Source organism: Kitasatospora phosalacinea (genome assembly GCF_000716545.1).
GTDB classification, from domain to species: Bacteria; Actinomycetota; Actinomycetes; order Streptomycetales; family Streptomycetaceae; genus Kitasatospora; species Kitasatospora phosalacinea.
Map to the genome: position 1 here is coordinate 1 of NZ_JNWZ01000040.1, position 57,671 is coordinate 57,671.

The window sequence follows — 57,671 nt, forward strand, 5'->3', positions numbered from 1 at the left end:
ACGGCATCGGCCTTGAACTCGTCTGAGTAGTCCTTCATCGCCATCGGCGGTGTTCTCGCTTCCTCCGGATCAAGCAGATCCAGTATCAGCGTGTCCACCCTTCAGGGCGAAGGCCCCTGGTCAGATCATCTGACCAGGCCCTCGACAACTGAGCCGCCTATGGGATTCGAACCCATGACCTACGCATTACGAGCCCGAGAGTGATCATGCTGGCTGCTGTCGGCATCGATCACTTGGTGATGAACCCCCAGGTCAGAACGTTGCGCCGTGATCCACGATCCCGCCCGAACCGGCACGTGCTGCCCCGTCCGCTCACGCATCGCTCACGCATCGATGTTCGGCAAGCAGACGGCCTCGCCAAGACCTCACCACGGGGCACCCCCTCTCTCCTAGGCTAGGACGAACGGCGGGGCCCATGCCCCGCCCACAGCTGCACCCGCAAGGCGCGGAGTCGGCATCGTTCTTCGGTGGGGTGAGTCAGTGGCATACCCGGTCCAGGTGCGCAATCTCAGGCGACAACTCAGTGAGCGGTTTCGACCGTTGATCGACATGTCGGACTGGGGAGGTCGACCCGACGAGGAACAATCGTTCCTGAGCCGAGCGGTGGCCGCGCTAGCCGTAAAGCTAGAGACTTCATCATCGGATGAAGAAGCCGCTCGGTCCGTGATCGATTGCGAGACTGATCGCGGCATCGATGCGGTTGCCATTGAGCAACGGGGGGAGCGGCACCATGTGACCTTGGTACAAGCGAAATGGAGCGAAAAGGGAGAAGCCGGGTTCGGTGAAGCAGACGTTTCTGCCGTCATTCGAGGCCTCGACTATCTTCTAGAGCTAGAGTTTCATCGCTTCGGTAGCAAAATCGACCGACATGCAGCGGCTATCGAGTCCGCCTTGAATAGCCCCTCCCCAAAAGTAACGCTGGTGCTAGCCCTGGTTACTGGCACCGATCTTCACCCCAACACCCGAGCGCTTCTCGAAGAAGAAATCGGGAAGCACAACCTGGATGACGATCTCGTGGACTACAAGATCGTAAATCTCCGCGACCTGCATCGCGAGATCCTTGGCGAACATGCCGAGCGGAAGGTTGATCTCGATATCCAGGTCCACGGCGTGGGGCGGGTCACAGATCCATTTCTCGCTTACTACGGCACCGTCTCAACTGAGGAGGTTTCCTCGTGGTATGGCCAGCACGGACGCCACCTTACCGCCCGGAATATTCGCGATGCCCTCGATATTAGCGATGTCAATGACAAGATCCGGACCACCCTGATCAAAGAACCGGAACACTTTTGGTATCTGAGCAACGGAATCACCCTGATTTGCGACAAGATCCGCAAGCACGGAAAGGGCTCCCCAACGGTTGGCGGGAGCGCCGGATTCCGTCTGGAGGGCGCAAGCGTAATCAATGGCGCACAGACGGTAAGCGCTGTCTATCGAGCGGTACAGCAGAAGCCAGGCAAGGCGGCTAGTGGTCGTGTACTGGTGCGGATCATATCCCTGGAAGATTCCCCCGAGGGATTCGGCGACCGAATCACTGTGGCAGCGAATACGCAAAACCCAACCGAAGAGCGCGACTTCCGCTCCCGTATGCCTGATCAGTTCGACCTGCGACATGAATTCGCTCTGTCACTTGGGCTTAGCTATGTGATCAAGCGCGGAGAGCCCGAACCGCCACCCGCGGACGGTTGCACGATGACAGAGGCTGCCCTTGCTTTGGCAGCTACACACCCCTCCCCAGAATTCGCGGCAAGAGCCAAGCGCGACGCCTCTACGCTCTGGGAGAATCGCTTCTACCGACCACTCTTCGGCAGCAGGCCAACTGCACACCGTGTGTGGCGATGTGTCCAACTCCTCCGATCAGTTCGACAAGCTCTCGCCGAGGAGCAGGAGAATCTGATAGGCCGCCTTGCTGGCGCTGCCGCTCATGGCGACCTTCTGCTTACTCATGTGCTCTTCCAAACGATGGATACGCAGGACATCGACTCTGAGAGCGCCGAGGCAAGGGAGGCTTGGAATTCTCGTCTCGCCGAGGTCAAGGAGCGAGTTAGGAAGGCACTGCCCTGGATGGTAGTTGTCATCGACGGTGCTTACGGCCGCAACAGCCAGCTGAGCACAACTGTACGCACTGTTGAACGCGCCGAGCTGGTAGCCAGGGGGCTATACCAGCGAGTCCTCAGACAAGAAGAGCCACCGAGCGACTCTGAGTCGAGGGTTGATCAGGAGTCAGTCGGTGCGGCCGGCCAGCTGACCCGCGCAGTATGGGCGATTGTCGACGCTGGCGCAATTCAAGATGGAACCGTTCTAGAGTTCCGTCCGGTCACCGCCCCCGAGCGCAGGCAGATGCCTCAGTGGATCGAAGAGCAGCCGTTGCGGGCCAAGGCTGTTTGGCAGAACAACAAGAGCAGGCCCCTAATCTGGAGCGCTGATGGCATGGCGTACGCGCCGTCAACACTCGTACGCTCAATGCGAAGAGAAGCGATGGGAAACGACCAGCAAGTACAAGGTACTCGGTACTGGTACATCGCTGGCAAGGGATCGCTCGTCGATATTGCCCGGGAAGTTAGAGAGGACCTAGGGTCAATCTCGCAGGAAGGTTGATCCGCCTCAAAATTCGAACCATTCTGGCTGTCAGCATCGCAATTTCACCCTGAACAGCGATCCCAACGGCCGCCATTAATTTTCATTGCCCAGCTTTAAATGATTCACTCCATTCCGACCTGGAGGCCAGCTTTTCGACTGGCCTCCAAGTCGGATCTCAATCACAGATACTGCCTAGTAATTCAAGCACTCGAGATTCCCGCAAGTCTCTGCTGAATAATCAGATGGCTTGAGTCAAAGCGACTATCTCCGATTCAAGCAAATTAATTGCACGACTTTCCGCCTTGCTTGCCTCCGCAAAGTCTTCCCAGCATTCGCTAGCGGAGCCACCAAACAGGTCGTCTACCGGGGGGAGAATAACTTCTCCGAGATCTGATGGATTCACCGCATCCACGACGGAGCCAGCGGAGCATGCCTTTACTTGCATCTGAATCTGAGGAGCAGCGAATGCAAGGTAAAGCCAACCAGAATTAATTCCAGGATTCGGCTGGACTCGCATCACATGGTTGTTCGCAAGCCAGCCAGATCTGTCCGATGCAATGAGGGCCGGCTGGGCGATCCGTTCTTCAGCACGCCCCTCCGCGCCGAATGCAATCATCCCCTCCGCCAATTCATAGCCAGAGAACTCGAACGACCGGCCAGCGATGTACCTGAGGTTGACTGGCAGCGATTGGAGTAGCTGGCGACCGGAAACGATCGGTCGTCCATGCTCGGCCTCAACATAGTATCGCCGGTACCGACCTGGGATGAATGACTCTGCAACGTCCCTGACGCGAACCCCGCCGATCTCCTTGAGTGCGGCTCGGATTTCGGCTACAGCCGGATCATGAAATGCGGCGTCGAGGCGTCCGTTCAGCCCTCCGGCCTTGAGCGTCCACCCCTCGGAGCGCTGCTTTCCGATCGCTGGATCTGGCAGTTTTGCCGAAAAGTCTTGCATGAGCCGGTCGAGCCGGATCCGTGCGCGCTCGCGCAGCTCAGTCGCGTACCGCATGAGATCGGATACCTCACGCTGCACCGACCGTACGAATGGAATCGAGATCCCTGCTACTTGGTCCACGGTGATGTGGTCAATGACCGACCCGCTCAGGTCACCTCGGAGCAAGTGCTGGCCGGTAGGGGTCCGCAGGAAAGCGAGCGTGTAGAAGCGATCGATCTGGTCGTCGATCGACACGCGAATCATGTCATGGGAAAGGGCAAACTTGGCGAGGTGAGCATCGGCGATAGCCAGCGGGCCAAGGTTCCGCCCGGAGCAACTCTGTAGTAGATCTCCTGCTCTGATCAGATAATTATCGAGATTTTCCGTGCGGCCGCGCGATAGTCTGTCCGCCTCGAACGGGAGGTAATCAAACACATCGTAGGGGCGCAGGTAGGAGACAAATTCTTCGCCGTCCGCAGCATAGGTCCGCTTGAATCGCCCTGGTGCGCGAACGTTGGCGTAATCACCCAGCGTCTTCAGCTCGACATCGGCAAGACCCGCAAGAGCGCCTCGGATCATCACGGCCGGCGCCGTGTGGTACCTGGCATCCAGCCTGCTGCTGTTGAGCAGTTCTCCAGCTCTGGTCGAAGTGACGATCATCGCTGCTCACTCAGCCAACGGAGGTAGGCGGTAGCGACCTCGGGCAACTCGTCATCGACCTGGCGCTCAGTCACCTTGATGTCGCGCAGAATCTCCGCACCAGTCGCCTGGTCAATCTCGACCACCGTCTCGGTGCGGCTGACCAATGCGTCCTGCCCGTCAGCCGTGCGTCGGTAGATTACGTTGCCTCGCTTGTCATGACCGACCTTGTCTGCGACGGCCATGAACAGCGGGTAGTCGAGACCGGTCGCTTCTGCTTCAGCGACCTCGTCCGCGCTCAGCCTGCGCATAAGGACCATCGACGTCTGGGTGTCGTTCTTGGGCTGGAACAGATCTCGGTGCATGTCAATCACTGCGAGGATCTGTGCGTGCCGCAGAAGCCAGTGGCGGACGTACGTCAGGCCGGGGTTATTAAGGATGCCGTTGGGGATGACCATCGCCATTCGGCCAGTTCCCGGCTTGAGGAGCTGGAGGGCTCGCTCGATGAACAGGATCTCCGGCGGCTGCGACTTCTGGAGCACTGCATTCCCAGAGCGGTCCCGCCGGATCGCCCAGTTGCCATCCCCATCCTGGTCCCACACTGCGGCGAGATCGTACTGCGCCAGAGTGTCCGCATCATCAACAGGGAGCTTGGTCCCGAACGGCGGGTTGGAGACGATAACATCGATGGACCCGAGCGGAATAGCCTGGCGGAGTTCAGGTCGCCATTTGTGCGGATTCTCCAGTGTATTCGCCTGCCACAGTCCGCCAGAGCCGTCATTATTCATGACCATGTTCATCTTCGCAGCCCGCACGAGTGCCGGATTAAGATCGATCCCAAACAGGCACTGCGAGAGGTATTCCTGACGGCGGCGGAACAACTCTTCCCGTTCGACATCGGTTCCATTGGAAGGGTCGAACCATTCCGCACGTTCGGCGCGCTCAATGTGCTCGAGGGCGTGGTTCATCGCGGTGATAAGAAATCCGCCGGTCCCGCACGAAGGGTCGAGAACCCTGTCGCCAGGCTGCGGATTGATCATTGCTACAGCCATGCGACAGGCATTCCGAGGCGTGAAAAACTCGCCACGGTCTCCGCGAAGGTTTGAGCCTACGATCTCCTCGTATGCGACGCCCTTGACATCAACTGGCGAGGCGAGGAGCGAATAGCCCTGCAGCTCTGTTACGACGTACGCGACAACGGATGGGCTGAGGTCGATGTCAAGGTCTCTAGCTTCGAAGATCGTCGGATACTTCTTGACGACCTTCTGGGTGAAGAGGTTCTGAATTCTTTTCTTCGCCGCTGTTGCGACGGATGCATTCTCCCGCTCGCTTGGCGTCGCATAGAAGTTGAGAGCCTGGGACCGCTCATCCTCGATCTTTGTGAAGATTAGCTTGAGCAGCTCCCAGAAAGCGTCGGTCTTCTGCTTTCCCTCATGGGCCGCAATGTAGTTGTGGCATCGCCGAAAAGCGAACAAGAGGTTATCGGCAGTTGCAACCTTCAGGTTGCGCCGCTTGGGTCGCTGAGCGTCTTCCTCGGTTTGCCCAAAAGCAGGGATATCGATGATCTCATCGAAGGTCCAGCCACCCTTGCCGTTCGAACGCTTGGCGTAGCAAAATCGGTCGTCGCCGTTCGTCCACATCCCGTATTTTACATTGAGACAAGAGGCCATGTAAGACTGAAGCTGACCAATGCCTTCAGTCTTATGGGTGGGCTTGACGTCTGCCTTCTTGGTCTCAACTACCAGGAAGGCGTTGGCCTGAGTGTGCTCCGATCCAGGCTCGAAGACCACGATGTCCACGCGCTTCCGCGCAGAACCTACCTTTATGGCGAACTCGGGTTCGCAGTCCTTCGCCGGATACTTGTACTGCCTGACGAGAGCTTTCTCGATGTTCTGCCGGACATACTCCTCAGGTGTGTCCCCAACCAACTTTCCGGTGAGGAAGTCCGTCACCTTCCCCTCCGGGACCGACCCGATGGGGACGACCGTTGGGCTAGTTGGAAGGGCAGGCGCAGGCATGCAGTGTCCTTGAGGGGTGAGATGTCATCCGTCCGGGGCAGCCTATGCGATCCTGCGGCCGGAGGTGGTGATGCTCGGGTGTTACCCAGGCTGAGACGTATGTCAGCGCCTCCGCGTCGCCTCTAGCTGCAGCGCCATCCCTGCCCACGACACGGAGCAAGCATCGGTCGAGCGCACCAGGAAAACGTTCAGCCGCCACACCGGACGTGAGTAATCTCTCCATACAAGCGTTCAGTCAGGTGATCAGCGGAGAGGACCTGTCGGATCCAGACCCACCTGCGTGGCCAGGCTCCACAAGATCCGCTTTGGCCCCGGGCCTTCCGAACCTGCTCAGACCCACCGCTCTTGCAGTCCGATCAGTACCCGCCCGATCAGCAGCGGATCGGTAGCCGCAACGGGCAGCCATCACGTTGGCCAGCGTCTGCTTGTTCGTGATCCATTCCGTGTCGCCGGCGGAGACCGAACGCTGAACAGCTTCGAAGACGGCTTCGTCGGCCGCAACGGGCTTGGCCAGGTGTGCCCGCATGTATTGCTTGAAGAGCGCGGAGAGCTGATCCGGCCGGGTGCCGGACTTGGACCTCAGGGAGAAGATCGGGAGGTACCACCCTTCGAAGCCGTCCTTGATCTCTTGGGTGGCTCGGTACGCCTCGTGCAACGGCTGCAGGCTTGCCGTGTGGTCGTAGGGAAGGTGGCCGTGTAGGGCGTACTGAAGCCGGGTGCCGTCGTGTTGGCGGAAGTGCTGGCCATGGGCGGCGATGTGGTTGGCCGCGTTCTCGGTGATAGTCATGACGGCCGTGTCCGCTTCGCGCCGCCGGGCTGCGGCAAGGACGGTGGCGTGGATGCCGACGCGCGGGTCGAGGATAAGGCCGTTGAGGCCGAGAGGTGAGAGGTCGATGCCGTGGTCGCGGGTTCGGGAGAGGATCAGGCGCTGGGCGACGTTGCCGGCGGTGTGCTGGAGGTGCTTGGGTTGCTGGCGGTGGCTGGCGTGGATGTCTGAGCGGTCAAGGACGGGGCGGTCCTTCGCGAGTTCGGCGACGAGGTAGAGACCCGTGCGGTCCTCGATGTCGGTGCTGGCACAGGCGTTGCAGGGGTGGCCGCCGGTGCCGGTCATGTGACCGCAGGCCCCGCAGGTGGGGACTGTCTCGCGGCTGATGGTGAGGGTGCCGGCACGGAGGTTGTTCTCGATCATCTCCAGCGCGAGGTCGGCGACCTCGGTGTCGGTGTCGGTCATGATGCCTCCCGCTGGGGACTGTCCGGGCGGGTACTTACCGGCTATCAGATCGGCCTCGAAGCGCTGGCGGGGGATCTTCGGGCCGTCGGCCTCGCGGTGACGGAGATCTCCGGCGAGGGTGACGGTGTTCCACAGGTGCGGTGCGGGCGGTAAGCCGAGGATGGCATTGAGGGCGGCGGCAAGGCGGATGCCGACGGCCTTGCCTGGGCGGGTGGCGAAGGTGAAGGGTCCGTTCTGGACGGGCCCGTTGAGGAACAGGTGTCGCACGAGCTCTCCTAGATCGGCGGGGTGGTGGTTCCCGTCCGGGTAAACCGGCCGTCGTGCAGCTCGTAATGGAGGATCGCGGCGTTGGGCATCTTGCCCTTCTGCTCCTCGGCGAGGATCTCGGGCAGGGTGCGGATCTCGAGCAGGGATCGGAGCGCCACCGCGGCGGTCTGGTGGGTGAAGGCGACGACGGTGCGGGCTCCCTGGATCTCGGCCTGGACAAGGGCTGCGAACTCGGCGCCTCGGTTGAGCACACCCTCGGCGAGCGACTCGCCGCCGCCCGGTGCGGTCCAGATGTGCTTCCGCAGGCGGCGGTCCTCGGCGAGTGCGGGGTAGCTGTTGTACAGCTCGCGCTTGGTCATGTAGGTGGCGTCGCCGTAGTGCTGCTCGTCCAGGAGCGCGGTCTGCTGGGGCCAGCCGTCGGGGAGGGCGGGCAAGGCGATCGCCGCGGTGTCGATCGCCCTGCGGTAGGTCGAGGTGTAGACGCGCGGCTCGGGGCCCACGAGCTGTAGGAGGACCTCGGCGAGCCACTGGGCCTGCCGGAAGCCTCGCGGGGTCAGGCCGACGATGGTGCGGGAGATGGCGTGCGCGGCGGTTCCGCTGTAGGGGCGGGGGTCCTGGTAGAAGCCGTTGTACTTGTCGACGTTCTCGACGGACTCGGCGTGTCGGATGACGAGCAGGGGCAAGACGAGGCTCCTATCCGGCGAGGTTGGCGACGTAGGAACCGCTGACGGTCCAGGGGGTGAGTTCGATGCCGAAGCCGCTGTGTTCGCCGTCCTGGGTGTGGACGAGCTTGCCGGACAGGTGCACGGTGTCGCCGGACCTGAAGGCGCCGGTGTAAGCACCGAGATACGAGCGCATGTGGGTGATCCGGCGGGCGAAGGAGTCGGCCTCGTCGATGGTCGAGCTGAGGATGGTCTTGACCTTGATCCCGTAAACGGCCGGGGTGGTGAGACCCTCGGTGTGGTCGGTGATCTTGGCGAGGAGTGAGATCTCGCCGATCTCCTTGGAGGAGATCCGGGCAAAGGTCTTGTCGCGGTCGGAGCGGATGGGTTCGCAGTTGATGTGCGCGCCAGCGTTGGCGGTGAGCCCTTGGAGCTTGCGGCGTTCCTGCTTGATGAGGGCGTCGAAGGAGCTTCCCTCCATGTACTTGGCACGGCGGATGTACAGCCGGGTGAGGTCGTCCCCGTCGTACGGACGGATCAGGTCGGTCTGTTGGAAGAGCTCCTGGGCAGCCTGGTAGCCCTCGGGTCCGTAGCAGACGAGGTCGATGTCGGAGCGCTCGTTGAAGCAGCCGACGAGGAAGGAGCCGGTGACGCCGATCAGGCCCTGGGCGTCGTTAGCGGTGATCCACTCGGTGATCGCCAGAAGGTCCTTGCCGGCCGGGTTGTCGGCGACCGCGCCGGGGTCCTCGTGGATGGCGGCGAGGGCCTGGCGGCAGGAGTAGTGGACGGCCACGTCCTCGCGCGGGATGCCGGTGATGACGCAGCCGAGGGTGTCGGAGTAGACGTAGCACTCCGGCCTGCCGGCGAGGATGCCGAAGGACTTCGACACGACGCTGTTCTGCCGGTAGGTCCGGTCGAAGAGCCGCCGGTCGCCTTTCTCATCGGGGTGGTACTTGACGTAGCCGAGGTAGTGGCTGCCGGGGTGGCTGTCGCCGATGACCTTGAAGACGACGCCGTGGTGGTCCATCAGGTAGTCACGGTCGCGAACGGTGGGAACCGGCCTACCGGTGTTCAGCGGTGAACCGTTCCAGAGTGGGGAAGGTGCCGGTGTCGATCGTGTTGGACGACTCATACTGATCAAGTCCCATCGTGAAGAGGGTGCGGCGGTACTGCCACTTGATGTGCTTGTCGTGCCGTGTGGGGTCGGTGGGCCGCATGAGGGCGAGGAAGAAGAAGCACTTGACGAGCAGGAAGTCGCCCAGGTGCTCGCTCACCCGCTGCCCGATCAGGGATGCGGTGGTCTCGTCGAGTGCGCCGGTGTAGGCGGCGCGCTGTTCCGGGGTGATCGTGTAGCCCTTGCCGCCGCCCTTGAAGGCCACTATGTCGAGCGCGGGGTAGACGTCGTAGCCGAGCGGGACCGGTCCGTGGTGCTGCCAGTCGATGACCCCGGCCTGGAGGACGTTGGGCAGGCCGTAGTCCAAGTTCCCGTGCACCATCGGGAGCTGGGCCAGCCGGTCGAGGGCGTGCTTGACCACCTCTCGGACGCGCGGGATGTCGAAGTCAGGGTTCTCCTCGAAGACCTCGGCCGCGAAGGCCGCCTTCTCGAACCACGGCGTGGCGGGGAGGGGGTGCCTCGCCTGGGCCTGCAGGAGCTTGGATGCGACGGCCGCCGCCTTGGTGATCACCTGGTAGCTGACCTGACCGTTCTGCCTAGCGTCGGCCAGCGCCTCCTCGTGCAGTGAGCTGTCACCGATGGCGCGCTCGACGGCGAAGTAGCGCCCGTCCTCCGAGCCACTGTCAACGATCTCCGGCACCGGGTAACCAAGGCCGGCAACCAGTTGCTGGAACTCGCCCTCCGCCCGCAGATCCTCGCCACCGGTCCGCTTGTAGAGCAGGCCATCGGTCGACCTCCACACCGCGCCTTCGGTGGCGGTCCTGTCCTTCACGAACTCCCAGTCACTCATCCATCCATCCTTTCGCAGAGCCGAGTTGACCTGGGGCAAGCACGACTGTGGGCGGGTTGCGCGGCATCGGGCCAGCCGTTCCTGAGGGGGCCACCAGTGCTGTCGCGGCCCGGTCGGTGTACCTGCATCGGCACGACCAAAATCAGACGGACAATGCTGCGCTCGACCTCTTGTACGCCCAGCCGTGCCCGGTCGCAGTAGTCGGGTCTTCGAGCGGGTGGACCTACTAGGGAAGGAACGATCAACCGCCACGACGGTGGCGCCCCAGTCGCCCGCCCAGAGGCTTGAAGCTCCGATCAGATTCAGGAAGCGACGCAAGCTGAGACGGCTCGTCGCTGAGCAGGATCGAGCGCCAGACCCGCTCCTGAAGTTCCCGGATGCACGGGCCGCAGGCGTACATAGGTGCCTGGGCTCCCGCCACGCTCACGGGACCGATCCACAGCACTCGGGTCCACTGCTGACCGCAGTAGAGCCAGCAGAAGCCGTCCACCCACTGGTTTCCATCGTCGGTGGCCGCTGGGGCAGGCCGACCGCCCCGGGCGAAGTCGGTGATTCCTGGGATCACTCGGTGTGGCACGACCAGTTCCGTCAGCACAGCTCAGCTCTCGGCCGCCGTGGGCACCGATCCGGTCTTGTCCGTGTCGGCGAACAGAAGGGTGGGCTCGGCGAGGATGTTGCGGCCGGCCTCGCTCTTGTAGATCTCGTCCACGCTGCCGAACCGGGCCTTGGAGTAGTCGAGGTCGAGCAGGGCCGCGGCCTGGCGGACCGACGCCTCGTCGGGTCCCTCGATCTCGACGAAGGTCGGCAGGTCGGGCCAGGTGTCGAAGTCGAAGACGACCTCGCCCAGGCGCCACTCCTCGCGGTAGTTCTCCTGGTAGCGGACCTCACGCAGGCCGACGCGGCGGAGGATCTCGGCCGTGGCGTGGAGGTCGGCGACCTCGGTGTCGATCTCCGTGGTGCCGTCGATCGTGGTCGCGTCGGTGACCTGCTTGAGCGTGAGGGTCGAGCGGGTGCCCTCGTCGCGCAGCCGGACCCACTGGTTGCTGTCGAAGGCGTCGTTCTCGAAGATCTTGCGGGTGAGGAGGGTGCGTGGGAACACCCGAACGGCACCCAGGGCCGCCAGCAGGAGGCCCATGCGGTGGGTGTGGTCCTGAAGCCGGCCGACGTGGGCCCGCTCGGTGAACTCGCCGGTCCTCAGCGTCAGCAGGATGGTCCAGGCGCTGGTGAAGTGGCGGCTGAGCCTCTCCGGGGAGGTGTAGTGCTCGATGAGGTGGTGGCGCTGGTCGACGGGCATCATGAACTCCGCACCGAACAGGCCGTTGGGACGTACGAGGAGCTGCATGCGGGCGATGAACTCGGCGAGCGGGCGATGGTGGTTGGCGCTGTAGTGCCACGAACAGCTCGTCCAGACCGCGTCGCAGAGGGTGCCGAGGGGCTCAGCGTCGAGGAAGTCCTGGTCGACCACTCGCACCCGGTCGTAGAGCTCTTCGAGCTTGAGGCGGTCGATCAGCCCCATCGCGTGAGCGTCGACCTCACCTGGAAGTCGGACCTCGCCGCCGTGAAGGGCCTGCGGGTCGCGTTCGAAGGCGACGACCCGGTAGCCGGCGGCGGCCAGCGGCAGGACCAGTCTGCCGTCGGCGGCCCCGATGACCGCGACCGTGCCCTCAGGTGCGACCCGTTCCTTGAGCGCGGCGAGGAACTGGGGGAAGAACGTGAGCGTGTGCTCCCACAGGCTCTGTGTCTGCACGGTTCTGGGCTCCTTGAGGGGCGGTGGCGAGAATGGCTCGGACGACCTGCTTGGGTTCGAGCCCGGTGGTGTCGACCTGGTGCATCGGGAACCGGGCGTAGGCGGCGGTGATTCGTTCGGCGATGTCCTCGCCGAGCGTGTCCCAGGGAGACACGGGCTTCTGCCGGCCGGCCAGGCGGCGTTGACGTTCGTTCTCGGTGCAGACCAACTGGTAGGTGACCGGCTGAGGCAGGTCGGGCGGCAGGGCGATGCCCAGACGGGAGCCGAATGCCTGGTGATTGGCCAGGCATCGGGCGAAGTAGCTCTCCACCACGACGAGGATGCCCGCGTCCAGGCAGCTCTGGATCTCGTCGATGGCCGTGAACAGTGCGGAGAGGTAGAAGCACAGCCGGGCCTCGGTGTTCTCCCGGCGGTCGATCTCCGGTCGGAGCTGCTGGTAGAGGAGCGGGACGGTGGGGACCAGAACGGCACCCTGGGCTGCGGCGAGCAGTGGTGCGATGGTCGACTTGCCGGTGCCGCGCAGCCCTTCGAGGCATTCGAAGAGGGGACCGTCAGGCACGGCCGTACACCACGTCGGGTACGGCGAGCGTGAGTTCGTCCGTGGTGGACGGCCGATGGTGGATGCGGTCCGTGAGCTTGTCGTACGAGAAGGCGTGGAAGTCCTTGCCGACCGCCTTGCAGGACATGGTGAGTGCTCCGCGCGGGTCGACCTCGATCCGCTCGATCTCACGCAGGCCGGCGGCGGGAGCGCCGGTCTCCGGGGCACCGTCGACGGACAGGTCCTCGTCGACGACGATCTCGATGGCCAGGTCGGCGGCCTGGAGCTGTTCGCGCAGGCGGGCGTAGGCCGTGGGGTCGGTGACGAGGAGCTCGGGGTGGTCAGCGGCATTGCCGACCGACCGCAGGCAGTGCAGCTTCAACTGCCGTGCGCCGAAGTCCTGGAGGGTGCGGGCCAGCGGCAGCACCTCGTGGATGTTGCGGGAGGTGACCGTCAGGGTGGCTCCGGTATGGACCCCGAGTTCCCGCGCCCGGCTGAGCGCGCTGAGCGCGCCCTGGTAACTGCCGGCCTTGCGGATCTGGTCGTTGGTCGCGCCGATCCCCTCCAGCGAAACCCGCAGGAAGTCGAGGTACGGAGCGATCTCGGTGAGGCGGCGCTCGATGCGGTAGCCGTTGGTGCAGATCTCGACCTGCAGGCCCAGTTGCTGCTTGGCGTAGCGGACCACCTGCGGCAGGTCCTTGTGAAGGAACGGCTCCCCACCGAGCAGGGTGACCGCCTCGGTGCCGTAGCGGTGGTGCATGAGGGTGAGGAGGTTGATCGCCTCCTGGAGACTGAACGCATCGGCGCGTTGCAGCCGCTCACCGTGGAAGCAGTGCAGGCAGGTGAAGTTGCAGCGGTACAGCAGTTGTAGGTACAGCATCCGGATCCTGCGGACGCCGGTGACTTCCTCGATCACGTGGACCCCCTCGGCCGATTGGCTGCTGGAGACCCGATGGTTGCGCAGTGCGCGAGGACCGCGTCACCGCGTACTTGGACGATTCAGGGACGTCCTGGGACGTTTTCCAGTAGTTCGAGGAGACCGGCCGTGTCCGACAGGTTCGGCAGCACCACCGGAGCGCCTGCCGCCTCCAGCTCGGCCCGGCTGTGGATGCCGGAGGCGACCGCGATGATCCCGGAGCCTGTGGTGAGGGCTGCCTCGACGTCCCGCGGCGTGTCGCCCACCAGGACGACCGGAACGTCACCGGGTAGCCCGCGGTAGCGCTGGACGCGCTGGCGGGCGACGGCGACCAGGTCGGGACGCTGTTCTGCGTCAGCGCCGTAGGCCCCGACAGCGAGATCCAGCAGCGGATCGAGGCCGAAAGCCGACAGCTTCACGCGCGCGTTCGCCGCGATGTTGCCGGTCAGCACCGAGGAGACCCATTCGGCCCGGGACGAAACGGCTTCTAGGGCATCGAGCGCACCCGGGAGCGCTGTCCCGCGCCGGCGCAGTTGACCCAGACGTTCCTCGCCGGATCGGGTGAGGGCGGCCTCGACGATCGACCAATCAGGCTCCGGGAGACCGTGTCGATAGAACATGTCGCGCATGATCAGACGGTCGGTACGGCCCTCCGTCGATGCTCCCACGGTTGGTGGGATGCCGGACAGCATGGTGAACGCGGCGGCGTAGATCTCCTTGCTCACCCCGGCGTTCTCGATGAGCGTGTGGTCGATGTCCCACAGGACGATGAGCTGCATGTCGCCAGCGTAAGCATTTTGTTGGACCGTCAGCTCCGACAGAGCGCCTCCCACGTCCTTGCACGACCGCGCTCCACTCAGCTTGTATGGCCTCCGTGAACGAGCGACTTCACTCCGTACTCGCCCAGCGAGGTGTCACACCCGAGGCGGTCGCCGAAGCTTGCGAAGTAGACCCCAAGACCGTCGGTCGCTGGCTCGGCGGGCGCGTGCCCCACCCGAGGCACCGCTTCCGCGTCGCTCGGTTCCTGCGGGTGGAGGAGACCTTCCTCTGGCCGGACCCGCAGCCCCGTACAGGCAGGCGGCCGGGCGGATCAGGCACTGAACTCGTCGGCACCTACCAGAACCGGGCCAGTGTGCCCCGCGAGACCTGGCTGACCCTGTTGCAGGAGGCTCGGCAGCAGATCGACGTACTCGTCTTCTCCGGGACGTTCTTCGCGCAGTCCAACCCACACGTCGCCAAGATGCTCGCCGAGCGAGCTGCCGACGGCGTTCGGGTTCGGCTGTGCTTCGGCAACCCGAGCGGGCACACCGCCGCCGTCCGGGGCCGGGAGGAAGGCATCGGCGACACCCTCGCCGCCAAGATCCGCGCCTCCCTGACCTACTACCGCTCCCTGCTCACGGAGGATGGGTGCGAGGTGAGGCTCCACGACACCACGCTGTACAACTCCCTCTTCCGCTACGACGACAACCTGCTGGTCAACCCCCACATCTACGGCCAGCCGGCCAGCGCCAACCCCCTGCTCCACCTCAAGCGGGTGGACACCACCGGCTGGTTCGACAACTACGTTCAGAGCTTCGAAGCAGTCTGGGCTCGAGCGCGGCCCTGGACGCCCGACCAGGAGGGGATCGCCACACATGGGTAGGACTGAGTACTACAACGACCCGAACGCACCCAAGGCCAACACCCTCATCCCGGCCAGCAACCTGCTCGTCGTCGACGACTCCGGCGCCGTCCTGTTGCAGCGCCGCCGCGACACGGGCCAGTGGGCACTGCCCGGCGGAGCCCAGGACATCGGGGAGACCGCCGCCCAGTGCGCGGTCCGCGAGTGCCTCGAGGAGACCGGCATCGTCGCCGAGATCACCGGCTTCCTCGGCGTCTACACCAACCCCCACCACATCGTCGCCTACACCGACGGCGAGATCCGCCAGCAGTACGAGAACACCTACATCGGCCGCCCCGTCGGCGGCGAACCAACGATCAACGACGAGGCCGACGGCGTCCGCTTCGTCCGGCCCGCCGACCTCGACCAGTACGACATCCACCCCAGCATGCGCCAGCAGATCAGCGACTACCTAGCGGGCACCTACCCCTACCTGGGCTGAACCGCCAACGCCGCCTCCACCCGCGCCACGGCCGCGAAGATCTCCGGCGACGCCCGGCGGATGAACCGCCCCACCACGCTCTCCGCCCCGTAGCGGCCGAGGATCTCCGCCACGCGCGCCTCGGCCGCGGTCGGGAGGCCGTCGGGCGTCGTCGTCATGTCGCACCACACCAGGGCGCCGACCAGGCGCTGGTCCTCCACCAACGGGAACTCGGCCTCCAGCACTTCCCGAAGGCCGCGTTCCTCGGCTTCGAGCAGCGCGAACGAGTGGTTCGCCACCAGCCGCGTGAGCTGATCGTCCGCCCCATGGGCGTCACGCAGGAACCGTGCGCCGTCGAGCGGGTGGAACCCCGTGTCCGCCAGCCTCGGCGCGTAGCCGACATCGTGCAGCAGAGCCGCGCGGACGAGGAGCCCGGCTTGCTGGCCGAGAACCTCTTGGAGGCGGCCGGCTCGCTCTGCCACGCCTTGCGTGTGCGCCCAGCGGCGGGGCAGCGGCTCAGCGAGCTCACTCCTCGCCACCGTCCTGGCCCAAGAAGTCGGTTCTTCGCTCATGCCTCGATGGCTTCCCCTGCCGACCACCGCTACGCATGGGACCGGACGATCTACGGCCAACCTTGAGGAGGTGCGGTGCGAGCTCCGTACGGCAAGCCGGGCCAGTGACAACGTCGTTGAGCACTTACAGACGATGGGGATCCTCCGAAACTCGGCGAGCCGCTTCACCCACGCCGCTACGATCCTCCTCACCCATCTGGCCACCTGAAGGAGCAGACGTGGCACAGCAGACTACGGAAGAACGCCCCGGCATTGCCGCCGCGATCGTGGTCCACGAAGGCCGCGTTCTGATGGTGAGACGGCGAGTGAGCGAGGGCCAGCTCTCCTGGCAGTTCCCGGCCGGTGAGATCGAGGCTGGGGAGTCGCCCGAGGAGGCGGCCGTGCGCGAGACCGCGGAGGAGACCGGGCTCGATGTGAGGGCGATCAAGCTGCTGGGTGAGCGCATGCATCCGAAGACCGGCCGCCTGATGTCGTACACGGCCTGCGAGGTCGTCAGCGGCACCGCTGACGTCGTGGATACAGACGAGCTGGACGCCCTCGCCTGGGTGACCCGCGCCCAGATCCCCGAGTACGTGCCGTACCGACTCTTCGAACCGGTGCAGGCGTACCTGACATCTTCCTCGATACCCGACCAAGGCTCTAGGCACGGTGTCCGAGATGCTCGGCCACTCCTCCATCAAGATCACATCAGACACCTGCGCCACGTCCTGCCCGACATCGCCAAGGGGCCGGCCGAGACCGATGCGGGGCCCTCAGCGGAAGGCTGCGGAGAGGATCGCGACCAAGGATTGATCCAAGATCAACAGCCACACTCACGCATCGCTCACGCAGGCGATCCCGTAGCGCCACGCCGACGCCTGCCCGCACGCCGGGGAACAACAAAAGGCCCAGGTCAGCGGCTATCTGACCTGGGCCTCCACTGAGCCGCCTATGGGATTCGAACCCATGACCTACGCATTACGAGTGCGTTGCTCTGGCCAACTGAGCTAAGGCGGCACCGCTGCCGGTGACCCGGCCCGCGAGGGCAAGGGTCGCATCGGCAACGCGCGCCAGTCTACACAGTTTCCGGGGGTGATCCGCACGCGGCCGCGGGTGGGCGGGGGTCAGGCGGAGGAGACGGCGAGCTTGGCGGCGAAGCCGGCGAAGAGGACGGCCACGGAGGAGGTGAGGCCGGCGGAGAGGCGCTTGCGGCGGCGGAAGGCGTTGGCGAGGGTGGTGCCGGTGAAGATCAGCAGGGAGAGGTAGAGGAAGGAGAAGACCTGCAGGACGCCGCCGAGGAGGGCGAAGGAGAGGACGGGGGCGCCGTAGGAGGGGTCGACGAACTGGGTGAAGAAGGAGAGCAGGAAGAGGATCGCCTTGGGGTTGAACAGGCTGATCACCAGCGCGCGGCGGAAGGGCCGTTCGCCGTCGGCGGCGGGGCCGTCCTCGGCGGGGGCCGCGGCCAGGGCGCGTTCGCGCCACATCCGGTGGGCGGCCCGGAGCATGCCGTAGCCGATCCACAGCAGGTAGGCGGCGCCGCCGAACTTGACCACCGCGAAGACCGCGGGGTTGGCCCGGAGCAGGGAGGCCGCGCCGAGGGAGGTGAGGCTGATCAGGGTGAGGTCGCCGAGGAAGACCCCGCAGGCCGCGCGGTAGCCGGTGCGGACGCCCTTGCGGGCGGCGACGGAGAGCACGTAGAGGGAGTTGGGTCCGGGCAGCAGGACGATGACCAGTGCGCCGAGGACGTAGGTGGCCAGGTCGTGGACTCCGAGCACTGCGGTTCTCCAGGAAGCGGGCAGACAGGACGCCGAAGGGGCTGCGCCATGGTAGCCGCCAGCCCCTTCGTTCGAGAACGCTCCTGTCACACCCGCCCTCCCGGGAGGGGCGACCCGGTTCAGTCCTTGCAGGTCTTCCCGTTCGCGGGGGCCTCCCCGCCGAGCAGGTAGTCGTTGATCGCGTTGTCGACGCACGCGTTCTGCCGCTGGTACGCGGTGTGCCCGTCGCCCTCGTAGGTGAGCAGCCGCCCGCTCTCCAACTGCCCGGCCAGCGACTTCGCCCAGGCGTACGGGGTGGCCGGGTCCCGGGTGGTGCCGACGACCACGATCGGGTCGGCCCCGGCGGCCCGGACGGTGTGCGGGGCGCCGGTGGCCTTGTCCGGCCAGTACGCGCAGCCGAGCGCCATCCAGGCCATGTCGCGGCCGAAGTGCGGGGCCGCCTTCTCGAACGCGGGGACGGCGGCGGCGACGGCGGCCGGGTCGGTGAACGGGGCTGGCAGGTCGAGGCAGTTGACCGCCATGTTGGCGAACATCAGGTTGTCGTAACCGCCGTCGCTGCCGCGTCCGTAGTAGCTGTCGGCGAGCTTGAGCAGCCCGCTGCCGTCGCCCGCCCGGGCGGTGGTCAGCGCCTCGCGCAGGTAGGGCCACAGCGACTCGGCGTACATCGCCTCGGCGACGGCGGTGAGCGCCTGGGCCTCGGTCAGCGGGCGGTTCTGCTCGGTCGGCAGCGACTTCGCGTCGAGCCCCGCGAACAGCGCGGTGAGCTTCTCCCCGGCCTCCGTCGCGCTGTGCCCGACGGGGCAGTCGTCCCGCTTGGCGCAGTCCTCGGCGAACGCCGTCCAGGCCGTCTCGAAGCCGCCGGCCTGGGTGAGGTTCCCGGTGACGGCGTCCAGCGAGGGGTCCATCGCACCGTCCAGGACGACCTTGCCGACCTTGCTCGGGAACAGGCCCGCGTACGTCGCGCCGAGGAAGGTGCCGTACGACTTGCCGACGTAGTTGAGCTTCCGGTCGCCGACCAGCTCCCGCAGCACGTCCATGTCGCGGGCCGCCTCCACGGTGGAGACGTGGCCCAGCAGTTCGCCCGCCTCGGACCGGCAGCCGGCCGCGAACTCCTTGTCGGCGGCCACCACCGCGTCGATCTCGCCCCGGTCGTCGGGGGTGAGGTCGGTGCCGGTGTACGTGTCCATCCGCGGGCCGCTCAGGCAGGTGATCGGCGCCGAGCGCCCGACCCCGCGCGGGTCGAAGCCCACCAGGTCGTAGCCGGAGCGCACGCCCGCGTCGTAGCGCGCCGCGACCCGCTCCGCGTAGTCGATCGCCGAACCGCCCGGGCCGCCCGGGTTGAGCAGCAGCGAGCCGATCCGGCGCGAGGCGTCGCCGGCCGGCTTGCGGACCGCGGACAGCTCCACGTCGTGCCCGTCCCCGGGGTGCGCGTAGTCCAGCGGCACCTTGAAGGTCGTGCACTCGAACCCGGAGTCGCACGCCTTCCAGCTCAACTTCTGCGCGTAGTACGGGGCCAGGCCGGCCGGCAGCCCGACCGGCAGCGGCTCCAGCGGGGTCGCCCCGGACGGGGCGGGGGCGCCCGGCACGCTGTCCGTCGACCGGCCCGGGCTGCCGGACGGCGTGCCGGACGAGGTCGGGTGCCCGGAGGTGCAGCCCGCCAGCAGCAGCGAAACGGCGGCGGCCAGCACGACGGCGGGCGCCGCCCGACGGCTCCGGACGACTCTCATGAGGCGGGTCCTCTCCCCTGGGGAACGGCGCGGCGGCCGGGAGCCCGAGCCTAGCGGGCGCGGCCGACGCCCCCGGCAACCCGCCCGGCCACCACCCCGGCCGGCCGATCATCACACCGCCGATCGCACCACACCCCGGCACCGAACGGCCCGCGCACCACACGGCCGCGCCGAACGACCCGCCCCGCCCCGCCCCGGCCCACCCCGGCCGGGTCCGCCGCTACCCGGCCAGCTGCTCCGCCAGGTACTGCACCGCGACCCGCACCAGCCGCAGCCGCTCCCGCTCCGGCGTGTAGTCCTGCACCACCTCCGAAGTGCGCACCTGTGCAAGCGACTTGGCGTCCCGCAGGGCGGCCTGCACCGCCCGCCCGGACGCCAGCGCGGCCGCGTCCCGCTTCGCCGCGGCCAGCAGCAGCCGCGGCGCCACCGCCCCGGGAGCCTCCGCCGCCGCCCCGGCCAGCGCCTTGGCGTCGTACCGGCCGGAGACCGCCGCGGCCGCCCCGTACAGGTCGGGCCGGGCCAGCCCGGCCGCGGCCGCGCAGGGGGCGCCGGCGTCCACGCCGAGCACGCTCCAACCGCCGGGGCCGGCCGGCAGGGTGCGGAAGGCCGCGCCGATCGCCGAGCGCAGCGCCGCGTCGTCCGCGACCGCCTGCGGGGCGGCCGCCACCAGGTCGCAGGGGTGGCCGGTACCGCCGGGCGCCTCGGGGGCGACCACCACGAACGGGCGGGCCTTGCCCTGCTGCACCGCCGACGCCACCCCGTCGAACACGTCCGGCAGGTCGGCGTCGGCGGTGCGCCCGGGCGTCCCGGAGTGCAGCACGATCACCGGGAACCGGTCCGCCGCGTTCTTCCCGTACTCGGCCGGCAGCCACACCCGCACCGTCCGCACCCGCCCGTCCGGCCCCGGCACCGCGCCCTGCATCAGCTCGCCGCCCGCCGCCCGGCCCACGTCGGCGAACGCCACCGCCGGGGGCGCCGCGGACGCCGCAGAAGGCGAGGACGAGGGCGACGGTGAGGGCGAGGCCGGCGCGGCCCCCACCGCCCGGTCCGCGCTGCCCGCCTCCGCCGCGACCGTCCGCACCTCCCCGCGACCGCCCCGCTCCCCCAGCAGCACCGCCACCCCCAGCGCGCTCACGCACGTCAGGCACAGCGCCGCCGCCCCCGCCCGCACCAGCACCGGCCGCGCCTCCGCCGCCAGCTCGTACGTCTGCGCGGACCGCAGGTCCCGCCAGCGCACCATCGCCGAACGGGCCAGCCAACTGCCCGCTACCGCGGCCACCAGCAACGACAGGACGAGGAGCGAACGGGGCATGGGACGCACCACCTCGGGGAAGGACCGGCCGCCGGACGCGGGCGCGTGGTCAGTGCACAGGGTGCAAGACCAGGTGCCCACTCGCCCGGGGGCGGTACGGGCGTCTCCGCACGTTCACTCGAACGAGCGACGGCCGGACGGCCCCGGGGCGCGGGCCGGTCAGCCCGCCCGCAGCGCCACCGTCATCGCCTCCACCGCCAGCAGCGGGTCCACGTTCCGGTCCAGCGCCCGGCGACAGGCCAGCACCGCCTCGATCCGGCGCAGCGTGTTCTCCGCCGTGCCCTGGCCCGCGACCCGCTGCAGCGCCGGCCGCTGGTCGTCGTTGGCCAGCGCCCCGTCCGAGCCGAACTGCAGGGCCAGCACGTCCCGGTAGAAGCCCAGCAGGTCGCCCAGTGCCACGTTCAGCGTCTCGCGCCGGGTGCGGGTGGCCCGGCTCTTCTGCCGCTTCTCCAGGTCCTTCACCGCACCGGCCATGCCGCGCGGCGCCCGGCTGCCCTCCGCCGCGCCGTACGCGGCCCGCAGGTCCTCGGTCTCCCGGGCGTCCTGGGTCTCGGCCAGCGCCTCGGCGTCCGCCTTCGCGGTGTCCACCAGCCGCTGGGCGGCCGCCAGGCAGCCGCCCAGGTCGGCCACCTCCAGCGGGATCCGCAGCACCTCGGCCCGCCGCGACCGGGCCTGCTCGTCCACCGCGAGCCGCCGCGAGCGGTCGATGTCGCCCTGCCCGGCCAGCGCCGCCAGCCGGGCCGCCTCCGGCTCCACGCCGTCCCGCCGCACCAGCATGTCGGCGACCGCCTCCGCGGCGGGCGTGCGCAGCACCAGCAGCCGGCAGCGCGAGCGGATGGTCGGCAGCACGTCCTGCACGGACGGCGCGCACAGCAGCCACACCGTCCGCGGCGAGGGCTCCTCGACGCCCTTGAGCAGCGCGTTCGCCGCCGCCTCGGTCAGCCGGTGCGCGGCGTCCACCAGGATCACCGACCAGCGGCCGCCGGTCGGGTAGCTCGCCGCCCGCAGCACCAGGTCGCGCATGTCGCCGACGCCGATCGACAGGCCGTCCGTGCGCACCTGCTTCACGTCCGCGTGGCTACCGGCCAGCACGGTGTGGCACCCGTCGCAGAACCCGCAGCCCGGCACCCCGCCCAGCTCCAAGTCCGGGCTGGTGCACTGCAGCGACGCGGCGAACGCCCGCGCCGCCGTCACCTGCCCGGCGCCCGGCGGGCCGGTGAACAGCCAGGCGTGCGTCATCAGCGAGGCGTTCCCCGCCGGGGCCTCCCCGCGCCCCGCCAGCACGCTCGCCCGGGCCGCCCGGGCCGCCGCCTGCAACTGCTCGACCACCCGGTCCTGGCCGACCAGGTCGTCCCACACACTCACGCCGCGCTCCTCCTCGCCGATCCCGCCGCCCCGCCGAGCCTAACCCCGCCCGACGACAGCGCCCCGCGCCCCGGCGTGCGACCAGGGGCGGGGAACCACGCGGCGGGCCCCACACACCGGCGAGGTCGCGACGGGGACGGTGACCCACCCTCCCCGTCGCGACCTCGCGACAGCTGCTCCCCGCCCTCCCGGACGGACCCGCTCTAGTCCTTGCGGCGGCGCCAGCCACCCTTCTTCGGCTGCGCGTCCGGCCCGTCCTCGGGCTCGTCCGACTCCCAGCGGGCCCACTCCTCGCGGGTGCCGAGCAGGCTGTCCGTCAGGCTGGGCAGGTCGTCGAGCGGCGTCTCCTCCGCCCACTCCGGCCGGGGCCGCAGCTCGCGGGTCTGCGCGGAGTCGTTCTCGTCCCGGAACAGCCCCCCGGGCACCCGCGCGGCCGGGCCGTCCGCCTTGGGCAGCACCGCCGTCTCCGCGACGTCCTCGACCACCGGCAGCACCGCGGTCTCCTCGACCACCGGCAGCACCGCGGTCTCGTCGACCGCCGGCTTCCCCTGCCCGGGCCGGGGCAGCTCGCGGGTGGTCTCCGCCTCCGCCCCGTCCTCGACCTTCGGCAGCACCGCGGTCTCATCGGCCGGAGCCGGAGCCGAAACCGGAGTCGGAGCAGGAGCCGGGGCCTGCGCCGCAGCCGACGCGGCCGCCTCCGCCTCCGCGGCCCGCCGCGCGGCCTCCGCCCGCTGCAGCGCCTCCTCGGCGCGCCGCCGCTGCTCCTCCCGCTGCAGCTCGCGCTGCCGGGCGAACTCGGCCCGGGCGGCCTCCTCCGCGGCAGCCTTGCGCGCGGCCTCCGCCGCCGCCTCGGCCCGGGCGGCCTCCTCGGCCCGCCGCTCGGCGTCCTCCTCGGCGCGCCGGGCGGCCGCCGCCTCGGCGGCGAGCCGGGCCTCCTCCGCGGCCTTGCGGGCGGCCTCGGCCTCGGCGCGGGCGGCCTCCTCGGCGGCGAGCCGGTCCTTCTCGGCCTGTTCGGCGCGCAGCTGCTCCAGCAGTTCGAGGCGCTTGCGCTCGGCCTCCTCGGCGGCCTTGCGGGCGGCTTCGGCCTCGGCGGCGCGCCGGGCGGCCTCCTCGCGGGCCTTGCGCTCCTGCTCGGCCTTGGCGGCCCTCTCCTGGCCGGAGAGCGGCAGCTCGCGGTCGAGCCGGTGCCGGATCGCGGTGGTGACGACGGCGGGCGCCTGGGCGCCGTCGACGACCAGGTAGCGGGCCGGGTCGGCGGCGGCCAGCGCCAGGAACCCGGAGCGGACCCGCTGGTGGAACTCGGTGGGCTCGGACTCCAGCCGGTCGAGCGCCTCGGTGAAGCGGTCCCGGGCGGCGGTCGGGTCGACGTCCAGGACGACGGTCAGGTCGGGGACCAGCCCGCCGGTGGCCCAGCGTGAGATCCGGGCGACCTCGGTGGCGGCCAGGTCGCGGCCGGCGCCCTGGTAGGCGATGGAGGAGTCCATGTAGCGGTCGGTGATGACGACCGCGCCGCGCTCCAGCGCCGGGCGGATCACGTTCTCGACGTGCTCGGCCCGGTCGGCGGCGTAGATCAGCGCCTCGGCCCGGTGCGACAGGCCGGTGTTGCCGACGTCCAGGACGAGGGCGCGCAGCCGCTGCCCGATCGGGGAGCCGCCGGGCTCGCGGGTGAGGACGACCTCGTGGCCCTTGGCCCGGATCCACTCGGCCAGCGCCTGCGCCTGGGTGGACTTGCCGGCGCCGTCGCCGCCCTCCAGGGCGATGAAGTAGCCCTTGCCGGCGGCCCGGTGCGGGGCGACCTCGGCCTGGCCGCGGACGGCCCGGACCAGCTCGCGGCCGAACGGGACGGCGCCGCGCTGGTCGTCGGTCTTGAGCAGCACCACGGCGGCCAGCGCCAGGGTCAGCAGCCCGGCGGTGGAGACGGCGAGCGCGGCGCCGTCGTGGATGAAGGTGAAGTGGCCGCGGCCGACCTCGCCGAGGGTGACCTGCCCGTACGCGGCGGCCAGCAGCGGCATGCCGACCAGCGCGGCGCCGACCACGGTCCGCAACACGGCGTACAGGTGCTCGGTGACCTTGTCGAGCCGGACCTCCTCGATCTCCTGGGCGAGCAGGCCGCGCCCGGTGGCGATGACCACGCCCGCGGCCAGCCCGGCCAGCACGGTGAACAGCAGCACCAGCACGAAGTCGAGGACCAGCCCGGCCAGGATCAGCGCCACCCCGGAGGTGACCAGGCCGAGCGCGAGCAGCCGGCGGCGGGACAGGCCGGGCAGGGTGGCCCGGCTGAGCCGGACGCCGACCGCGGGGGCGCCCGCGGCGGCCAGCACCAGCAGGCCGTAGCCGATCGGCCCGGCCAGGTGCTCGCCCGCGGTGAGCAGGCCGAGCGCGGCGACGCCGGCCATCGAGGCGTACGCGGCGGCGATCGAGAAGGTGAAGTACGGGGCGGAGCCGGTGCGGCCCTTCTTCAGGGACGAGCCGGCAGAGGGGCGACGCGAAGCGTCTCCGGCGAGCGTGGTGGTGGGCGACGGGTGGGCGTCGGTCGGGGCCCGCAGGCCCTGCAGCGGGGAGCGCGGTTCGGCGGTGGCCCCGGCCGGCAGTTCCTGGAGGTACAGCAGCGCGGCGTTGGTGGCGAACAGCGCGGCGGCGCCGAGCGCGGCGACGGTGAGCTGGTGGGTGCGCAGCCACTCCAGGCCGAGCGCGGCGAGCACGTTGTTGACCAGGGTGAAGCCGATCAGCCCGGCGGCGGCCAGCGGCAGCGCGGCCCAGCCGGTGCGCCCGTCCAGGGTGCGGACGGCGTCCAGCGCGGCGGCGGGCGGCGGGCCGGCCTGTTCGGGGACGGCCAGCAGTCCGGGGACGGCGGCGGCCTTGCCGATGGTCCAGACCCGTTCGGCGGCGCCGGCCAGGAAGGCGGTGCCGAGCAGCGTCCAGGTCGCCGAGCCGGGCGTCCAGACCGCCCACCAGGGGGCGAGTCCGATCAGCAGGGCGCGGACCAGGTCGGCGCCGAGCAGGCTCCACCGCCGGTCGAGCTTGCCGCCGACCAGGGCGTGCACGGGGCCGAGCAGGGCCGCGCCGACCAGCCCGGTGGCGAGCAGCCGGGCCGCGAACACCGCGGCGACGGCCAGCGCCAGCGCCCGGTAGCCGTGCCCGAACTGGCCGCCGAGCACGGCGGCCACCACGGTGAGCGGCACCAGCACCAGGACGGCCAGCCGGTCGGCGGCACCGCCGAGCAGCTGGGTGGTCCACAGTTTCCGGTAGGGCCGCAGCCTCAGCAGCGCACGGGCCCGTTCGCCGGGCGACCCGGCGGGGGCGACCTCCGGGAGGCCTGGGGCGGCGGTGCGTGCGGTGGGGGGCAGCTCCTCGCTCGTCATACGGTCAGCGTAGCGAGTGCGGGCGCCCGTCCTTAACGGGCCCGCCCGAATTCGAACAGGCCCGTTACGGAGTGACCGTCAGCTCTCCTCGGAACCGCCGCCGGCGGAGCCGCCCTCCTGGGCCGCGGCGGCCTTGGCGGCGGTCTTCTTCGCCGCCGCCCCGGTCGCCGTCTTCTTCACCGCGGTGGTCTTCTTCGCAACGGTCTTCTTGGCCGTGGTGGTCTTCTTGGCCGCCGTCTTGGTGGCCGCGGCCTTCTTCGCCGGGGCCTTCTTGGCGGTCTTCTTCACCGGCCCGCGGGCCCGCTTCTCGGCGAGCAGCTCGTACGCCCGCTCGGGGGTGATGGTCTCGACCTCGTCGTCCTTGCGGAGCGTCGCGTTGGTCTCCCCGTCGGTCACGTACGGGCCGAACCGGCCGTCCTTGACCACCACCGGCTTCTCGCTGACCGGGTCGTTGCCGAGCTCCTTGAGCGGCGGCGCGGCGGCGGCCCGCCCGCGCGCCTTGGGCTGGGCGTAGATGGCCAGCGCCTCGTCCAGGGTGATGGACAGCAGCTGGTCCTCGCTGGTGAGCGAGCGCGAGTCGGTGCCGCGCTTGAGGTACGGGCCGTAGCGGCCGTTCTGCGCGGTGATCTCGTTGCCCTCGGCGTCGGTGCCGACGACCCGCGGCAGCGAGAGCAGCTTCAGCGCGTCCTCGAGCGTGACGGTGTCCAGGTCCATCGTCTTGAACAGCGAGGCGGTGCGCGGCTTGACGGCGTTCTTGCCGGTCTTCGGGGTGCCCTCGGGCAGCACCTCGGTGACGTACGGGCCGTACCGGCCGGCCTTGGCGACCAGCGGGTTGCCGCTGACCGGATCGGTGCCGAGCTCGCGCTCGCCGCTGGGCTTGGCGAACAGCTCCTCGGCCAGCTCGACGGTCAGCTCGTCCGGCGGCAGGTCCTCGGGGACGTCGGCGCGCTGGCCGGTCTCGCCCTCGACGGCGGCGGGGCGCTCCACGTACGGGCCGAACCGGCCGACCCGGAGCACGATGCCGTCGCCGATCGGGAAGGAGCTGATCTCCCGGGCGTCGATCGCGCCGAGGTCGGTGACGAGCTCCTTGAGGCCGCCGAGGTGGTCGCCGTCGCCGTTGCCCGCGTCGGCGGCGACGCCGACCGCCGCGTCCGCCCCGCCCGCGCCGAAGTAGAAGCGCTTGAGCCACGGCACGGACTCGGCCTGGCCGGCCGCGATCCGGTCGAGGTCGTCCTCCATCTTGGCGGTGAAGTCGTAGTCGACCAGCCGGCCGAAGTGCTTCTCCAGCAGGTTGACCACCGCGAAGGACAGGAAGGACGGCACCAGGGCCGTGCCCTTCTTGAACACGTACTTGCGGTTGATGATCGTGTCGATGATCGAGGCGTAGGTGGAGGGGCGGCCGATCTCCCGGTCCTCCAGCTCCTTGACCAGCGAGGCCTCGGTGTAGCGGGCCGGCGGCTTGGTGGCGTGGCCCTCGGGGGTGAGCTTGTCGGCGGCCAGCGGGTCGCCCTCGGCGACCTGCGGCAGGCGGCGCTCGCGGTCGTCCAGCTCGGCGTTCGGGTCGTCGGCGCCCTCGACGTAGGCCTTCAGGAAGCCGTGGAAGGTGATGATCTTGCCGGAGGCGGAGAACTCGGCGTCCCGCCCGTCGGCGGACCGGCCGCCGACCTTCACGGTCACCGACTGGCCGACCGCGTCCTTCATCTGGGAGGCGACGGTGCGCATCCAGATCAGCTCGTACAGCCGGAAGTCGTCGCCGCCCAGACCCGTCTCGGCGGGCGTGCGGAAGCGGTCCCCGGACGGGCGGATCGCCTCGTGCGCCTCCTGCGCGTTCTTCACCTTGGAGGCGTAGGTGCGCGGCGCGGACGGCAGGTAGTCGGCCCCGTACAGCTGGGTGACCTGGGTGCGGGCCGCGGTGATCGCGGTCTCCGACAGCGTGGTCGAGTCGGTGCGCATGTAGGTGATGAAGCCGTTCTCGTACAGCTTCTGCGCCACCTGCATGGTCCGCTTCGCGCCGAAGCCCAGCTTGCGGCTGGCCTCCTGCTGCAGCGTGGTGGTGCGGAACGGCGCGTACGGGGAGCGGCGGTACGGCTTCGACTCGACGCTGCGGACGCTGAACGCGGTCTGCTGCAGGGCGGCGGCCAGCGTGCGGGCGGCCTGCTCGTCGAGGTGCAGGGTGGTCGCGGCGCTCTTCAGCCGGCCGTCGGAGCCGAAGTCGCGGCCGGTGGCGACCCGCTTGCCGTCGACCGAGACCAGCCGGGCCCCGAAGGTCTCCGGGTTCGCGGCGTCGGCGGCGGTGCGCCCGGTGCCGAAGGTGCCGACCAGGTCCCAGTACGAGGCCGAGGTGAAGGCGATCCGCTCGCGCTCGCGCTCGACCACCAGGCGGGTGGCCACCGACTGGACGCGGCCCGCCGAGAGCTTCGGCATGACCTTCTTCCACAGCACGGGGGAGACCTCGTAGCCGTAGAGGCGGTCCAGGATGCGGCGGGTCTCCTGGGCGTCGACCAGGCGCTTGTTCAGGTGCCGCGGGTTGCGCACGGCCTCCTGGATGGCGTCCTTGGTGATCTCGTGGAAGACCATCCGGTGCACCGGCACCTTGGGCTTGAGCACTTCCTGCAGGTGCCACGCGATGGCCTCGCCCTCGCGGTCCTCATCGGTGGCGAGGAAGAGCTCGTCGGACTCCTTCAGCAGCGACTTCAACTTGCTGACCTGGGACTTCTTGTCCGGGTTCACCACGTAGATCGGGGCGAAGTCGTGGTCCACGTCGACGCCGAGGCGGCGCACCTCGCCGGTGTACTCGTCCGGGACCTCGGCGGCCGTGCCGGGCAGGTCGCGGATGTGACCGACACTGGCCTCGACGATGTAGCCGGGCCCGAGGTAGCCCTTGATCGTCTTGGCCTTGGCCGGCGACTCGACGATGACGAGTCGCTTGCCGTGCGCGGTCTCGCTGCTCGGGGACACCTTCGCTCTTCTCTCCCGGTCGTTCACCAAAGCTCCTGGGCTGCCGCAGCAGCTCCCGGGCTGCCGCAGCGCGACTGCCCCACCAGCGGAGTGTGACCGTACCCTGGCCACCCTTGTCAAACGGACGGATCCTGCTTTTTCACCGGCAAGGCCGACCGACGCCACTCGAACGGTAACCCGATGACCGGGCCCGGGGCATGTCTTTCCCCGGCAACCACGCCCGTCACCGGGTGTCGCGGGGCCGTTCGCCGAAAGGCCGGAACCCGCCGCCGCGGCCGATCGGCACCCTTTGCGCCGGGATCCGGAGGAACGCGTTCCGTGACCGGCGGCGCGTTCCGCCGCCCCGGCCGGGGTGCCTCAGCGCAGCGCCACGGCCAGCAGCGTCAGCCCGCCGGCCAGCGCGGACGTGGCGAGCACCACCCAGAACAGGTCGGTCGGCAGCGAGGGCAGGTCCTCGTGCGCGGCCAGCACCACCCGGTCCGGCCGGCGCGGGTCGTAGGCGACCTGGACGGTCGCGCCGGGGGCCAGCCGGACCGGTCGGCGCAGCGGCGTGCTGCCCCGCGGCCGGGCCAGCACCAGGTGGTACGGCTCGCCCGGGTCGGCGGCCGGGTGCAGTTCGTGGACGATCCCGGCGCCGGCGGTGGCGGCCGCCTGGGCCTCGGGCAGCTCCACCGGGTAGGACAGCAGCGGGCTGCCGTCCAGCGCGCCGGCCCGGTCCGGATCGGCCACCACCTGCGCGGTGGCGGGCACGCCGCGCCGCCGCAGGTGGTGGCGAAGGCGCAGTTCCACGGCGCACCACAGCAGCAGCGCGCTCCCGAAGACCGTCAGGACCGCCCCGCCCACCAGCGTCGTCGGCGCCTCCACCCCGGTCCTCCCCCGCGTTTCCACAGCCTGTGGACAGCACCATGGCACCCGGTGGACAACCGGCGGCGGACGCCTGGAGTACGCCCGGCCACGCACGGGGAACGGGCGGGTGAACGCGCCCCGCCCGGAGTCGGCGGCCCGACCCGGCCCCCGGGTCCAGCGGGCCCGGAGCGCCCGGGCCACCGCACCCGGTTGGTGACCAACGTCACCGCCGCGCCGGGCCCGATCGCGCGGGGGGGGGAGTCAGCGCACCGGCTCGACGAAGCCCTGCTCGGTGAGCAGTCGCAGCGACTCCGGCACCCGCTCGCGCAGCCGCTCCGCGTCCTCGCCGAGCAGTTGGGCGATCGCGTCGACGATCTCCCCGGCGGCGAGGGTCCCGTCGCAGACGCCGACGAAGCCCGCGCCGACCGTGTCGACCTTGGTCGCCCGGCGCATGCCCCGGTTGTGCCGGAGGACCACGTGCTCCGGGTCCTCCGAGCCGGGATCGCCGATCTGCTCCTGGACCACCTCGTCGGCCAGCAGGTAGCGGGCGGCCAGCAGCCCGGCGTCGTCGTGGGCGCGCAGGAAGTCCTGCCGGGCGAACCACTCCTCGATGTGCGGGCCGAGCGGCTGCTCGACGGGGTGCGGCCACTCCTCGATCCGCACCACGGGCTCGGCCGCGCCGGAGGCCCGCAGGGTGATCCAGCCGAAGCCGATGCCCTCGACGCGGGCCGCCTCGAAGCCGTCCAGCCACTCCTCGTACCGGGCGGCGTACTCCTCGCCGCGGTGGTCGCCGCCGTCGCGCAGCCACAGCTCGGCGTACTGGGCGACGTCCTGCACCTCGCGCTGCACCACCCAGGCGTCCAGGCCGGTGCCGGCCACCCAGCCGGTCAGCCGCTCGCGCCAGTCCTCGCCCCTGACGTGCTGCCAGTTCGCCAGCAACTGGCAGTAGCCGCCGGGCGCCAGGTGGGCGGCCGCGCCGCGGACCACGCTGCGGCACAGCTCGTCGCCGGCCATCCCGCCGTCCCGGTAGGTGAACCGGCCGGCCGGGGAGATCACGAACGGCGGGTTGGAGACGATCAGGTCGAAGCGCCGGTCGCCGACCGGCTCGTACAGGCTGCCCTCGGCGGTCTCCACCTGGTCGAACCCGGAGATCGCGGCGGTCAGCCGGGTGAAGTGCAGGGCGCGCGGGTTGAGGTCGGTGGCGGTGACCCGCTGGGCGTGCCGGGCCGCGTGCAGGGCCTGCACGCCGGAGCCCGAGCCCAGGTCCAGCACCTCGCGCACCGGCCGGCGCACCGTCAGGTTGGCCAGCGTGGTGGACGCCCCGCCGACCCCGAGCACCAGGTCGCGCCGCTCGACCCCGGCGGCCGTCCGGCCCGAGCCGATCCCGCCCGCGCCGCCGACGGCGCAGCCCAGGTCGGACACCACCCAGGCGTCGGCGCTGGGCAGCCCGGCCACCTCGTCGGCGTACGGCCGCACGTCCACGGTGGCGCGCAGCCCGTCGCCGTCGGCCGTCAGCCAGCCGTCGGCCAGCAGCCCGTCCAGCAGGCCGCCGGTCGGCAGTGCGGCGGCGGCCGCGGCCCGGGACACGGGGCGCTGCAGCAGGAACAGCCGCACCAGGGTCTCCAGCGGTGAGCCGCCGCGGGTCGCCCGCAGCGCCGGGACGGCCTCGCTGCGGGCCAGCGCCGCGTACGCGGTCGGGCCGAGCAGGTCCAGCAGTCCGTCGGCGGTGAAGGAGGCGCTCAGCAGCGCCTCGCGGAACTCCGCCATCCGGCCGGAATCAAGAACGGGGCTGTTCGTCACCCCGCCATTCTCCCCCGTCCGGCACCCCGGCCGCCCCGCCGCCCGGTCGGGTGGCGAGGCGGTCGGGTGGCGGCAGCCCGGTCGCGTGGCGAGGCGGTCGGGTGGCGGCAGCCCGGTCGGGTGGCGGCAGCCCGGTCGGGTGGCGGCAGCCCGGTCGGGTGGCGGCAGCCCAGTCGGGTGGCGGGACGGTCGGGTGGCGGCAGCCCGGAAACAGCCGGGGCGGCTCCGTCCCGACCGGCTCCGGCCCGGCCCTGCCCGGCCTGGCCCGACGTGGTGGGCGTCGGCCGCGACCCGGCTCGGTGGGCTCAGCCCGCGCTGGACGAACGCGAAGGCGAAGGTGAAGGCGAGCCGGAGTGCGCGGCCTCCCCGGAAGGGCTGCCGGAGGCCGTCGGGGAGGCGCCGTCGGAGGGTGCTCCGCTCCCGGTAGCGCCGGTCGCGCCGGACGACGGCGCGGCGGAGGCGGCCCCCGCACCAGCGCCCGCGCCGGTGCCGCCGGCCTTGCAGCCGGGCTGCTTCTTCATCGCGTCGCCCAGGTCACCGCTCTGCAGGGCGGCCAGCGCGGAGGTGGACACCTGGGAGAGCTGCTGCACCTGGTCGCCGACGCTGCGCAGGCCGTCCGCGAACTTGGCCTGGTCCGAGCCGGCCAACGCGTCGAGCTTCTTCTGCGCGTCCAGGTAGCCCTGCGCGACCTGCTTCAGCTCGTTGACGGCGTCCTGCTGGACCTTCGCCCCGTCGTCGATCTTCGGCGCGCCGGCCTTCTGCACCGCGTCGGCCAGTTGCTGGTTGGTGGTGGCGAGCGAGGCGAAGTCGGCGGAGAGCCGCTTCTGCAGGTCGGCGGGGGACTCGCCCTCCTTGACGTCCGCAGTGTCCGCGAGGGCGGTCCTGGACTGCGCGATCGGATCCTTCGCGGCGTCGCAGACGCTCTTCGCCCAACCGTCGAGTTTCTCCGCCGAATCGTCGGCGGAGCAGCCGACCGCGGCGAGCGCGAGCAGCGCGCCGAGCGCGGAGACGGTCACCAGTCGCTTCTTCACCGGGGCCCTTTCGGTCACTGACGCCCGGCTCCGGGCATCGCCAGCGAACCTACACGCCTGCCCGTCCCGTCCCGCCGAGAAGGCCGCGGTCTGCGGAATCCGCGCAGCTCAAAGGCAGGACGGACGACGGAGACGGTCCGCGGCAGGACGGCGGGACGGCAGGGCGGGCACGACGGAACCACGGGATAGCCAGGAACCCCGGCCGGGGAGGGCCGGGGGTCGAACGGCTCAGACCGTGATGGAGACGGGGGAGAGCGGCCAGCTCATCCGGATCACGCCGCCGTCGGAGCCGTTGCCGACCTCGACGTCCTCGACCAGGCCGGTGATCACCGCGAGGCCGAGCGCGTCCTCGTCCTCCGAGTCCCCGCCCGTCGCGTCGGCACCGGCGGCGTGCGTCGGCCCGGCCTCGTCGGCGACCTCGATGAGGAACCGCTTCTCCTGCTCGGTCAGCGCCACCCGGACCGCGCCGTCCACGCCGTTGCGCTGGTGCAGCGCGACCGCGCGGGAGCACGCCTCGCCGACGGCGAGGCGAAGTTCGTCGAGCACCGACTCGTCCACCCCGGCCCGTCTGGCCACCGCGGCGGCTACCAGCCGGGCGGTGCGCACGTGCTCGGGAAGCGCGCTGAATCGAAGTTCGACGGTTGCCATGTCTCCCCTCCGGGGTTGCTCCCCACCGCCGGGCACACCGGCCCGCACGGCGGGGGCGGGGACACCGACCACGCCGGCCGGGCAGGGCGGAAGGCCCGGCCGACCGGCGGCGGTCGATCGAAGTGATTCGGTTGGAACGGCTGATCGACGGGGGTCGTCAGTCGGTCGCGGCGACGGCCTCGTCCACCGAGTTGTGGATCGGGAACACCTTGGTCAGACCGGTGATCCGGAAGATCTTGAGGATGCGCTCCTGGTTGCACACCAGGCGCAGCGAGCCCTCGTGCGCACGCACTCGCTTCAGGCCACCGACCAGCACGCCGAGACCGGTGGAGTCGAGGAAGTCGACGCCCTCCATGTCCACGACCAAGTGGTAGTTGCCGTCGTTGACGAGCTCGACAAGCTGCTCGCGCAACTTGGGGGCGGTGTACACATCGATCTCGCCGCCAACCTCGACGACCGTACGATCGCCGACAGTACGGGTCGACAGGGACAGGTCCACGGAACCTCCAGCACCTTGCCTTGCTACGTCATTGCGATCTTCAACCCGGCGGCTGCCACCGCAGGGTCGCAGGGCCAGGGCGCGGCAAACCGGCAGGTCGGAGCCTCGGTGTTGCGGCCCTCGGCCATGCGGCCGTCACGGGCTTCATTCAACCACCTGCGGCCACGGGCGCACGATGGTTAACAGCGATTCTCCGTCACGCCGGTGACACACTGGGTCTTCATGCCGCCCCGTCACCACCAGCCCGAGGCCCTGCTCGCAAGCCTTTCCACCGAGCGCGGCAGGTCGGACCGCCTCACCCATACGGAGCACCTGCCCGCCCGTGCGGCCCGGTATGCACCCTGGCCGGAAGGAATCCGCCAGGAGGTGGTCGCCGCGGCCTCCGGGCTCGGCGTGGTGCTGCCGTGGGCCCACCAGGCGGAGGCGATGGACCTGGCCGCCGCCGGGCGGACCACGGTGATCGCCACCGGCACCGCCTCGGGCAAGTCGCTGGGCTACCTGGCCCCGTTGCTGAGCGAACTGCTGAGCGGCGCCGAGGCCCGCAACGGCCGCGGCGCGACCGCGCTCTACCTGGCCCCGACCAAGGCACTGGCCGCCGACCAGCGCCGGCGCGCCGCCGAACTCGTCCCCGACCGCGTCCGGGTCGCGCTGTACGACGGCGACACCCCGCCGCAGGAGCGCGAGTGGGTCCGCCAGTACGCGTCCTACGTGCTGACCAACCCGGACATGCTGCACCGCGGCATACTCCCGGCCCACCCGCGCTGGTCCTCCTTCCTGAAGGCGCTGCGGTACGTCGTGGTCGACGAGTGCCACACCTACCGCGGCGTGTTCGGCTCGCACGTCGCCCAGGTGCTGCGCCGGCTGCGGCGGCTGTGCGCCCGCTACGGCTCCGAGCCGACCTTCCTGCTGGCCTCCGCCACCACCGCCGAACCCGCCGTCACCGCCGAACGGCTCACCGGCCTGCCCGCCACCGCCGTGACCGAGGACTGCTCGCCGCGCGGCCCGCTGGTGTTCGCGCTCTGGGAGCCGCCGCTGACCGAGAACACCGGCGAGCACGGCGCGCCCGTACGTCGCAGCGCCACCGCCGAGGCCGGGTACCTGCTCACCGACCTGGTGCACGGCGGCACCCGGACGGTGGCCTTCGTCCGCTCCCGGCGGGCCGCCGAACTGGTCGCGCTGCAGGCCCAGGAGCAGCTCGGCCAACCGCTCGCCGCCCGGGTCGCCGCTTACCGCGGCGGCTACCTGGCCGAGGAACGCCGCGCCCTGGAGCGCGACCTGCACACCGGCCGACTGCTCGGCCTGGCCTCCACCTCCGCCCTCGAACTCGGCGTGGACGTCTCCGGCCTGGACGCCGTCCTGCTGGCCGGCTACCCCGGCACCCGGGCCTCGCTGTGGCAGCAGGCCGGGCGCGCCGGACGGGAGGGCCAGGGCGCGCTGGCGGTGCTGATCGCCCGGGACGACCCGCTGGACACCTACCTCGTCCACCACCCCGAGGCGCTGTTCGACACCCCGGTGGAGGCCACCGTCCTCGACCCGGACAACCCGCACGTGCTCGCCCCGCACCTGTGTGCCGCCGCGGCCGAACTCCCGCTCACCGACGCCGACCTGGAGCTGTTCGGCCCGTCCACCGCGCCGCTGCTGCCGGTGCTGGAACGGCGCGGCCTGCTGCGGCGGCGCTCGGACGGCTCCTGGTACTGGACCCGCCGCGAACGCGCCGCCGACGGCGTCGACCTGCGCGGCAGCGGCGGCAGCCCCGTGCAGATCGTCGAGGCCGACACCGGGCGGCTGCTCGGCACCGTGGACGCCGAGGCCGCGCACACCACCGTGCACACCGGCGCCGTCCACCTGCACCGGGGGCGCACCTACCTGGTCCGCGAGTTCGACCTGGAGTCCTCGGTCGCCCTGGTCTCCCCCGCGAACCCGCCGTACACCACCTCCGCCCGGGACGTCACCTCCATCGCGGTCCTGTCCACCGACACCACCGAGGAGTGGGGCGAGGCCCGGCTCAGCTTCGGCTCGGTGGAGGTCACCAACCAGGTCGTCGGGTACCTCCGCAAGCGGATCTCCACCGGCGAGATCCTCGGGGAGAGCAAGCTCGACCTCCCGCCGCGCACGCTGCGCACCCGGGCCGTCTGGTGGTCCGTCACCGAGGACCAACTCCTCGACGCGCTCGTCCCGTTCGACCAGCTCCCGGGTGCGGCCCACGCCGCCGAGCACGCCTCCATCGGCCTCCTCCCGCTGTTCGCCACCTGCGACCGCTGGGACATCGGCGGCGTCTCCGTCCCGCTGCACCCCGACACCGGGCTGCCCACCGTCTTCGTGTACGACGGCCACTCCGGCGGCGCGGGCTTCGCCGAACGCGGCTTCCGGCGCGCCGTCGAGTGGCTGACCGCCACCCGGGACGCCATCGCCGCCTGCGAGTGCGAACGCGGCTGCCCGTCCTGCGTCCAGTCCCCGAAGTGCGGCAACGGCAACGAACCGCTCGACAAGGCCGCCGCGATCCGCCTCCTCACCACCCTCCTCGCCGGAGCCCCCGCTCCTGCCCCCGCTCCCGCTCCCGACCCCGGGGAGGGCCCGAGCGGGACGGACTGAACCGGCGCCCTCCCCACTGCTCCCGCTCGTGGACACGGCCTCGTCGCCATCACCATCGCCATCACCACCGCCGTCGCCCCAGGCCCAGAGCGGGCCCGCGCGGGCCCGGGCCAGAGCCGGGGCCAGGGCCAGTGGGGCGCCCCGGATCGGGGCCCGGACCACCACCTCCACCGCGTCCTGCCCCGGCAGCACCTGGCAGGAGACCAGTTCGACCCCCGCCTGGGCCCGCGTCAGCTCCGCGGCCCGCCCGCAGCCGCCGTCCTCGTCGAGCAACAAGCGGCCGGCGGCGGCCAGGGCCGCGAGGTCGGCCGCCGACTCGGCGCGGTGGCGGGCGGCCACCGCCGAACCCAGCGTCAGGCAGGCCGAGAACACCACCACCCCGAGCGACCCCAGGGCCACCAGCCACACCGTCGCCGAACCGCGGTCGTCCACCGCACCGGGCGACACTCCAGCGCTCCGCGTCCTCTGCACCCACCGCATCCGCACGGCACCACCTCCGCTCCTCCCGCTGGTCCTCGTCCGTTTCATCCGTCGCCGGTCAACACGTCCTCCCGGGCGCCCACCGCCGTGGCCGTGAGCCGGACCGACAGCAGGGCGGCCAGGCGCCCCGGGCCGGGGCAGGGGGCCTCGACGGTGGCCCGGGCGGTGGTGGCGTCCAGGTCGATGGCGACCTTCGCGCCGCGCGGAGCCGCGTCGGTGGCCCGGGCCAGCGCGTCGGCATCGCCCCGGGCGGCGGCCCTGGCCCCGACCCGCGCCGCGTCCACACAGCGGATCTGGGCACCCGCCGCCACCACGCCCCAGGTCAGCATCGCCGCCAGCAGCACCAGGGCGGGCAGCCCGACCGCGGTCTCCGCCGTGACCATTCCGCTGTCCGCCGGTCTCCGGTCAGACCGCATGGAGGGCCCGTTCGAGGATCTCCGCCAACGCCCCCGAGACCGTGCTGCTGGTCACCACCTTGTAGAGCACGGCAGCGAAGGCGCAGGCGGCGACGGTACCGATCGCGTACTCGGCCGTGCTCATCCCGGCGTCCGGCGGACCGGCCGCCAGCGTCCGGCAGCGGTGCCGGAACCAGCCGCCGAGCCTGCGTCCGGCCCGCGGCACCGCGAACAACACCACGGGCAGCAACGCGACCAGCAGGGTGGTCAGTCGAGCGGCCCGTACGGACTTCGTCATGGTTGGGTCCCTTCGTCGAAGACGGAAACGAACTCGGAGGAATCGGGGAGAGCCGGAGGAAGTCGGCCACGCCCCGGGCGGGTGGCCGGCCGACACCGCCTCACACCCGCTGGGAGAAGGCGGTGGTCAGCCCCGTGACCACCGGCACCACTCCGATCAGCACGAACGCGGGCAGGAAGCAGAGCCCGAGCGGTGCGGTGGCCAGCACGCCCGCCCGCCGGACCCGCGCGTGCGCGGCCCTGGCGGCGGCGGCCCGTTGGGACTGGGCCAGTCCGGCCAGCGCGGCGGCCGGCGGGGCGCCGCTGAGACTGGTGCGGGCCAGGCAGCGGGCGAGCGGGGCCAACGGCCGGCATTCGTCCGCCAGTTGCCCCCAGCAGCGCTCCGGCCCCGCACCGAGGGCGAGCCGGGTGGCGACTTGGGAGAGGCGGTCCCGCATCGGCGACGGCACGCTGTCCGCGACGGCGGCCGCCGCCTCGGCCGGGGAGCCGTTCGACCCGAGGCAGGCCGCCAACAACTCGGCGGTCAGCGGGAGCTGGCGGACCAGCCACTCGTGCTCCGCCGCCCCTCGGCGCTCGTCCGGGGACCGCACCCGGGGCAGCAGCCGCCAGGCCGCCCCGCCGGCCAGCAGACCGGCCGCCGGCCCCGCCCAGCCACCGACCAGCGCCCAGGCCGCCAGCCCCAGCAGCACCGCCAGTGGCCGGTCCCCCGTCGACCGCCCGAGCCACCGCCGCACGGTCGCCGCCGGTCCACGACGTCCGTCCGGCCCATGACGCCCGCCTCGTGCCGTGCCAGCCGACAACCCGGGGACGCACCGTCCGGCCCGCTGACGCACCATCCGCCACCACGCCGCCGCCAACGCCTCCCCGGCCAGCCCGACAAGCGCCGCCGGCACCAGGACCAGCACCGCCTTCACCACGACCCACCTCCCTCGACCGTCGACACCGACCCACCCGAACCACGCCCCGCCCGAACCACGCCCCGCACGAACCACGCCCCACACGGGGCGGCCGCCCCACCGCCGACCACGGCGGGGCACCGACCGGGGACCCACCGCAGGACGGGCCGAACCCCTGGATCGCCGCGCACCCGCGGCAGTCCGCGCCGCCCGGCCCCGGCCTCCGAGCGCGCTCACCCCCACCGGCCCGCCCGGCCCTCCACCGGCTGCGGCAGGACGTCGGCCCGGAGCTCACCGCGTGTCCGGGAGATGCCGCAGCCGCCGGCAGCGGGCCGGGGTGGGGCGTCTTCGGCGGCTCGGACGATCCGGGCCGTCCAGACGATGCCGGCCGTCTCCAGCACCGCCCCGGCCAGTAGGCCGAGCAGGCCGACCGGTGTGTGGAGCAGGACGTGGACGGGGTGCGCCCCGAGTGCCGTGCCCAGGCCCAGGCCGACGGCGGGGAGGGCGGCGAGTACCGCCACGGTGGTGCGCGGGCCCGCGAGTTCGCCGGAGATCTCCTCGGTGAGCGCCCGCTCGGCCCGTAGCGCGTCCGCGACCTGTTCCAGTCCGGTCGCCAGGCCGGTGCCGCTCTCGGTGCTGACCCGCCAGCAGGCCGCCATGGCCGCCGCGCCCTCCCCGCCCGGCAGTTCGGCCACCAGGCGGAGCGCCGCCGGCAGGTCCGCCCCGTAGCGGCCCGCCGCCAGCCGGGCGGCGGGTTCGGCACCGAGGCGGCGGCTCCAGTCGGGGGCGGCACGGGTGAGGACGGCGTGCATGGCCTGCTCGGGGGTGGCACCGCTGCGCAGTTCGGTGACCAGGCCGGTGCACAGGTCGATCACCGCCGCGGCCCGCCGCCGTGCCGCCCGGGCCTCGCTCCGCCCCGCTCGCCAGCGCCGGAGCGGGACCACCCCGCAGGCCGCCCCGACCAGCGGAAGCATCGAGGAGGTGCCGTGCCCCGCCGCCGCACCGAGCGGGAGCAGGAGCAGTTCGGGCACCAGCCAGCGCGGCCGCCGGCACCGCCACAGCGCCCGCACCCGGCCGAACCGGCCGTCCGCCCCGCTCCGGCCCCACCGGCCGTGCAGCACCCGTCGCGCCCGGCCGCCGCCGCGCGCCCGGCGGCGCGCCTCCAGCAGCCAGGCCGTCCCGAACAGTCCGCCGCCCAGCCCGGCGGCCACCCCGAGCAAGGTCGCCGAGCAGGCCGCGCCGTACGACCGGACGACCGGGAACGACCCGACCGCCACCACCAGCACCGTCATCACAGCCTCCTGACCGCGGAGCGCAGCAGGTGCCACGCCACCGCCCCGACCACGCACAGTCCGAGCACCCAGGCCAGCTCCAGCCAGCTCACCGTCATGTCGCCTCCCCGGCGGTCCGCGCGGCGGTCGTCCCCTCGGCCGGCCCGGTCTCCTCGACCGCGCCCGTCTCGTCCACCCCTGCGGCGTCCGGTCGCCCGGTGTCCACCCCCGCGGCGTCCGGTCGCGGGGGCAGGTCGACGCCGCGTTCGGCGCACAGCTCCCGCAGCCTGGCCCAGCCGGGGCCGGGGCGGGCCCGGCCGTCGCGGTCGAAGTGGACGGCGGCGGTGGTCGCGGTCAGGCCGTCCGGTCCGCCGGTCAGCAGGTGGATGCCGGTGACCCGGCGGCGGCCGTCGGCGCGGTCGCGGCCGAGGTGGACGACCGCGTCGAGGCCGGCCCGGAGCTGGCTGTGCAGGGAGTGCCGGTCGAGGCCGGCGAGCGAGCCGAGGGCCTCCAGCCGGGCGGGCACGTCGGCCGCGGTATTGGCGTGGACAGTCCCGCAGCCGCCCTCGTGGCCGGTGTTCAGGGCCGACAGCAGGTCGACCACCTCGGCGCCGCGGACCTCTCCGACCACCAGCCGGTCGGGCCGCATCCGCAGCGCCTGCCGGACCAGGTCGCGCAGGGTCAGTTCGCCCAGCGACTCCTGGTTGGGCGGGCGGGACTGCAGTCGGACCACGTGCGGGTGGTCCGGGCGCAGTTCGGCGGAGTCCTCGGCGAGCACGATGCGTTCGTCGCCGGGGACGAGGCCGAGCAGGGCGGCCAGCAGGGTGGTCTTGCCGGTGCCGGTGCCGCCGGAGATCAGCAGCGAGAGCCTGGCCCGCAGGACGGCGGCGAGCAGGTCGGCCCCGGACGGGGGCAGCGCCCCGGCGGCGACCAGTTCGGGGAGGGTGAAGGGCCGGTTGCGGCTGGTGCGCAGCGAGATGTGGGTGCAGTCGGCGGCGATCGGTGGCAGGACGGCGTGCAGCCGGGTGCCGTCGGGCAGCCTGGCGTCCACCCAGGGGCGGGCGTCGTCGAGGCGGCGGCCGGCGGCGGTGGCCAGCCGGTGGGCGAGCCGGCGGACGGCGTCGGCGTTCGGGAAGCGCACCTGGGGGGCGCGTTCCAACCCGTGGCCGCGGTCGACCCAGACCCGGTCGGGTCCGTTGACCAGGACGTCGGTGACGCCGTCCTCGGCCAGCAGCGGGTCGAGCGGGCCGGCGCCGACGATCTCGGCGCGCAGGCTGCGCACGGCCGTCAGCACGTCGGCCCCGCCGAGCGGGGGCCCGGCGGCGCGCAGGGCGGCGGCGACCGACCCGGCGGTGGGCTGTGCACCGGCTTCGGCGAGCCTGATCCGGACGGCGTCCACCAGGTCGGCGGCGCCGTCCGGGACCGCCCCGGCGGGGCCGGGCGACGGCCGGTCGTCCGCCGGGGCGGAGGGGGGCTGCCGACGCACCAGGTAGCGCACCGGAGGGGCCTGCCGGCGGTCCGGAGCGGGCGGACCGTCCCCGACCGGAGCGGCGTCCTCCGCGGGCCCCGGAGGGGCGCTGGAGAGACTCCTGGAGCGCGGTACGGCGATCCGGCGGTGGGTGCGGACGATCGGCCGCCGGGCGGGCCGCGGGTCGCCTTGGCGACCGTCGGCGGCCTCGGCGGGGCAAGCATCGGCGGGGCGGGCCCCGGTGCGGGTGTCGACGGCGTGCAGGCGGTTGGTCATGGTCGCTCCTCAGGCCGCCACGACGGGCGGCATCGCTTCGGTCAGGAATCGCCCGCAGAACCGGGCGAGCGGCCCGTGCTCCCGCAGGCCGGGCGGAACGCCGCGTTCGGCGTCCAGGGCGAGGCCGGGCTCGGGGGCGAGTTCGCCGGCGAGCCGCAGGCGCAGGCCGCGGGCGACGTCGGCGGCGGTGAGCCCGGACGGGCCGGGGGTGCGGACGACGACCCGCAGGTCGGTGAGCCGCATCCGGACGGCGGCGGCGACCCGGTCGGCGGCCGCCAGGGCCCGTAGCTCGGCGGGCACGACGAGCAGCCCGGTGTCGGCCTGTTCGAGGGCCTGGGCGGCAGCCGCGTCGAGCTGTCTGGGCAGGTCGAGGACGACCAGTCCGCCGCGTCTGCGGGCGGCCGCCAGGACGCTGCGCATCGCCTCGGCGGGGACGGCCAGGGTGTCGGACCTGTCCCAGGACAGGGCACTGAGCCGGTGCGGCTCGGGCAGCGCCCGGGCCAGCTCGGCGCCGCTGATCCGGCCGCGGGAGGCCGCCAGGTCCGGCCAGCGGAGCCCGCCGTCCTGTTCGGCGCCGAGCAGGACGTCGAGCCCGCCGCCGAGCGGGTCCCCGTCGATCAGCATGGTGCGGTGCCCGGCCCGGGCGGCGCGGACCGCCAGGGCGCAGGCCAGCGTGGAGGCGCCGGCGCCGCCGCGCCCGCCGAGCACGGCGACGGTGAGCGCCGGTGGCCCGACGCCCTCGGTGGCGTCGGCGATCCGGTCGAGCAGCCAGGGCTGCGCGTCGGGCAGGAAGAGCACGTGCTCGGCACCGAGCCGGACGGCGCGGACCCAGATCTCGCCGTCGTCGAGGTCGAGGCCGAGCAGCAGGACTCCTGGTCGGCGGGCCAGGCCGGCGCACTGCTCGGCGAGGTCGTCGCCGACCAGCACCAGCGGGGCGGCCTCCCACAGCCGGGCGGGCGGCGGGGCTCCGCCGAGCAGGAGCGGTTCGGCCCCAGCGGCGGCGCACAGGCGGGTGAGCTGTTCGGCGAGCGCGTCGTCGGCGGTGAGGATCAGCGGCCCGGGCGGGGGCTCGGGGGCGGTGGCGTGCGGGTCGGTGACGGAGGCGGACAAGGCGGTCCTCCCGTGGCGCGGGGACGGTCTGACGGCGCGTCGGCCGCGGGGGCCCGGACGGGCTCCGCGGGGCGGCGCGAACACCACGGTGAAGGACGGCGCGGAATGCGTCAGCCGACTTCCGATTGCCTGTGGATAACCCGCCCCTGTGGATAACCGGGGTCACTCGGACGGGGGCTAAAGCGGCTCGGAATTGACGCATCGGGTATACCGATATGACACTCACACAACTACGGAGAGTGACAAAAACTTGGGACGCGAAGCACCCTTGACAACGGCCGTCGAACCGCTGGAGCACCCCCCGCAACCACCGGCACCACCACTCCCTGGAGGCTCAACTGCCAAGGGAAATGGGCCCGGACATGCGACGACCCCCGCCGGGGGGGAGAGCGGGGGTCGTCTATCCACGGCCCGGCTCGGGGGGGAGGAGCCGGACCGGGTTAGCACGGTCGCGCGAACGATCCGTGACTTCCATGGTGTACCCGACCGGCCAGAAACACAAACCCGCACGCCTGCGGGTCCACCGAATGGCCCTCCCTTTTGGTCGCCCCTCTATCCTCGGTTCCCGTGGACACCACCGAGAACGCCGACGAGAACGCCGACTTCGCCGACCGCGGTGCCGGCACCGGGCCCGACGCGGGCGCCGGAACCGACCGCCGCCCGGACCGCACCGGCTACGGCGTGCCCCGCACCGCCGCCTTCTTCGACCTCGACAAGACGATCATCGCCAAGTCCAGCGCGCTCGCGTTCAGCCGGCCGTTCTACCAGGGCGGCCTGATCAACCGCCGCTCGGTGGTGAAGAGTGCATACGCCCAGTTCGTCTTCCTGGTCGGCGGCGCGGACCACGACCAGATGGAGAAGATGCGGGCCTACCTGTCCGCACTGACCCGCGGCTGGAACGTCCAGCAGGTCCGGGAGATCGTCGCGGAGACCCTGCACGGCATGATCGACCCGATCATCTACGACGAGGCGGCCTCGCTGATCGAGCAGCACCACGCGGCCGGACGCGACGTGGTGATCGTCAGCAGCTCCGGCTCCGAAGTGGTCGAGCCGATCGGCCAACTGCTGGGCGCGGACCACGTGATCGCCACCCGGCTGCACGTCGAGGAGGGCCGCTACACCGGCGAGATCGAGTACTACGCGTACGCCGAGAACAAGGCCGCGGCGATCCGCGAGCTGGCCGAGCGGGAGGGCTACGACCTCGCCAACTGCTACGCGTACAGCGACTCGTCGACCGACCTGCCGATGTTGGAGGCGGTCGGCCATCCGGCCGCGGTCAACCCGGACCGGGCGCTGCGCAAGGAGGCGGCGGCCCGCGAGTGGCCGGTGCTGGTGTTCAGCCGGCCGGTCGAACTGACCCGCAGGCTGCCGGAGTTCCACGCTCCGAGCCGCTCGGTGGTGGCCGCGGTGGCGGTCGGCGCGGCGGTGCTGACGGCCGGCGTGCTCTGGTACGGCGCGCGGCGGCGGCGCCCGGCGGCGGTCTGAACGGCGGCGCCCCGCCTCCCGGCGGGTCCGCCACGGACCGCGGCGGGCCGGTCGGCCGGTTCGCCAAATCGGACAAACCTCCGCGCAAACCGCCAAAAGAGCCGTTTTCGGGTTCCTCTTTCGGGCGATCTGAGGTAGAAATGGGTTACGGCCCGCGAGACCCGGTAAGGACCCCAAGAGGTCGAACCGACAACGCAGTTAAGGCCCCACGGACCGATGTACGGACAATCGGGCACCCACATGCAGCCGACCCGCTGACGGGCCGCCGCACCAGGCGAACGGGCACAGGACCCCGCCTGATGGGCACTGAACGGTGCATGCTCTGGTAACCCGGTCTCCGTGCCAGCGGCGACGCCCGGAAGTCTCGGGCGTCGCCGCAACCGCGTTCCGGCGCCGTCCGGGCACCCGGCGGTCTCAGACCATGCCGCGCTGCATCGCCTCGCACACCGCGGTGCTCTCGCGCACGCCCAGCCCGAGGGCGGCGGCGCAGTGCACCAGCCAGCGGGAGACGCCCTCGGGGGTGCTCTCCAGGTAGCCGAGCAGGGCCCGGCGGTAGGCGGCGGTGCCGAGTTCGGCGAGGCCGACCTCGGCGGGGCAGATCGCCTTCGGGTCGAGGCCCTCGGCGGTCAGCACGATCCGCTGGGCGGCCCGGGCGACCAGGCCGTTGTGGGTGCCGAACGGGCGCAGCGCGAGCAGTTCGCCGTGCACCACGGCGGCCACCACCAGGGCGGGCGCGCCGCCGGTGGGGCGCTCGGCGCGGGCGGCGAGCAGCCCGGCGAGCTGGTCGAGGCGGGCGGCTGCCTCGGCGGGCGGGGGCGGCGGCGGGAGCTCGCCGACCGGGCCGTCCGGGGCCTTCCCCTCGGTGGCGGCGAGCTCCAGCGGGAACAGCGGTTCGGCCCGCTCCCCGTCCCGGCGCGGGCGGCCGGCCGCGGGGTCGCCGTCGCCGGCGGCGAGCAGGTGCAGCCGGGCCAGCACCTGGAGCGGGGAGGTGCGCCAGACGCCGAGCAGTTGGCCGGCCTCGGCCGAGAGGCGCAGCGCGGCACCGACCGTGCGGGCCTCGGGGTCGGCGCCGAAGTCGGTGCGGCGGCGGACCTCCTCCAGCGGCCAGTCGGCGCCGTCCAGGGCGGCGGAGGCGCGGGCGCCGCGCAGGGCGGATTCGGAGGTCACCTCACCCGCCCGGCGCCGCATCACGCGGTGCCCGTAGAGGCGGTCGACGTTCTTGCGCACCTCGGCGACGGCCTCGGGGACCCCGGCGAGCAGGGCCAGCGGGGCGAGCGGGTCAGTTCCTGTGGTCACCTACCCGAGGGTAATGAGTCGCCGGGGCGGCCGGGAGGCAACCCCCGGGTCACCCTTTCGTGGCAATCCGCTCTTCCCTCATGTGCGGCACCCCAAACCACCGCTAGCATGACCACTAATCGGTGACGATAACGGTTTCCAAGAAGCGTCCGGCCCGGCGGGGACCGGCGGACGTCACAGCCAGAGAGCCGGAGGCTCAGAGATGAAGATCGCCTTCGTCGGCAAGGGCGGCAGCGGCAAGACCACCCTGTCCGCCCTGTTCATCCGCCACCTGGCCGCCGCCGGCCGCCCGGTGCTCGCCGTCGACGCCGACATCAACCAACACCTCGGCCCGGCGCTCGGCCTGACGGACGCCCAGGCCGCCGCGCTCCCCTCGCTCGGCGCGCACCTGCCGGTGATCAAGGAGTACCTGCGCGGCGACAACCCGCTGATCCGCTCCGCCGAGGAGATGATCAAGACCACCCCGCCCGGCCCCGGCTCCCGGCTGCTGCGGATCGTCGAGGAGAACCCGGTGTACGCGGCCTGCGCCCGCCCGGTCGCCCTGGACGAGGGCTCGGTCCGGCTGATGGCGACCGGCGCGTTCACCGAGGAGGACCTCGGGGTGGCCTGCTACCACTCCAAGGTCGGCGCGGTGGAACTGCTGCTGAACCACCTGGTGGACGGCCCGGACGAGTACCTGGTCACCGACATGACGGCCGGCTCCGACTCCTTCGCCTCCGGCCTGTTCACCCGTTTCGACCTGACCCTCCTGGTCGCCGAGCCGACCCGCAAGGGCGTCTCGGTGTACCGCCAGTACAAGGAGTACGCCCAGGACTTCGACGTCCACCTGCGGGTGGTCGGCAACAAGGTGCAGGGGCCGGACGACCTGGACTTCCTGCGCCGCGAGGTCGGCGAGGACCTGTACGCCTGCTTCGGACAGTCCGGCTGGGTGCGCCGGCTGGAGCGCGGGGACGAGCCGCCGCTGCGCGAGCTGGAGCCCCCGAACCGGGAGGTGCTGGCCCGGCTGCAGACCGCCGCCGACACCGCCCACGGGCTGCGCGACCCGCACCGGTACAGCGCCCAGGCGGCCCGCTTCCACCTGCGCAACGCGGAGAGCTGGGGCAACGCCAAGGTCGGCACCGACCTGGCCGGCCAGGTCGACCCGGACTACGTGCTGGGCGCCGAGCGGGCCGGCACCGCCGGGGTCTGATCCGGCACCCGCCCAGCCGCCCCCGAGGGGCCGGCCCGCCCGTCGCGGCGGGCCGGCCCCTCAGGCGTTCCCACCAGGAAATTCCCGCCCGGCCGAGGTGCCACACGATGTGGTGAACGCCCCTATTTGCACTGGCACTCGAACCACACGCTATGCAAAGGTTCCATTACTCTCGGTTTACCAACTCTTGAACGACCGCACGGGCCCCGGTCGCCGCAGGCCCTCGCCGCCGCGCACCCACCCACCGCGGCCGCCCCGCCGAACGGCCCGCCGCCCGCCGCCCGCCGCACCCGATGTGACCCGCCGCACCCGCCACACCCGCTGTGACCCACGACAGCCGATCCGACCAGCCACACCCGCCGGACCTGACTGCGTTCGCTCCCCCGGAAGAAGACGGGAAGACCCATGACACTCGACGTCTCCAGCGCACCCATCGCCTCCGACACCACCGACCACGCCCCGCCGCAGGCCGGGCCGGCCCCCGGCCGGGTCCGCGCCCTGCTGGCGCACGACCTGCCCGCCTCCCTCGCGGTGTTCCTCATCGCGGTGCCGTTCTCGCTCGGCATCGCCCTCGCCACCGGCGCCCCGCTGACGGCCGGTCTGGTCGCCGCCGCCGTCGGCGGCCTGGTGGCCGGCCTGCTCGGCGGCACGCACCTGCAGGTCAGCGGCCCCTCCGCAGCGCTGACGGTGGTCACCGCCGGAGTGATCGCCCAGTACGGCTGGCAGATCGCCTGCCTGATCACCGTCTCCGCCGGCCTGCTGCAACTGCTGCTCGGCTCGCTGCGGGTGGCCCGCGCCGCGCTCGCCGTCTCGCCCGCCGTGGTGCACGGCATGCTGGCCGGCGTCGGCGTGACCATCGCCATCGCCCAACTGCACGTCATCCTCGGCGGTACGCCGCACAGTTCGGCCCTGGCCGACCTGGTCTCGCTGCCCGGCGAGCTGGCCGGCCCGCACCTGCCCGCGCTGGTGGTCGGCCTGCTGGCGCTGGCGGTGCTGTACGGCTGGCCCCGGCTGGGCCTGCTGCCCGGCCCGGCCGGCCGGATCGGCGCCCGGCTGGCCCGGCTGCCCGCCGCGCTGGTCGCGGTGGCCGCCGCCACCACCCTGTCGCTGATCGCCGGGCTGCGGCTGGCCCGGGTCGAGCTGCCGGTCTGGGAGCACCACCAGTTCTTCTCGCCACCACCGCTCGGCCCGCTGTCCGGCCACTGGGCGGCGCTGCTCGGTCTGGTGCTGACCGTCACCGCGGTGGCCGGCGTGGAGTCGCTGCTGTCCTCCGTCGCGATCGACCGGATGACCCATCGCAGCGGCGACCTGGACCGCGAGCTGCGTGCCCAGGGCGCCTCCAACCTGGTCTCGGGGCTGCTCGGCGGCCTCCCGGTGGCCGGCGGCGCCGTGCGCTCCACCGCGAACGTGCAGGCCGGCGCGGCCACCCGGGCGTCCGCGGTGCTGCACGGCTGCTGGGTGCTGGTCGCCGCGCTGGCACTGACGGCCGGGCTGCGGCGGATCCCGCTGGCCGCCCTGGCCGCGCTGGTGCTGGTGGTGGGCGTGCAGATGGTGAGCTTCGCGCACATCCGGCGGGTGCACCGGCACCGCGAGTTCCCGGTGTACCTGGCCACCGTGCTCGGGGTGGTGCTGCTCGGCGTCCCGCTCGGAGTGGTGCTCGGCGGCTCGGTCGCCATGCTGTTCGCGCTCTACCGGCTGACCCGTGCCCACGTCGACGTGTTGGCCGAGGACGACGGCTCGTACACCGTCCGCACCCACGGCCCGCTGACGTTCGCCGCCGTGCCCAAGCTGAGCCGGGCGCTGGGCCGGATCCCGGCCGGGGCGCGGGCGACGGTCCACCACGACGGCTCGTTCCTGGACCACGCCGCGTACGAGGCGCTGCACGCCTGGCGCACGGGGCACCAGGCGAGCGGCGCCCAGGTCACGATGCTGACCGAGCGCCGCCCGCAGGACGTGCTGGACCCGGACGGCACCGTCCGGGTGGGCAGCTCCCCCGGGCCGCACCGATGCCGCGCCTGGACGCCGTGGGTCGGCCACCACTGCATCGAGCAGCGCGAGGTCGACCCGCACGTGCGGCTGCTCGACGGCGTCCGCGGCTTCCAGCAGCACACCGCCCCGCTGGTCCGCCAGGAGCTCGCCCGCCTCGCCCGGGACGGCCAGACGCCCTCGCAGCTCTTCCTCACCTGCGCGGACTCCCGGATGGTCACCAGCATGATCACCAGCTCCGGCCCGGGTGACCTCTTCACCGTCCGCAACGTCGGCAACCTGGTGCCCGCGCCCTACGAGCCGGGTGCCGCGGACGACTCGGTGGCCGCTGCCGTCCAGTACGCGGTGGAGGTGCTGGAGGTCGCCTCGATCACGGTCTGCGGGCACTCCGGCTGCGGGGCGATGAAGGCCCTGCTGGACGGCGTCACCGAGGCGGCCGGCCCGCCCACCGCGCTGGCCCGCTGGCTGCGCAACGGGCGCAGTTCGCTGGACCGGCTGCGGCGCGCCCCGGCCGAGTTCGAGGGCCGCCCCGCGGCGGACGTGGTGGAGCAGCTGTGCATCACCAACGTGGTGCAGCAGCTCGACCAGCTGCTGGCCAATCCGGCGGTGGGGCAGCGGGTCGCTGAGGGCTCGCTGAGACTGGTCGGGATGTACTTCGACTTCGCGACCGCGCAGGCGTACGTGATGGACGAGCGGACCGGTCGCTTCGCCCCGGTGCACGCCCGCGTCGAGCCGGAGCAGGACCTCGCGGCCTAGCGCCGGGCCGGCGCCGCAGCGGCAGCCCGCCACGGCGGCGGCCCGAGCCCGAGGCCCGAGACGGGCCCGAGACCGGCGGCCCGGGCCCAAGACCCGGGCTCGGGCCGCCGGCGTCACAGCAGCAGCCGGGCCAGGTCGGCCGGGGTCACGTAGCCGGGCCAGCGGTGGTCGGTGAAGAGGTGGACCCCGGCGTCCTGGTAGCACTGGTCGACGAGCTGGGAGCAGATCATGTGCTTGGTGCTGGCGACGAAGCGTCGCAGTGGGGGGCCCACCGGCAGGTGCAGGCGGGCGGCGGCGAGGGCGAGGTAGTCGGCGAAGCTGTAGGGGGTGCCGATGTAGGAGCGGGCGGCCGCGGTGATCGCGGCGCGCTGTTCGCCGGTGAGCGGGATCCGGCCGGTGGACCACAGCGCGGGGCTGTCGTCGTAGACGGAGAGCGGGCGGAGTTCCGCGCCGCCGGGCTGGGCCTCGACGAGTTCGCCGCCGCCGAGGTAGACGAAGGCGTGTTCGTAGTCGGCGAACCCGTCGCCGTTGAGGAACTGGCCGATCCGGATCAGCCGGCCGGCGCGGCCGCCCATCCGGACGACCGCGAAGTCGCCGGGGAGGGGCTCGGGGAGGAGTTCGGGGCGGGAAGGAGTGGCAGTCATGGCGGTACCCCCGCTTCGATCACACAAGGTGACTGGACGTGCACTCTCAGTGGAGTACCGGCGGGCGGGGCCGTCAAGGTGTCGCGCGGGATTGATCGGCCCGGGGGGCGGGAAGAGGTCGGGGAGGCCGGCGGCCGAGCCGGGGCGGCGCCCACCTGGGCAGGAGCTCCGAACCGGTCAAAGGTCTACACCAATTTCCCGGCACCTCTTGTCAACGGAGCCGTTGGCCTGGTGAGCTGTGCGCTGGGACACACGGGACAATCCCTCCGCACGGGGTTCCCCGGCATTTGAGACTCGATGAGGAGTGCGCGTTGAGCAACGAGAGCCTGGCCAATCTGCTCAAGGAGGAGCGGCGTTTCGCCCCGCCCGCGGAGCTCGCCGCCTCCGCCAACGTCACCGCCGACGCCTACGCGCAGGCCTCCGAGGACCGGCTGGCCTTCTGGGCCGAGCAGGCCCGCCGGCTGAGCTGGGCGGTCGAGCCCACCGAGACCCTGGACTGGTCGAACCCGCCGTTCGCCAAGTGGTTCGCCGACGGCAAGCTGAACGTGGCGTACAACTGCGTGGACCGCCACGTCGAGGCCGGCAACGGCGACCGCGTCGCCATCCACTTCGAGGGCGAGCCCGGCGACAGCCGCGCCATCACCTACGCGCAGCTCAAGGACGAGGTCTCCAAGGCCGCCAACGCGCTGCAGCAGCTCGGCGTGGCCAAGGGCGACCGGGTCGCCGTCTACCTGCCGATGATCCCCGAGGCGGTCGTCGCGATGCTCGCCTGCGCCCGGATCGGCGCGGCGCACTCGGTGGTCTTCGGCGGCTTCTCGGCCGACGCGGTGGCCTCCCGGATCAAGGACGCCGACGCCAAGCTCGTCATCACCGCCGACGGCGGCTACCGCCGCGGCAAGCCGTCCGCGCTCAAGCCGGCCATCGACGAGGCGTTGACCAAGGTCGACGGCGTGGAGAACGTCCTGGTCGTGCGCCGCACCGGCGAGGAGGTGGCCTGGACCGAGGGCCGCGACGTCTGGTGGCACGAGCTGGTCGACGGCCAGTCCGCCGAGCACGCCCCCGAGGCGCACGACGCCGAGCAGCCGCTGTTCATCCTGTACACCTCGGGCACCACCGGGAAGCCCAAGGGCATCCTGCACACCTCGGGCGGCTACCTCACCCAGGCCAGCTTCACCCACAACGCGGTCTTCGACCTCAAGCCGGAGACCGACGTCTACTGGTGCACCGCCGACATCGGCTGGGTCACCGGCCACTCGTACATCGTCTACGGCCCGCTCTCCAACGGCGCCACCCAGGTGATCTACGAGGGCACCCCGGACACCCCGCACCAGGGCCGGATGTTCGAGATCGTGCAGAAGTACGGCGTGACCGTCCTCTACACCGCGCCCACCCTGATCCGCACCTGGATGAAGTGGGGCGACAACATCCCGGCCCAGTTCGACCTGTCGAGCCTGCGGGTGCTGGGCTCGGTCGGCGAGCCGATCAACCCCGAGGCGTGGGTCTGGTACCGGGAGCACATCGGCGCGGGCAAGACCCCGATCGTCGACACCTGGTGGCAGACCGAGACCGGCGCGATCATGATCAGCCCGCTGCCGGGCGTCACCGAGACCAAGCCGGGCTCCGCCCAGCGCGCCCTGCCCGGCATCGTCGCCACCGTGGTGGACGACGAGGCCCGCGAGGTGCCCAACGGCTCCGGCGGCTACCTGGTGCTGACCGAGCCGTGGCCGTCCATGCTGCGCACCATCTGGGGCGACGACCAGCGCTACGTCGACACCTACTGGTCGCGCTTCGAGGGTCGCTACTTCGCCGGTGACGGTGCCAAGAAGGACGAGGACGGCGACATCTGGCTGCTCGGCCGGGTGGACGACGTGATGCTGGTCTCCGGCCACAACATCTCCACCACCGAGGTCGAGTCGGCGCTGGTCGGCCACCCGGCGGTGGCCGAGTCCGCGGTGGTCGGCGCGACCGACGCGACCACCGGCCAGGCGATCGTGGCCTTCGTGATCCTGCGCGGCACCGCCTCGGACAGCGCGGAGCTGATCGCCGAGCTGCGCAACCACGTCGGCAAGACGCTCGGCCCGATCGCCAAGCCGAAGCAGATCAAGGTGGTCTCCGAGCTGCCGAAGACCCGCTCCGGCAAGATCATGCGCCGTCTGCTGCGCGACATCGCCGAGGGCCGCGAGGTGGGCGACACCACCACGCTGGCCGACTCCTCGGTGATGAACCTGATCCAGTCCCAGCTGCCGGCCGCCGGCTCCGAGGACTGATCCGCCGACAGGCACCGGGCCGGGCCCGTTCCGCACGCAGCGGAACGGGCCCGGCCCGTCCGTCCCCACCCGCCGGCCGTCCGGCCGGCCGGCCGATCGCTCAGTCGACCGATCCCTCAACCGGTCAGCCGGTCAGTCGGCCAATGGATCGGCCCACCGGTCAGCCGGCCAGCGCCCGCAGCGTGTCGTACGCGCTCTGGGTGAACCTGCGCCGCCCGGTGGCCAGCGGCCCGGCCAGCGCGACCAGGCCGGTCTGCGCGGCCCGGTCGAAGCCCACGAAGGCGGTGCAGCGGCCGGTGGAGCCGCTGTGGAAGACCACCTCGCGGTCCGCGACCCCGGCGGCCGGGCGGGGTGGTGCCAGCTCAGGCCGATGCGCTGCCCGGAGCCGCGCCGGGCGACCCGGGGCAGGCACACCTCGCGCAGCGCGGTCCGCAGGCTGGCCGCCGCGCCGGTCCGCTCCGGGATCGGCACCGCGTCCACCGCCAGGTGGGCCTGCAGGTAGCGCAGCATGTCGTCGGCGGTGGAGCGCAGGGCGGCCGCGCCGGGCAGCGCCGGGATCTTGAACGAGGGGATCCAGCGGCCGCGCCGGTAGCCGGTGGTTTCGTCCCGGCCGGTGGCGCAGGAGGTGTCGATCAGGCCGAGCGGTTCGCAGACCCGTCCGGTGAGCAGTTCCTGGTAGCGCTGTCCGGCGGCCCGTTCCAGCACCAGGCCGAGCAGTCCGGCGCCGAGGCTGGAGTACCGCACCCGGGTGCCGGGGGTGCCGCGCACGGGGGTGCGGGGCAGCGCGCGCAGCAGGTGCGCGGCGCTGAACGTGGCGGACGGGCTGGTGAACCAGCGGGGCACCGCGGCGGGGGTCAGATCGACCGGCAGCCGGGGCAGCCCGGAGGTGTGGGTGGCCAGGTGCAGCAGGGTGATCGGGCGCTCGTGCGGGTAGCCGGGCAGGACCTCGGCAGGCAGGTAGCGGTCGATCGGGTCGTCGTAGTCGACCTCGCCGCGGGCGACCATGTCGGCGAGCAGCAGCGCGGTGAAGGTCTTGGTGACCGAGCCCAGTTCGAACCGGGTGTCGGCCCGCACCGGGCGCTCCCCGGCCCGGTCGGCGTAGCCGCGGCAGGCGACGGTGCGCTCGGTGCCGCGGACCACCGCGACGGCGATGCCGCCCTCGGGCGCGGCGGCGGCGAACAGCGGGCGCAGCAGGCGGTCGAGGTCGGTGTCGGGAGCGGCATCGGCATCGGCATCGGTGTCCGGGTCGGCTAACGGGGGCTGGGCGGTGTCGGCGCCCTCGACTCCTCCCTGGTGGGGACCCGCGGCCTGGACCGGTATGGGTTCGGTTTCCTGACTGGGCATCGATTCCTCCATGACGGGGCGGGCGGCCGGGGCGGCGCCCCGCTTCTGCGGCCGGCCCTGGGAACGCGGTGGATCGTCCGCATCCCGCCGAACCCATCCGGGTCAGCGCGCCGGAGCCGGCCCGGCGAACCCCCATACAGTGGGACGGACCGATTGACCGCTTGTCACGCGCCGTAGGATGCCGGGGAACCACCGAGAACCTGAGGCGCGCCGGGAAGTCTGGTCGGCACCGCACCACCCGTGTGTCCGCATGCCGCCCGCCCCAGGAGGTCCCCGCCGTGGCCAGCCCGTCCAATGACCGCCGCCAGTTCCTCGGCCTGCTGTCGCTGCCCGAGCGCCGCTACCTCACCGACGCGCTGCGCACCGAGACGGTCGGCGGCGTACTGCTGCTGGTGGCCGCGGCGGTCGCGCTGTTCTGGGCGAACCTGTGGCCGCACGCGTACGAGACGGTGCTGGACTACACGGTCGGGCCGAGCGGGCCGCTGCACCTGGACCTCTCGCTGGAGGCCTGGGCGCAGGACGGGCTGCTGACAATCTTCTTCTTCGTGGCGGGCATCGAGCTGAAGCGCGAGTTCGTGGCAGGGGAGCTGCGCACGCCGAGCGCGGCGCTGCTGCCGGTGGTGGCGGCGCTGTGCGGGGTGCTGCTGCCGGCGGTGCTGTTCACGGCGGTCAACGTGGCCGCGTCGAACGGGCACCCGGCGGGCTGGGCGATCCCGACCGCGACCGACATCGCCTTCGCGCTGGGCGTGCTGGCGGTGGTGGGCAGCCACCTGCCGTCCGCGCTGCGGGCGTTCCTGCTGACCCTGGCGGTGGTGGACGACCTGATCGCGATCCTGATCATCGCGGTCTTCTACTCGTCCGGGATCAGGTTCTGGGCGCTGGGGGCGGCGCTGGCGGGGCTGGTGCTGTTCTGGTTCCTGCACCGGCGCGGGGTGCACGGCTGGTGGCTGTACGTGCCGCTGGCGTTGGTGATCTGGGCGCTGATGCACGAGAGCGGGGTGCACGCCACGGTGGCGGGCGTGGCGATGGGCCTGCTGCTGCGCTGCCACCGCGAGGAGGGCGAGGAGCAGTCGCCCGGCGAGCACATCGAGCACCTGGTGCGGCCGCTGTCGGCGGGGCTGGCGGTGCCGGTGTTCGCGCTGTTCGCGGCGGGCGTGCCGGTGTCGGCGGAGATCCTGGGCGAGGTGTTCACCCAGCCGGCGCCGCTGGGCATCGTGATCGGCCTGCTGGTCGGCAAGTCGATGGGCATCTTCGGCGGCACCTGGCTGGCGGCCCGCTACACCCGGGCCACCTTGAACCCGCAGCTGACCTGGTCCGACCTGGTGGCGCTGGCCACCGTCGCGGGCATCGGCTTCACGGTGTCGCTGCTGATCAGCGACCTGGCCTTCCCGGACGACCACCACTTGGCCCAACTGTGCAAGGAAGCCGTGCTGGTCGGATCGCTGGCCTGCGCGGTGGTCGGCTCGCTGCTGCTGAAGCGGCGCAACCGGCACTACCGGGAGCTCTACGACGAGGAGAACCGGGACGAGGACGGCGACGGCGTCCCCGATGTGTACCAGCGGCAGGGATGACACGCCCCCGGGCGGGTACCCGGAGTGGTGCCCGACTCGCCGGTAGGGGCATGATGCTGAGCTGACAGTCACTTGCGTGACGCGCACTCAGCACGCCCCACCAGCCCGTTGAACGGAGACCTCCCGATGGCCGCAGGAGCCGCACCCCCGAACGGCCGCACCCCGCACGAGGGCGAGCGGACCATCGGCGAGCTGTTCGCCGACGCCACCGCCGAGCTGTCCAGCCTGGTGCACGACGAGATCGCGCTGGCCAAGGCCGAGATCAAGGCGGACGTGGTGCGCGGCGGCATCGGCACCGCGGCCGGCGTGGTGGCCGGCGTGGTGGCGCTGGCCTCGATCCCGATGTTCTCCTTCGCCTTCGCCTGGGGGCTGCAGGCGCTGGGCATCACCACCGGCTGGTCGTTCGCCATCGTCGGCGGGGCGTACGTGCTGATCGCCGCGCTGCTGGCGTTCCTGATGATCCGGTACTTCAAGAAGATCCGGAAGCCGGAGCGGACCATCGCCGGCGCCCAGGCCACCGCCCAGGTGTTGAAGCACGCCAGGCCGCGGCCGGCCACCAAGGAGGAGATCGACCGGGGGCTCGGCCGGATCCAGTGAGCGGCGGCCGGTAACGGTTGCGCGCGTGCACGAGCGCCGGGCGGGTACGAGGGGGGCGGATATGACAGGCTGCGGGTATGTCGTTGGACCAGAAGCCCGTGGATGAGACCGCTCCCGTCCCCGCCCCGACCGCGCCCGCGGAGCCGTGGAGCGTCCGCTCGGCCGGGCCGTGGACGCACCGGGACCTGGCGGCGAACGGCGCGCGCTTCCACATCGCCGAGCTCGGCGAGGGCCCGCTGGTGCTGTTGGTGCACGGCTGGCCCGAGTACTGGTGGGCGTGGCGGCACCAGCTGACGGCGCTGGCCGGGGCGGGCTTCCGGGCGGTGGCGCTGGACCTGCGCGGCATGGGCGGTTCGGACCGCACCCCGCGCGGCTACGACCCGGGCAACCTGGCGCTGGACGTCACCGGCGTGATCCGCTCGCTCGGCGAGCGGCGGGCGCACCTGGTCGGGCACGCCACCGGCGGCACGCTGGCCTGGGTGGCGGCGGTGATGCGCCCGTCGGTGATCCGCAGCCTGACGGTGGTGTCGGCGGCGCACCCGCGGCACCTGCGCCGGGCGCTGCTGACCGACCGCAAGCAGATCGCCGCGTTCGAGCACGTGCTGGGCTTCCAGCGGCCGTGGATCCCGGAGCGCCGGCTGGTCGCGGACGACGGGGCGCTGGTGGGCGAGTACCTGCGGGCCTGGACGGGGCCGGACATGCTGCCCGTCGAGGCGGTGGCGGCGTACCGGAAGGCGATCCAGGTGCCGAGCACCGCGCACTGCTCGATCGAGCCGTACCGCTGGCTGATGCGGTCGATGGCGCGGCCGGACGGCATCCAGTTCGCGCGCCGGATGAAGCGGGAGATCACCGCGCCGGTGCTGCACGTGCAGGGGGCCGCCGACCCGGTGCTGCTGCCGCGGACGGCGCTGGGGGCGGGCGAGTTCGTGTCGGCGCCGTACCGGTGGCGGCTGATGCCGGAGGTCGGGCACTTCCCGCACGAGGAGGCTCCGGAGGAGTTCAGCGCGGAGCTGATCGAGTGGGTCCGGCAGCACGGGGAGGACTGAGCGGGGCCGGGCGGGCGGCGGCCCAACGGCCCTCCGCTCCCCCACAGTTGGCGCCGTTCATATGACAAGCGCATAGGCCGGTAGGAGGGCCCGGCGGCGGTTACTCCGGGCGGGCCCGGGGAATCCCTCCGGTATGACCTGGATGCCCGAACGAGAAGCCCAGCCGCGCCGGAGCCGCCGTGGCAACAGCAGCTCGCAGCCGCACGTCCCGCAGCCGGAGTGGCCCTACGAGCCGACCGGGCGGACACCACGCGGCGCGGGGTACCGGCTCGGCATTCCGAAGATCATCGGACGGCGCGCCCGCTGGGTCGGCGCCCGGCTCCGCCGGGAGGGGTGAAGCCCGCCGACGGCACGCGCAACGGCCGGGGCCGGTACGGAGGAGTCCTCCGTACCGGCCCCGGCCCCGTCGGCGGGCGTTCAGCTCAGGACGGTCGGCGAGATCGCGGTGGACCACAGCAGCAGCGCGAACGTCGCCAGCGTCATGACCGGGACCAGGATCTTGGTCTCCACCTTGTTGCCGGTGCGCTTGATCAGCACGACCTCGTAGCGCTCCTTGTGCGGCCACAGCAGCGGCGAGCCCTGCTTGGTCAGGCAGTCACCGAGCAGGTGCGCCAGGGTGCCCAGGGCCACCGCGTACGGCAGCCAGCCCGGAGCGCTCGGCAGCCAGTGGAGCAGGCCGAAGGTGCCGAGCGCGGCCAGGCCCATCACGGTGATCCAGCCCTGCGGGCCGTCCCCCGGCGGGTGCAGGTGAAGCGCCTTGATCGCCATCGCGAGCAGGAAGAACGTCAGGCCGATGGTGAAGTTCCGGCCCAGGTAGGTGATCCCGGCCCAGCTGCCGCCGCCCATCAGGGCCACGAACAGCAGCGAGTGGGTGGCGTGCCGGTGGCCGCCGGAGACCCAGGCCACGAACTGGCACAGCACCTTGGAGATGGGACCGAGGAAGTTGGCGATGGTGCCGTCGTGGTGGTCCAGGTCCGGTAGGAGGGCCGCGCCCGCGCACAGCACGGTGCCCATCAGCACGTCGGCCGGCTGCAGGTGCATGCCCATCAGCGGCGGGACGAACGGCGCGGTGGCCGCGAACAGCAGAGCGCCGCTGACCGCGTGCGAGTGACCCATCATGACGTGTGTCCGACCTCCCGTGGGGCTCCTGGCCATGGCGGCCCGGTTGGGCCGTTCGGGTGAGCTCGGCCGACGCTACCAGGAGCGGTGGACGGTCCGTCAGGGCCTGCTCGGCGGGCGGACGGTCACAGCGCG

The 57,671-nt window shown here is 71.8% G+C and carries 44 protein-coding genes, 1 tRNA gene and 2 pseudogenes (1 of these 47 running past the window's edge); 12 read left to right on the forward strand and 35 right to left on the reverse strand.

Annotated elements, in window-relative coordinates; all coding sequences use genetic code 11:
• The first annotated feature begins 498 nt into the window (after positions 1–498).
• Entirely contained in the window at positions 499–2,598 is a 2,100-nt protein-coding gene (locus OO48_RS36445) for an AIPR family protein (RefSeq protein ID WP_157845497.1), read from the forward strand.
• 220 nt (positions 2,599–2,818) lie between these two features.
• Here OO48_RS36445 and OO48_RS38425 read toward each other — a convergent pair whose 3' ends face one another.
• From OO48_RS38425 to OO48_RS20690, 10 genes are all read right to left on the reverse strand, one after another.
• Positions 2,819–4,174, reverse strand: coding sequence for a restriction endonuclease subunit S domain-containing protein (locus OO48_RS38425; protein WP_157845498.1), 1,356 nt, complete (start codon positions 4,172–4,174; stop codon positions 2,819–2,821).
• Entirely contained in the window at positions 4,171–6,105 is a 1,935-nt protein-coding gene (locus tag OO48_RS20645; protein WP_209439520.1) for a type I restriction-modification system subunit M, read from the reverse strand. The genes OO48_RS38425 and OO48_RS20645 overlap by 4 nt, the downstream gene beginning before the upstream one ends.
• Positions 6,106–6,406: 301 nt before the next feature.
• Positions 6,407–7,669, reverse strand: a complete 1,263-nt coding sequence (locus tag OO48_RS20650; RefSeq protein ID WP_051732371.1) for a hypothetical protein — start codon at positions 7,667–7,669, stop codon at positions 6,407–6,409.
• 8 nt (positions 7,670–7,677) lie between these two features.
• Complete coding sequence (locus OO48_RS38430; RefSeq protein ID WP_033218447.1) at positions 7,678–8,352, reverse strand: histidine phosphatase family protein; 675 nt, start codon at positions 8,350–8,352, stop codon at positions 7,678–7,680.
• A 10-nt stretch (positions 8,353–8,362) separates the two neighbouring features.
• Complete coding sequence (locus OO48_RS38435) at positions 8,363–9,358, reverse strand: nucleotidyltransferase domain-containing protein (RefSeq protein ID WP_033218448.1); 996 nt, start codon at positions 9,356–9,358, stop codon at positions 8,363–8,365.
• A gap of 34 nt (positions 9,359–9,392) precedes the next feature.
• Entirely contained in the window at positions 9,393–10,295 is a 903-nt protein-coding gene (locus OO48_RS20665; protein WP_033218450.1) for a phosphotransferase, read from the reverse strand.
• A 598-nt stretch (positions 10,296–10,893) separates the two neighbouring features.
• Positions 10,894–11,430, reverse strand: a complete 537-nt coding sequence (locus OO48_RS39295) for a class IV adenylate cyclase (protein ID WP_051732378.1) — start codon at positions 11,428–11,430, stop codon at positions 10,894–10,896.
• A 529-nt stretch (positions 11,431–11,959) separates the two neighbouring features.
• Positions 11,960–12,601: a P-loop nucleotide/nucleoside kinase family protein gene (locus tag OO48_RS20680; protein WP_245194729.1), complete on the reverse strand. Its 642-nt coding sequence runs from the start codon at positions 12,599–12,601 to the stop codon at positions 11,960–11,962.
• The gene (locus OO48_RS20685) at positions 12,594–13,496 is read right to left on the reverse strand and encodes a radical SAM protein (RefSeq protein ID WP_033218452.1); all 903 of its coding nucleotides are present in this window, start codon (positions 13,494–13,496) and stop codon (positions 12,594–12,596) included. Before OO48_RS20685 ends, OO48_RS20680 begins: the two co-directional genes overlap by 8 nt.
• A gap of 83 nt (positions 13,497–13,579) precedes the next feature.
• Complete coding sequence (locus tag OO48_RS20690) at positions 13,580–14,275, reverse strand: HAD family hydrolase (RefSeq protein WP_033218454.1); 696 nt, start codon at positions 14,273–14,275, stop codon at positions 13,580–13,582.
• A gap of 95 nt (positions 14,276–14,370) precedes the next feature.
• Between OO48_RS20690 and OO48_RS20695 the strand changes: the two genes are divergently transcribed.
• Positions 14,371–15,138: an XRE family transcriptional regulator gene (locus OO48_RS20695; RefSeq protein WP_209439521.1), complete on the forward strand. Its 768-nt coding sequence runs from the start codon at positions 14,371–14,373 to the stop codon at positions 15,136–15,138.
• Positions 15,131–15,598, forward strand: a complete 468-nt coding sequence (locus tag OO48_RS20700; RefSeq protein WP_033218457.1) for an NUDIX hydrolase — start codon at positions 15,131–15,133, stop codon at positions 15,596–15,598. The genes OO48_RS20695 and OO48_RS20700 overlap by 8 nt, the downstream gene beginning before the upstream one ends.
• On the opposite strand, the gene OO48_RS20705 is transcribed toward OO48_RS20700, so the two are convergent.
• Positions 15,586–16,149 (reverse strand): HD domain-containing protein, encoded by a 564-nt coding sequence (locus tag OO48_RS20705; RefSeq protein ID WP_033218458.1) that lies wholly within the window; start codon positions 16,147–16,149, stop codon positions 15,586–15,588. The genes OO48_RS20700 and OO48_RS20705 overlap by 13 nt on opposite strands.
• 218 nt (positions 16,150–16,367) lie before the next feature.
• Here OO48_RS20705 and OO48_RS39975 point away from each other — a divergent pair.
• Positions 16,368–16,760 (forward strand): annotated as a pseudogene (locus OO48_RS39975) (NUDIX hydrolase); the annotation flags it as partial.
• Between the two features lie 311 nt (positions 16,761–17,071).
• Here the strand turns inward: OO48_RS39975 and OO48_RS20715 are convergent.
• From OO48_RS20715 to bldG, 12 genes are all read right to left on the reverse strand, one after another.
• Positions 17,072–17,145, reverse strand: a tRNA-Thr gene (locus OO48_RS20715).
• Positions 17,146–17,252: 107 nt separating this feature from the next.
• A complete protein-coding gene (gene leuE, locus OO48_RS20720) occupies positions 17,253–17,903 on the reverse strand; it encodes a leucine efflux protein LeuE (protein ID WP_033218460.1) in 651 nt (216 codons plus the stop codon).
• 119 nt (positions 17,904–18,022) lie between these two features.
• Positions 18,023–19,630 carry an alpha/beta hydrolase gene (locus OO48_RS20725; RefSeq protein WP_033218462.1) on the reverse strand — a complete coding sequence of 536 codons (1,608 nt, stop codon included), beginning with the start codon at positions 19,628–19,630 and terminating at the stop codon, positions 18,023–18,025.
• Positions 19,631–19,850: 220 nt separating this feature from the next.
• Entirely contained in the window at positions 19,851–20,942 is a 1,092-nt protein-coding gene (locus tag OO48_RS20730; RefSeq protein WP_033218464.1) for an alpha/beta hydrolase, read from the reverse strand.
• Between the two features lie 159 nt (positions 20,943–21,101).
• On the reverse strand, positions 21,102–22,307 hold the full coding sequence (locus OO48_RS20735) for a DNA polymerase III subunit delta' (RefSeq protein WP_033218466.1): 1,206 nt from the start codon (positions 22,305–22,307) through the stop codon (positions 21,102–21,104).
• A 203-nt stretch (positions 22,308–22,510) separates the two neighbouring features.
• The gene (tmk, locus tag OO48_RS20740) at positions 22,511–25,669 is read right to left on the reverse strand and encodes a dTMP kinase (protein ID WP_033218468.1); all 3,159 of its coding nucleotides are present in this window, start codon (positions 25,667–25,669) and stop codon (positions 22,511–22,513) included.
• Positions 25,670–25,747: 78 nt separating this feature from the next.
• Complete coding sequence (gene topA, locus OO48_RS20745) at positions 25,748–28,627, reverse strand: type I DNA topoisomerase (protein WP_033218470.1); 2,880 nt, start codon at positions 28,625–28,627, stop codon at positions 25,748–25,750.
• Positions 28,628–28,984: 357 nt separating this feature from the next.
• Complete coding sequence (locus OO48_RS20750) at positions 28,985–29,491, reverse strand: DUF3592 domain-containing protein (protein ID WP_033218472.1); 507 nt, start codon at positions 29,489–29,491, stop codon at positions 28,985–28,987.
• Between the two features lie 243 nt (positions 29,492–29,734).
• Positions 29,735–31,240 carry a DUF7059 domain-containing protein gene (locus tag OO48_RS20755; protein WP_051732372.1) on the reverse strand — a complete coding sequence of 502 codons (1,506 nt, stop codon included), beginning with the start codon at positions 31,238–31,240 and terminating at the stop codon, positions 29,735–29,737.
• 338 nt (positions 31,241–31,578) lie between these two features.
• A complete protein-coding gene (locus OO48_RS20760; RefSeq protein WP_051732373.1) occupies positions 31,579–32,304 on the reverse strand; it encodes a hypothetical protein in 726 nt (241 codons plus the stop codon).
• Positions 32,305–32,532: 228 nt separating this feature from the next.
• A complete protein-coding gene (locus OO48_RS20765; RefSeq protein ID WP_033218476.1) occupies positions 32,533–32,952 on the reverse strand; it encodes an ATP-binding protein in 420 nt (139 codons plus the stop codon).
• 157 nt (positions 32,953–33,109) lie between these two features.
• Complete coding sequence (bldG, locus tag OO48_RS20770) at positions 33,110–33,451, reverse strand: anti-sigma factor antagonist BldG (RefSeq protein ID WP_014136695.1); 342 nt, start codon at positions 33,449–33,451, stop codon at positions 33,110–33,112.
• Between the two features lie 222 nt (positions 33,452–33,673).
• On the opposite strand from bldG, the gene OO48_RS20775 reads away from it, so the two are divergent.
• On the forward strand, positions 33,674–36,043 hold the full coding sequence (locus OO48_RS20775; RefSeq protein ID WP_081952260.1) for a DEAD/DEAH box helicase: 2,370 nt from the start codon (positions 33,674–33,676) through the stop codon (positions 36,041–36,043).
• Between the two features lie 150 nt (positions 36,044–36,193).
• Here the strand turns inward: OO48_RS20775 and OO48_RS41210 are convergent.
• The 7 genes and pseudogenes from OO48_RS41210 to ssd form a co-directional block, all read right to left on the reverse strand.
• Positions 36,194–36,571 (reverse strand): annotated as a pseudogene (locus OO48_RS41210) (Rv3654c family TadE-like protein); the annotation flags it as partial.
• A complete protein-coding gene (locus tag OO48_RS20780) occupies positions 36,568–36,906 on the reverse strand; it encodes a TadE family type IV pilus minor pilin (protein WP_245194730.1) in 339 nt (112 codons plus the stop codon). The gene OO48_RS20780 and the pseudogene OO48_RS41210, both read right to left, overlap by 4 nt.
• 22 nt (positions 36,907–36,928) lie before the next feature.
• Positions 36,929–37,216, reverse strand: a complete 288-nt coding sequence (locus OO48_RS41055; protein ID WP_081952261.1) for a DUF4244 domain-containing protein — start codon at positions 37,214–37,216, stop codon at positions 36,929–36,931.
• 100 nt (positions 37,217–37,316) lie between these two features.
• Positions 37,317–37,949 (reverse strand): type II secretion system F family protein, encoded by a 633-nt coding sequence (locus OO48_RS20790; RefSeq protein ID WP_245194731.1) that lies wholly within the window; start codon positions 37,947–37,949, stop codon positions 37,317–37,319.
• Positions 37,950–38,344: 395 nt separating this feature from the next.
• On the reverse strand, positions 38,345–39,403 hold the full coding sequence (locus tag OO48_RS35755; RefSeq protein ID WP_063830712.1) for a type II secretion system F family protein: 1,059 nt from the start codon (positions 39,401–39,403) through the stop codon (positions 38,345–38,347).
• 94 nt (positions 39,404–39,497) lie between these two features.
• Entirely contained in the window at positions 39,498–40,784 is a 1,287-nt protein-coding gene (locus OO48_RS20800; protein WP_051732379.1) for a TadA family conjugal transfer-associated ATPase, read from the reverse strand.
• 351 nt (positions 40,785–41,135) lie between these two features.
• Positions 41,136–42,236: a septum site-determining protein Ssd gene (ssd, locus tag OO48_RS20805; protein ID WP_033218481.1), complete on the reverse strand. Its 1,101-nt coding sequence runs from the start codon at positions 42,234–42,236 to the stop codon at positions 41,136–41,138.
• A 681-nt stretch (positions 42,237–42,917) separates the two neighbouring features.
• Between ssd and OO48_RS20810 the strand changes: the two genes are divergently transcribed.
• Positions 42,918–43,721: an HAD family hydrolase gene (locus OO48_RS20810; protein ID WP_033218537.1), complete on the forward strand. Its 804-nt coding sequence runs from the start codon at positions 42,918–42,920 to the stop codon at positions 43,719–43,721.
• A gap of 414 nt (positions 43,722–44,135) precedes the next feature.
• On the opposite strand, the gene OO48_RS20815 is transcribed toward OO48_RS20810, so the two are convergent.
• On the reverse strand, positions 44,136–45,017 hold the full coding sequence (locus OO48_RS20815; protein ID WP_033218482.1) for a Fic family protein: 882 nt from the start codon (positions 45,015–45,017) through the stop codon (positions 44,136–44,138).
• A 202-nt stretch (positions 45,018–45,219) separates the two neighbouring features.
• On the opposite strand from OO48_RS20815, the gene OO48_RS20820 reads away from it, so the two are divergent.
• Together OO48_RS20820 and OO48_RS20825 are read left to right on the forward strand one after the other, a co-directional pair.
• Positions 45,220–46,206, forward strand: coding sequence for an ATP-binding protein (locus tag OO48_RS20820; RefSeq protein ID WP_033218484.1), 987 nt, complete (start codon positions 45,220–45,222; stop codon positions 46,204–46,206).
• A gap of 405 nt (positions 46,207–46,611) precedes the next feature.
• Positions 46,612–48,948: a SulP family inorganic anion transporter gene (locus OO48_RS20825; RefSeq protein WP_033218487.1), complete on the forward strand. Its 2,337-nt coding sequence runs from the start codon at positions 46,612–46,614 to the stop codon at positions 48,946–48,948.
• A gap of 113 nt (positions 48,949–49,061) precedes the next feature.
• Here OO48_RS20825 and OO48_RS20830 read toward each other — a convergent pair whose 3' ends face one another.
• Entirely contained in the window at positions 49,062–49,592 is a 531-nt protein-coding gene (locus OO48_RS20830) for a C40 family peptidase (protein ID WP_033218489.1), read from the reverse strand.
• Between the two features lie 311 nt (positions 49,593–49,903).
• Between OO48_RS20830 and acs the strand changes: the two genes are divergently transcribed.
• Positions 49,904–51,859, forward strand: coding sequence for an acetate--CoA ligase (gene acs, locus OO48_RS20835; RefSeq protein WP_051732376.1), 1,956 nt, complete (start codon positions 49,904–49,906; stop codon positions 51,857–51,859).
• Between the two features lie 132 nt (positions 51,860–51,991).
• Here the strand turns inward: acs and OO48_RS34505 are convergent, their stop codons facing one another.
• Positions 51,992–53,203 (reverse strand): serine hydrolase domain-containing protein, encoded by a 1,212-nt coding sequence (locus tag OO48_RS34505; protein WP_157845499.1) that lies wholly within the window; start codon positions 53,201–53,203, stop codon positions 51,992–51,994.
• 278 nt (positions 53,204–53,481) lie between these two features.
• On the opposite strand from OO48_RS34505, the gene nhaA reads away from it, so the two are divergent.
• The 3 genes from nhaA (at position 53,482) to OO48_RS20855 (ending at position 56,417) form a co-directional block, all read left to right on the forward strand.
• The gene (nhaA, locus tag OO48_RS20845; RefSeq protein WP_033218493.1) at positions 53,482–54,774 is read left to right on the forward strand and encodes a Na+/H+ antiporter NhaA; all 1,293 of its coding nucleotides are present in this window, start codon (positions 53,482–53,484) and stop codon (positions 54,772–54,774) included.
• Between the two features lie 126 nt (positions 54,775–54,900).
• Positions 54,901–55,371 (forward strand): phage holin family protein, encoded by a 471-nt coding sequence (locus tag OO48_RS20850; protein ID WP_033218495.1) that lies wholly within the window; start codon positions 54,901–54,903, stop codon positions 55,369–55,371.
• A gap of 77 nt (positions 55,372–55,448) precedes the next feature.
• Positions 55,449–56,417 carry an alpha/beta fold hydrolase gene (locus OO48_RS20855; RefSeq protein WP_051732377.1) on the forward strand — a complete coding sequence of 323 codons (969 nt, stop codon included), beginning with the start codon at positions 55,449–55,451 and terminating at the stop codon, positions 56,415–56,417.
• 417 nt (positions 56,418–56,834) lie between these two features.
• Here the strand turns inward: OO48_RS20855 and OO48_RS20860 are convergent, their stop codons facing one another.
• Positions 56,835–57,533, reverse strand: coding sequence for a metal-dependent hydrolase (locus tag OO48_RS20860; protein ID WP_081952264.1), 699 nt, complete (start codon positions 57,531–57,533; stop codon positions 56,835–56,837).
• Between the two features lie 128 nt (positions 57,534–57,661).
• On the reverse strand, positions 57,662–57,671 hold the final stretch of the coding sequence (locus OO48_RS20865) for a MarP family serine protease (protein WP_033218499.1). 1,175 nt of this gene lie beyond the right edge of the window; only the last 10 of its 1,185 coding nucleotides appear in the window; its start codon lies beyond the right edge, outside the window; it ends in the stop codon at positions 57,662–57,664.

What these genes read in the sequence shown, in the direction of transcription:
- OO48_RS39295 (WP_051732378.1), bottom strand. Translation starts at nt 11,430, where the DNA reads ATGGGCCTCCTGCTGGCGGCCCTGGGTGCCGTTCGGGTGTTCCCACGC.
- OO48_RS20755 (WP_051732372.1), bottom strand. Translation starts at nt 31,240, where the DNA reads ATGGCGGAGTTCCGCGAGGCGCTGCTGAGCGCCTCCTTCACCGCCGAC.
- OO48_RS20860 (WP_081952264.1), bottom strand. Translation starts at nt 57,533, where the DNA reads ATGGGTCACTCGCACGCGGTCAGCGGCGCTCTGCTGTTCGCGGCCACC.
- OO48_RS34505 (WP_157845499.1), bottom strand. Translation starts at nt 53,203, where the DNA reads ATGCCCAGTCAGGAAACCGAACCCATACCGGTCCAGGCCGCGGGTCCC.
- OO48_RS20855 (WP_051732377.1), top strand. Translation starts at nt 55,449, where the DNA reads ATGTCGTTGGACCAGAAGCCCGTGGATGAGACCGCTCCCGTCCCCGCC.
- OO48_RS35755 (WP_063830712.1), bottom strand. Translation starts at nt 39,403, where the DNA reads ATGACGGTGCTGGTGGTGGCGGTCGGGTCGTTCCCGGTCGTCCGGTCG.
- OO48_RS38425 (WP_157845498.1), bottom strand. Translation starts at nt 4,174, where the DNA reads ATGATCGTCACTTCGACCAGAGCTGGAGAACTGCTCAACAGCAGCAGG.
- OO48_RS20730 (WP_033218464.1), bottom strand. Translation starts at nt 20,942, where the DNA reads ATGCCCCGTTCGCTCCTCGTCCTGTCGTTGCTGGTGGCCGCGGTAGCG.
- OO48_RS20725 (WP_033218462.1), bottom strand. Translation starts at nt 19,630, where the DNA reads ATGAGAGTCGTCCGGAGCCGTCGGGCGGCGCCCGCCGTCGTGCTGGCC.
- OO48_RS38435 (WP_033218448.1), bottom strand. Translation starts at nt 9,358, where the DNA reads ATGGACCACCACGGCGTCGTCTTCAAGGTCATCGGCGACAGCCACCCC.
- OO48_RS20665 (WP_033218450.1), bottom strand. Translation starts at nt 10,295, where the DNA reads ATGAGTGACTGGGAGTTCGTGAAGGACAGGACCGCCACCGAAGGCGCG.
- OO48_RS20850 (WP_033218495.1), top strand. Translation starts at nt 54,901, where the DNA reads ATGGCCGCAGGAGCCGCACCCCCGAACGGCCGCACCCCGCACGAGGGC.
- OO48_RS20700 (WP_033218457.1), top strand. Translation starts at nt 15,131, where the DNA reads ATGGGTAGGACTGAGTACTACAACGACCCGAACGCACCCAAGGCCAAC.
- OO48_RS20775 (WP_081952260.1), top strand. Translation starts at nt 33,674, where the DNA reads ATGCCGCCCCGTCACCACCAGCCCGAGGCCCTGCTCGCAAGCCTTTCC.
- OO48_RS20830 (WP_033218489.1), bottom strand. Translation starts at nt 49,592, where the DNA reads ATGACTGCCACTCCTTCCCGCCCCGAACTCCTCCCCGAGCCCCTCCCC.
- OO48_RS20820 (WP_033218484.1), top strand. Translation starts at nt 45,220, where the DNA reads ATGAAGATCGCCTTCGTCGGCAAGGGCGGCAGCGGCAAGACCACCCTG.
- OO48_RS20780 (WP_245194730.1), bottom strand. Translation starts at nt 36,906, where the DNA reads ATGGTCACGGCGGAGACCGCGGTCGGGCTGCCCGCCCTGGTGCTGCTG.
- OO48_RS20825 (WP_033218487.1), top strand. Translation starts at nt 46,612, where the DNA reads ATGACACTCGACGTCTCCAGCGCACCCATCGCCTCCGACACCACCGAC.
- OO48_RS20765 (WP_033218476.1), bottom strand. Translation starts at nt 32,952, where the DNA reads ATGGCAACCGTCGAACTTCGATTCAGCGCGCTTCCCGAGCACGTGCGC.
- OO48_RS41055 (WP_081952261.1), bottom strand. Translation starts at nt 37,216, where the DNA reads ATGACGAAGTCCGTACGGGCCGCTCGACTGACCACCCTGCTGGTCGCG.
- OO48_RS20705 (WP_033218458.1), bottom strand. Translation starts at nt 16,149, where the DNA reads ATGAGCGAAGAACCGACTTCTTGGGCCAGGACGGTGGCGAGGAGTGAG.
- tmk (WP_033218468.1), bottom strand. Translation starts at nt 25,669, where the DNA reads ATGACGAGCGAGGAGCTGCCCCCCACCGCACGCACCGCCGCCCCAGGC.
- OO48_RS20690 (WP_033218454.1), bottom strand. Translation starts at nt 14,275, where the DNA reads ATGCAGCTCATCGTCCTGTGGGACATCGACCACACGCTCATCGAGAAC.